General features: G+C 42.6%; 58 protein-coding genes, 1 tRNA gene and 4 pseudogenes. 22 read left to right on the top strand and 41 right to left on the bottom strand.

Annotated features, from left to right (window positions below):
* Positions 1-60 precede the first annotated feature (60 nt).
* The 3 genes and pseudogenes from BS63_RS0105280 to BS63_RS0105270 form a co-directional block, all read left to right on the top strand.
* Positions 61-267: a helix-turn-helix transcriptional regulator gene (locus BS63_RS0105280; RefSeq protein WP_002961010.1), complete on the top strand. Its 207-nt coding sequence runs from the start codon at positions 61-63 to the stop codon at positions 265-267.
* Positions 260-508, top strand: a complete 249-nt coding sequence (locus tag BS63_RS0105275; protein ID WP_002961008.1) for a hypothetical protein — start codon at positions 260-262, stop codon at positions 506-508. The genes BS63_RS0105280 and BS63_RS0105275 overlap by 8 nt, the downstream gene beginning before the upstream one ends.
* A 19-nt stretch (positions 509-527) precedes the next feature.
* A pseudogene (locus BS63_RS0105270) lies at positions 528-902 on the top strand (hypothetical protein); the annotation flags it as partial.
* Positions 903-1,166: 264 nt separating this feature from the next.
* On the opposite strand, the gene BS63_RS0105265 reads toward BS63_RS0105270, so the two are convergent.
* On the bottom strand, positions 1,167-1,715 hold the full coding sequence (locus tag BS63_RS0105265) for a tRNA (cytidine(34)-2'-O)-methyltransferase (protein ID WP_002961004.1): 549 nt from the start codon (positions 1,713-1,715) through the stop codon (positions 1,167-1,169).
* Between the two features lie 635 nt (positions 1,716-2,350).
* Between BS63_RS0105265 and trkA the strand changes: the two genes are divergently transcribed.
* Positions 2,351-3,700 carry a Trk system potassium transporter TrkA gene (trkA, locus tag BS63_RS0105260; RefSeq protein ID WP_002961003.1) on the top strand — a complete coding sequence of 450 codons (1,350 nt, stop codon included), beginning with the start codon at positions 2,351-2,353 and terminating at the stop codon, positions 3,698-3,700.
* A 10-nt stretch (positions 3,701-3,710) separates the two neighbouring features.
* Entirely contained in the window at positions 3,711-5,150 is a 1,440-nt protein-coding gene (locus BS63_RS0105255; protein WP_002961001.1) for a TrkH family potassium uptake protein, read from the top strand.
* 309 nt (positions 5,151-5,459) lie between these two features.
* Here BS63_RS0105255 and BS63_RS0105250 read toward each other — a convergent pair whose 3' ends face one another.
* Genes BS63_RS0105250 through yycF form a run of 3 tightly spaced genes read right to left on the bottom strand, consistent with a single transcriptional unit; the run spans position 5,460 to position 8,323 of the window.
* Positions 5,460-6,269, bottom strand: coding sequence for an MBL fold metallo-hydrolase (locus BS63_RS0105250; protein ID WP_002960999.1), 810 nt, complete (start codon positions 6,267-6,269; stop codon positions 5,460-5,462).
* Entirely contained in the window at positions 6,262-7,623 is a 1,362-nt protein-coding gene (vicK, locus tag BS63_RS0105245) for a cell wall metabolism sensor histidine kinase VicK (RefSeq protein ID WP_002960997.1), read from the bottom strand. The genes BS63_RS0105250 and vicK overlap by 8 nt, the downstream gene beginning before the upstream one ends.
* Positions 7,616-8,323, bottom strand: coding sequence for a response regulator YycF (yycF, locus tag BS63_RS0105240; RefSeq protein ID WP_002960995.1), 708 nt, complete (start codon positions 8,321-8,323; stop codon positions 7,616-7,618). The genes vicK and yycF overlap by 8 nt, the downstream gene beginning before the upstream one ends.
* A gap of 225 nt (positions 8,324-8,548) precedes the next feature.
* On the opposite strand from yycF, the gene BS63_RS0105235 reads away from it, so the two are divergent.
* Genes BS63_RS0105235 through BS63_RS0105220 form a run of 4 tightly spaced genes read left to right on the top strand, consistent with a single transcriptional unit; the run spans position 8,549 to position 11,539 of the window.
* On the top strand, positions 8,549-9,313 hold the full coding sequence (locus BS63_RS0105235) for an amino acid ABC transporter ATP-binding protein (RefSeq protein WP_002960993.1): 765 nt from the start codon (positions 8,549-8,551) through the stop codon (positions 9,311-9,313).
* Positions 9,314-9,326: 13 nt separating this feature from the next.
* A complete protein-coding gene (locus BS63_RS0105230; RefSeq protein ID WP_002960992.1) occupies positions 9,327-10,151 on the top strand; it encodes a transporter substrate-binding domain-containing protein in 825 nt (274 codons plus the stop codon).
* Positions 10,152-10,166: 15 nt separating this feature from the next.
* Positions 10,167-10,874, top strand: coding sequence for an amino acid ABC transporter permease (locus tag BS63_RS0105225; RefSeq protein ID WP_002960990.1), 708 nt, complete (start codon positions 10,167-10,169; stop codon positions 10,872-10,874).
* A 14-nt stretch (positions 10,875-10,888) separates the two neighbouring features.
* On the top strand, positions 10,889-11,539 hold the full coding sequence (locus BS63_RS0105220; protein ID WP_002960988.1) for an amino acid ABC transporter permease: 651 nt from the start codon (positions 10,889-10,891) through the stop codon (positions 11,537-11,539).
* Between the two features lie 623 nt (positions 11,540-12,162).
* On the opposite strand, the gene BS63_RS0105215 is transcribed toward BS63_RS0105220, so the two are convergent.
* The 4 genes from BS63_RS0105215 to BS63_RS0105200 all read right to left on the bottom strand — a co-directional run bounded on the left by BS63_RS0105215 (position 12,163) and on the right by BS63_RS0105200 (position 15,863).
* Complete coding sequence (locus BS63_RS0105215) at positions 12,163-13,068, bottom strand: HAD family hydrolase (protein WP_002960986.1); 906 nt, start codon at positions 13,066-13,068, stop codon at positions 12,163-12,165.
* A gap of 88 nt (positions 13,069-13,156) precedes the next feature.
* The gene (locus BS63_RS0105210) at positions 13,157-13,906 is read right to left on the bottom strand and encodes a DUF4767 domain-containing protein (RefSeq protein ID WP_028798467.1); all 750 of its coding nucleotides are present in this window, start codon (positions 13,904-13,906) and stop codon (positions 13,157-13,159) included.
* A gap of 360 nt (positions 13,907-14,266) precedes the next feature.
* The gene (locus BS63_RS0105205; RefSeq protein ID WP_019777038.1) at positions 14,267-14,731 is read right to left on the bottom strand and encodes a hypothetical protein; all 465 of its coding nucleotides are present in this window, start codon (positions 14,729-14,731) and stop codon (positions 14,267-14,269) included.
* Between the two features lie 43 nt (positions 14,732-14,774).
* The gene (locus BS63_RS0105200; RefSeq protein ID WP_002960980.1) at positions 14,775-15,863 is read right to left on the bottom strand and encodes a LysM peptidoglycan-binding domain-containing protein; all 1,089 of its coding nucleotides are present in this window, start codon (positions 15,861-15,863) and stop codon (positions 14,775-14,777) included.
* A gap of 271 nt (positions 15,864-16,134) precedes the next feature.
* Here BS63_RS0105200 and lysS point away from each other — a divergent pair, with 271 nt between their 5' ends.
* Positions 16,135-17,625 carry a lysine--tRNA ligase gene (gene lysS / locus BS63_RS0105195; RefSeq protein ID WP_002960977.1) on the top strand — a complete coding sequence of 497 codons (1,491 nt, stop codon included), beginning with the start codon at positions 16,135-16,137 and terminating at the stop codon, positions 17,623-17,625.
* A 268-nt stretch (positions 17,626-17,893) separates the two neighbouring features.
* Here the strand turns inward: lysS and BS63_RS0105190 are convergent, their stop codons facing one another.
* Positions 17,894-18,364, bottom strand: a complete 471-nt coding sequence (locus tag BS63_RS0105190; protein WP_002960976.1) for an FUSC family protein — start codon at positions 18,362-18,364, stop codon at positions 17,894-17,896.
* A gap of 106 nt (positions 18,365-18,470) precedes the next feature.
* Here BS63_RS0105190 and BS63_RS1000000112075 point away from each other — a divergent pair, with 106 nt between their 5' ends.
* Genes BS63_RS1000000112075 through BS63_RS0105175 form a run of 3 tightly spaced genes read left to right on the top strand, consistent with a single transcriptional unit; the run spans position 18,471 to position 19,402 of the window.
* Complete coding sequence (locus BS63_RS1000000112075) at positions 18,471-18,845, top strand: DUF6442 family protein (protein ID WP_002960974.1); 375 nt, start codon at positions 18,471-18,473, stop codon at positions 18,843-18,845.
* Positions 18,846-18,879: 34 nt separating this feature from the next.
* Positions 18,880-19,191 (top strand): DUF6442 family protein, encoded by a 312-nt coding sequence (locus BS63_RS0105180; protein ID WP_002960972.1) that lies wholly within the window; start codon positions 18,880-18,882, stop codon positions 19,189-19,191.
* A gap of 4 nt (positions 19,192-19,195) precedes the next feature.
* On the top strand, positions 19,196-19,402 hold the full coding sequence (locus BS63_RS0105175; RefSeq protein WP_002960970.1) for a helix-turn-helix transcriptional regulator: 207 nt from the start codon (positions 19,196-19,198) through the stop codon (positions 19,400-19,402).
* Between the two features lie 42 nt (positions 19,403-19,444).
* Here BS63_RS0105175 and BS63_RS1000000111780 read toward each other — a convergent pair whose 3' ends face one another.
* The 5 genes from BS63_RS1000000111780 to BS63_RS0105145 all read right to left on the bottom strand — a co-directional run bounded on the left by BS63_RS1000000111780 (position 19,445) and on the right by BS63_RS0105145 (position 24,779).
* Positions 19,445-20,137, bottom strand: a complete 693-nt coding sequence (locus tag BS63_RS1000000111780; RefSeq protein ID WP_303660100.1) for an SDR family NAD(P)-dependent oxidoreductase — start codon at positions 20,135-20,137, stop codon at positions 19,445-19,447.
* Positions 20,138-20,357: 220 nt separating this feature from the next.
* Positions 20,358-21,299 carry a sensor histidine kinase gene (locus BS63_RS0105160; RefSeq protein WP_002960965.1) on the bottom strand — a complete coding sequence of 314 codons (942 nt, stop codon included), beginning with the start codon at positions 21,297-21,299 and terminating at the stop codon, positions 20,358-20,360.
* Positions 21,296-21,961: a response regulator transcription factor gene (locus tag BS63_RS0105155; protein WP_002960963.1), complete on the bottom strand. Its 666-nt coding sequence runs from the start codon at positions 21,959-21,961 to the stop codon at positions 21,296-21,298. The genes BS63_RS0105160 and BS63_RS0105155 overlap by 4 nt, the downstream gene beginning before the upstream one ends.
* A 108-nt stretch (positions 21,962-22,069) precedes the next feature.
* Positions 22,070-24,025, bottom strand: a complete 1,956-nt coding sequence (locus BS63_RS0105150; RefSeq protein ID WP_019788996.1) for an ABC transporter permease — start codon at positions 24,023-24,025, stop codon at positions 22,070-22,072.
* A 1-nt stretch (position 24,026) separates the two neighbouring features.
* Positions 24,027-24,779: an ABC transporter ATP-binding protein gene (locus BS63_RS0105145; RefSeq protein ID WP_002960959.1), complete on the bottom strand. Its 753-nt coding sequence runs from the start codon at positions 24,777-24,779 to the stop codon at positions 24,027-24,029.
* Positions 24,780-25,364: 585 nt separating this feature from the next.
* Between BS63_RS0105145 and BS63_RS0105140 the strand changes: the two genes are divergently transcribed.
* Both BS63_RS0105140 and BS63_RS0105135 read left to right on the top strand, forming a co-directional pair.
* On the top strand, positions 25,365-25,604 hold the full coding sequence (locus BS63_RS0105140; RefSeq protein ID WP_002960957.1) for a type II toxin-antitoxin system Phd/YefM family antitoxin: 240 nt from the start codon (positions 25,365-25,367) through the stop codon (positions 25,602-25,604).
* On the top strand, positions 25,601-25,819 hold the full coding sequence (locus BS63_RS0105135) for a type II toxin-antitoxin system RelE/ParE family toxin (protein WP_002960955.1): 219 nt from the start codon (positions 25,601-25,603) through the stop codon (positions 25,817-25,819). The genes BS63_RS0105140 and BS63_RS0105135 overlap by 4 nt, the downstream gene beginning before the upstream one ends.
* Before the next feature lie 130 nt (positions 25,820-25,949).
* Here the strand turns inward: BS63_RS0105135 and BS63_RS0105130 are convergent, their stop codons facing one another.
* The gene (locus tag BS63_RS0105130; RefSeq protein ID WP_002960953.1) at positions 25,950-26,999 is read right to left on the bottom strand and encodes an ATP-binding protein; all 1,050 of its coding nucleotides are present in this window, start codon (positions 26,997-26,999) and stop codon (positions 25,950-25,952) included.
* Between the two features lie 168 nt (positions 27,000-27,167).
* Here BS63_RS0105130 and BS63_RS1000000111775 point away from each other — a divergent pair, with 168 nt between their 5' ends.
* Positions 27,168-27,923 carry an IS982 family transposase gene (locus tag BS63_RS1000000111775; RefSeq protein ID WP_080693958.1) on the top strand — a complete coding sequence of 252 codons (756 nt, stop codon included), beginning with the start codon at positions 27,168-27,170 and terminating at the stop codon, positions 27,921-27,923.
* A 112-nt stretch (positions 27,924-28,035) separates the two neighbouring features.
* Here BS63_RS1000000111775 and BS63_RS0105120 read toward each other — a convergent pair whose 3' ends face one another.
* From BS63_RS0105120 to BS63_RS0105110, 3 genes are all read right to left on the bottom strand, one after another.
* Entirely contained in the window at positions 28,036-30,801 is a 2,766-nt protein-coding gene (locus BS63_RS0105120; protein WP_002962096.1) for an AAA domain-containing protein, read from the bottom strand.
* A gap of 205 nt (positions 30,802-31,006) precedes the next feature.
* On the bottom strand, positions 31,007-31,528 hold the full coding sequence (locus tag BS63_RS0105115; protein WP_029712232.1) for a hypothetical protein: 522 nt from the start codon (positions 31,526-31,528) through the stop codon (positions 31,007-31,009).
* A 7-nt stretch (positions 31,529-31,535) separates the two neighbouring features.
* The gene (locus BS63_RS0105110) at positions 31,536-32,519 is read right to left on the bottom strand and encodes a hypothetical protein (RefSeq protein ID WP_028798465.1); all 984 of its coding nucleotides are present in this window, start codon (positions 32,517-32,519) and stop codon (positions 31,536-31,538) included.
* Positions 32,520-32,720: 201 nt separating this feature from the next.
* On the opposite strand from BS63_RS0105110, the pseudogene BS63_RS1000000111345 reads away from it, so the two are divergent.
* A pseudogene (locus tag BS63_RS1000000111345) lies at positions 32,721-33,893 on the top strand (IS30 family transposase).
* A 275-nt stretch (positions 33,894-34,168) separates the two neighbouring features.
* Here BS63_RS1000000111345 and BS63_RS0105100 read toward each other — a convergent pair.
* The 8 genes and pseudogenes from BS63_RS0105100 to BS63_RS0105075 all read right to left on the bottom strand — a co-directional run bounded on the left by BS63_RS0105100 (position 34,169) and on the right by BS63_RS0105075 (position 41,736).
* Positions 34,169-36,820, bottom strand: a complete 2,652-nt coding sequence (locus tag BS63_RS0105100) for a valine--tRNA ligase (protein ID WP_028798464.1) — start codon at positions 36,818-36,820, stop codon at positions 34,169-34,171.
* Between the two features lie 3 nt (positions 36,821-36,823).
* On the bottom strand, positions 36,824-37,462 hold the full coding sequence (locus BS63_RS0105095) for a hypothetical protein (protein ID WP_002962113.1): 639 nt from the start codon (positions 37,460-37,462) through the stop codon (positions 36,824-36,826).
* Between the two features lie 205 nt (positions 37,463-37,667).
* Positions 37,668-38,345: an HD domain-containing protein gene (locus BS63_RS1000000112415; protein ID WP_032798558.1), complete on the bottom strand. Its 678-nt coding sequence runs from the start codon at positions 38,343-38,345 to the stop codon at positions 37,668-37,670.
* 78 nt (positions 38,346-38,423) lie between these two features.
* Positions 38,424-38,891 (bottom strand): annotated as a pseudogene (locus BS63_RS1000000112410) (GNAT family N-acetyltransferase); the annotation flags it as partial.
* Between the two features lie 392 nt (positions 38,892-39,283).
* Positions 39,284-40,045, bottom strand: a complete 762-nt coding sequence (locus tag BS63_RS0105085) for a ferredoxin reductase domain-containing protein (protein ID WP_002962115.1) — start codon at positions 40,043-40,045, stop codon at positions 39,284-39,286.
* 41 nt (positions 40,046-40,086) lie between these two features.
* A pseudogene (locus BS63_RS1000000112405) lies at positions 40,087-40,340 on the bottom strand (hypothetical protein).
* Between the two features lie 127 nt (positions 40,341-40,467).
* The gene (locus BS63_RS0105080) at positions 40,468-41,037 is read right to left on the bottom strand and encodes a TetR/AcrR family transcriptional regulator (protein ID WP_002962116.1); all 570 of its coding nucleotides are present in this window, start codon (positions 41,035-41,037) and stop codon (positions 40,468-40,470) included.
* 360 nt (positions 41,038-41,397) lie between these two features.
* Positions 41,398-41,736, bottom strand: a complete 339-nt coding sequence (locus BS63_RS0105075) for a helix-hairpin-helix domain-containing protein (RefSeq protein ID WP_002962117.1) — start codon at positions 41,734-41,736, stop codon at positions 41,398-41,400.
* Between the two features lie 256 nt (positions 41,737-41,992).
* Here BS63_RS0105075 and BS63_RS0105070 point away from each other — a divergent pair, with 256 nt between their 5' ends.
* Positions 41,993-42,199, top strand: coding sequence for a hypothetical protein (locus BS63_RS0105070; protein ID WP_002962120.1), 207 nt, complete (start codon positions 41,993-41,995; stop codon positions 42,197-42,199).
* Between the two features lie 6 nt (positions 42,200-42,205).
* On the top strand, positions 42,206-42,358 hold the full coding sequence (locus tag BS63_RS1000000112135; protein ID WP_019771312.1) for a hypothetical protein: 153 nt from the start codon (positions 42,206-42,208) through the stop codon (positions 42,356-42,358).
* Positions 42,359-42,499: 141 nt separating this feature from the next.
* Here the strand turns inward: BS63_RS1000000112135 and BS63_RS0105060 are convergent, their stop codons facing one another.
* The 8 genes from BS63_RS0105060 to BS63_RS0105025 all read right to left on the bottom strand — a co-directional run bounded on the left by BS63_RS0105060 (position 42,500) and on the right by BS63_RS0105025 (position 47,632).
* Positions 42,500-42,754 (bottom strand): DUF1912 family protein, encoded by a 255-nt coding sequence (locus BS63_RS0105060; protein ID WP_002962122.1) that lies wholly within the window; start codon positions 42,752-42,754, stop codon positions 42,500-42,502.
* Positions 42,755-42,798: 44 nt separating this feature from the next.
* The gene (locus BS63_RS0105055; RefSeq protein ID WP_002962124.1) at positions 42,799-43,737 is read right to left on the bottom strand and encodes an AEC family transporter; all 939 of its coding nucleotides are present in this window, start codon (positions 43,735-43,737) and stop codon (positions 42,799-42,801) included.
* A gap of 2 nt (positions 43,738-43,739) precedes the next feature.
* Positions 43,740-44,489, bottom strand: coding sequence for an alpha/beta hydrolase family protein (locus BS63_RS0105050; RefSeq protein WP_002962125.1), 750 nt, complete (start codon positions 44,487-44,489; stop codon positions 43,740-43,742).
* A 397-nt stretch (positions 44,490-44,886) separates the two neighbouring features.
* Positions 44,887-44,957: transfer RNA gene (locus tag BS63_RS0105045), tRNA-Thr, on the bottom strand.
* A 100-nt stretch (positions 44,958-45,057) separates the two neighbouring features.
* Positions 45,058-45,447, bottom strand: coding sequence for a rhodanese-like domain-containing protein (locus tag BS63_RS0105040; RefSeq protein ID WP_002963223.1), 390 nt, complete (start codon positions 45,445-45,447; stop codon positions 45,058-45,060).
* Positions 45,448-45,638: 191 nt separating this feature from the next.
* Positions 45,639-46,604: an ROK family glucokinase gene (locus BS63_RS0105035; protein WP_002960010.1), complete on the bottom strand. Its 966-nt coding sequence runs from the start codon at positions 46,602-46,604 to the stop codon at positions 45,639-45,641.
* Complete coding sequence (locus tag BS63_RS0105030; protein WP_002960009.1) at positions 46,597-46,818, bottom strand: YqgQ family protein; 222 nt, start codon at positions 46,816-46,818, stop codon at positions 46,597-46,599. The genes BS63_RS0105035 and BS63_RS0105030 overlap by 8 nt, the downstream gene beginning before the upstream one ends.
* A gap of 289 nt (positions 46,819-47,107) precedes the next feature.
* Complete coding sequence (locus BS63_RS0105025) at positions 47,108-47,632, bottom strand: Dps family protein (protein ID WP_002960008.1); 525 nt, start codon at positions 47,630-47,632, stop codon at positions 47,108-47,110.
* Between the two features lie 167 nt (positions 47,633-47,799).
* Here BS63_RS0105025 and BS63_RS0105020 point away from each other — a divergent pair, with 167 nt between their 5' ends.
* On the top strand, positions 47,800-48,456 hold the full coding sequence (locus BS63_RS0105020) for a prepilin peptidase (protein WP_002960006.1): 657 nt from the start codon (positions 47,800-47,802) through the stop codon (positions 48,454-48,456).
* 21 nt (positions 48,457-48,477) lie between these two features.
* Here the strand turns inward: BS63_RS0105020 and BS63_RS0105015 are convergent, their stop codons facing one another.
* Positions 48,478-49,320, bottom strand: coding sequence for an NAD(P)H-hydrate dehydratase (locus tag BS63_RS0105015; protein ID WP_002960004.1), 843 nt, complete (start codon positions 49,318-49,320; stop codon positions 48,478-48,480).
* Positions 49,317-50,174: a bifunctional methylenetetrahydrofolate dehydrogenase/methenyltetrahydrofolate cyclohydrolase gene (locus BS63_RS0105010; RefSeq protein ID WP_019768917.1), complete on the bottom strand. Its 858-nt coding sequence runs from the start codon at positions 50,172-50,174 to the stop codon at positions 49,317-49,319. The genes BS63_RS0105015 and BS63_RS0105010 overlap by 4 nt, the downstream gene beginning before the upstream one ends.
* Positions 50,175-50,309: 135 nt before the next feature.
* On the opposite strand from BS63_RS0105010, the gene BS63_RS0105005 reads away from it, so the two are divergent.
* Complete coding sequence (locus BS63_RS0105005) at positions 50,310-50,666, top strand: hypothetical protein (RefSeq protein WP_019770894.1); 357 nt, start codon at positions 50,310-50,312, stop codon at positions 50,664-50,666.
* A 33-nt stretch (positions 50,667-50,699) separates the two neighbouring features.
* Here BS63_RS0105005 and BS63_RS1000000111760 read toward each other — a convergent pair whose 3' ends face one another.
* The 5 genes from BS63_RS1000000111760 to BS63_RS0104980 form a co-directional block, all read right to left on the bottom strand.
* Positions 50,700-50,858, bottom strand: a complete 159-nt coding sequence (locus BS63_RS1000000111760) for a FeoB-associated Cys-rich membrane protein (protein ID WP_002963133.1) — start codon at positions 50,856-50,858, stop codon at positions 50,700-50,702.
* Between the two features lie 16 nt (positions 50,859-50,874).
* Positions 50,875-53,028 carry a ferrous iron transport protein B gene (feoB, locus tag BS63_RS0104995; protein ID WP_002963132.1) on the bottom strand — a complete coding sequence of 718 codons (2,154 nt, stop codon included), beginning with the start codon at positions 53,026-53,028 and terminating at the stop codon, positions 50,875-50,877.
* A 426-nt stretch (positions 53,029-53,454) separates the two neighbouring features.
* The gene (locus tag BS63_RS0104990) at positions 53,455-53,919 is read right to left on the bottom strand and encodes a ferrous iron transport protein A (RefSeq protein ID WP_002962878.1); all 465 of its coding nucleotides are present in this window, start codon (positions 53,917-53,919) and stop codon (positions 53,455-53,457) included.
* Positions 53,920-54,266: 347 nt separating this feature from the next.
* Positions 54,267-55,001, bottom strand: a complete 735-nt coding sequence (locus BS63_RS0104985) for an amino acid ABC transporter ATP-binding protein (RefSeq protein ID WP_028798462.1) — start codon at positions 54,999-55,001, stop codon at positions 54,267-54,269.
* Positions 54,998-55,690 carry an amino acid ABC transporter permease gene (locus tag BS63_RS0104980; RefSeq protein WP_002962880.1) on the bottom strand — a complete coding sequence of 231 codons (693 nt, stop codon included), beginning with the start codon at positions 55,688-55,690 and terminating at the stop codon, positions 54,998-55,000. The genes BS63_RS0104985 and BS63_RS0104980 overlap by 4 nt, the downstream gene beginning before the upstream one ends.
* Positions 55,691-55,957: 267 nt before the next feature.
* Here BS63_RS0104980 and BS63_RS0104975 point away from each other — a divergent pair.
* A partial coding sequence (locus BS63_RS0104975) for a helix-turn-helix domain-containing protein (protein ID WP_028798470.1) occupies positions 55,958-56,196 on the top strand: 239 nt, incomplete at its 3' end.

The raw sequence follows: 56,196 nt of genomic DNA, 5'->3' as shown, positions 1-56,196 counted from the left end.
AAAGTCAGCTATACTTATATTGTAAAGTTGACTTAACGTATTTCGGGAGAACTATTGCTTATGAAAAATCGCATTCAAGAATTAAGGAAGGCTCAGAAATTGAGCCAAGCTGAACTGGGAACCCAACTTGGGGTTACCCGCCAAACCATCATTTCTTTGGAGAAAGGTCGCTATACGGCCTCTCTAGAATTAGCTTTCAAAATTGCCCGTTTTTTTGGCCTGACCATCGAAGAAATCTTTATTTATGAGGAGGAAAGTCATGTTTAAATCACTAGCCAAGAATGCTCAAAACCAGGCAGAATTTAAAAAATCGCTAACCAGATATATCACACCGCTAATAGGCTTCACTGCGGTTTATCTAACAACCATTTCGTCTTCAGATTATAGCGACTGGCTCATGCTCTTATTAACGATCCTAGAAATTGCGACCGCTACTATTTCCATTTACGGCTCAGCCTTGCTCGCCAATCCAAAATCCTTAAGTCGCTACTACGAGAAATTTCACTAATTTTAGTAAGGAGATTATCATGTTAAAATATTTATTAAATCCAAATTCTAAAATGTCTAGGAAGGCTTACAAGGCTTATTTAGTCATCTATAGCATTAGCTTTATTGTTGTTGGGATAATTATCTTCTTGACTTCCTCTGCAACGGTGAGAGATAAATATTTTGGCTATGGTTTAGGTACAGGGCTAGTCATCGGTGCCTTACTAGTCTTATTCCGAACCCTAAATGAAAGACAATTTGAAAAACAATATTTAAATGCCTTTGATGAGCGGCATCAGTATATCGACACATTATGTTTTAGAATTATCTATGGTCTAGAATTACTTTTTCTTATTCTTATATTCCTTATCAATCTCTATAACCCCCTCCATCTTCATTTTGAGAGGGTCCTAATCTGGTCTTTAATTTTTCTCTCCTACGGATTCTTTATTATCCGTGCCATTCTTCGCAAATTGGTTTAAGGATTAGGGACATTATTTTCATAAACTTAAGTATTAGGTTAAGTTCGATTCTTTTGCGACTGACTAAGAAAAATGATGTATCTTGCTGATAGTGATTGATAGTTTTGATATTAATTCAGTATAAACTTAATAGGCTACAAAAGCCCTAGTCATACAAAAAATCTCAAGTCGAAAGAGCGACTTGAGATTTTTTATGGCTTATTTTAATTTATCATGCTCATAGGTGTGGACTAGGTCAAGATTGGCGAAATTTTGTTGCCGCAGGGCCTCATAAACTATCATGCAGACGGTATTGGAAAGATTGAGGCTGCGAACGTGCTGGTCGTTCATGGGAATCCGAATAGTTTTTTGAGCATGCTCTCGCATAAAGGCCTCAGGCAACCCTTTATCCTCACGGCCAAAAATGAAATAATGGTTTTTGTCATCAGCGTAATTGACATCGGAATAAGTTTCTTGCGCAAACTTGGAGACCAGATGCAGTTGCCCTTGGCATTTCCCCAAAAATTCTTCTAGGCTATCATAGAAACTAATATCCAGCTTATCCCAATAATCAAGGCCCGCCCGTTTCATCTTGCGGTCATCAATGGGAAACCCCATGGGCTTGATGATGTGCAGGGGACTATTAGTAGCCGCGCAAGTTCTGGCAATATTCCCTGTATTAGCTGGAATTTGGGGCTGAAAGAGTACCACATGATTGCGACCTTTGGTTTCATGATATTTCTCTTGGATGAAGGGTTGAACGACCATACTTACCTCACAAATAATAATCAAAGAAAATCGAAAACAGGAAGGCACAAAGACCTCAGCCACCAAAGAGACAGCAGTTTAACGGAACCGCTATAATGGCTACTGTAGCAAATTCAAATGTAAAAAGGGAATTTGCTTTTTCGTTAACTTTTTTGATTTTCAAAGAGTATAAAAATAACCACACTGCTCGGAGTCAAGCTCAGCAAACAGCATGGTTGGTGGTGGCTCATTAACTTAAATCATAACAGGTTTGATTTAAATCAACGAATTCCTATAGTCAGTATAGCACTCCCTTGCCAGATGTCAACACTTACGCAGTAAAAATTTTAAAGAAAATTGGGACTTCCACACGATTCTCTGAAGGCCCTACTTTACAGTCTTAAAACTTGTTCATTTCAATCTTATTTCAAGTGCTATTATTTTAAAAAAAGGGGTGCTTTTTCTGCAAAAAAAGAGTAAGATATTTTATTAGCCTAGGCTTTTTGGGCTAATTTTTTAAATTATCTAGAACCATCTCTAAAATCTGGTTTCGTCCAAGGTAATTAGGAAAATTGTGACAGATTCACTGAGTTTCAGCCTTAGTCCCTAGAGTAAAAAGACTTGGTTCGCATACTATAACATTTTAAGGAAAGATAATGAAAGTTATTGTCGTTGGTGGAGGCAAGGTCGGTACCGCCCTTTGCCGGTCGTTGGTTGAAGAAAAGCATGATGTAACCTTGATTGAAGAGAAGGAAGAAGTCTTGGGTCGCGTCAGCAGACGTCTTGACATCATGGGAATTGTCGGCAATGGTGCCAACTATAAAATTCTGGAGCAGGCTGATGTGCAGCACTGTGATATTTTTGTAGCCATCTCCGATCAAGATGAGGTCAATATGATATCGGCCGTTCTGGCTAAAAAAATGGGGGCTAAGGAAACCATCGTTCGGGTCCGTAATCCAGAATACTCCAATGCCTATTTCAAGGATAATAATTTCTTGGGCTTCTCCATGGTAGTCAATCCAGAACTCTTAGCGGCTCGCTACATAGCTAATAGCGTTGACTTTCCAGGCGCCTTGTCGGTTGAACACTTTGTTAACGGTCGTATTATGTTGATGGAATTTAAAATCAGCGAGAATAGCCGGCTCTGCGACCTCTCTCTTGAACAATTTCGACGAAAATTTGGCAACATCTTGGTCTGTGCAATCAAGCGGGCAGGTCAGGTTATCATCCCAGATGGTGATGATATCTTGTTAAAGGGAGATAAAATCTACGTAACAGGCGATCGAATCGAGATGATCCTCTTTCATAATTTTGTCAAAAATAAGGTCATCAAAAATATGATGATTATTGGAGCAGGACGGATTACCTATTATCTACTCAACCTCCTGCGCAACACCAAAATTAAGCTCAAGGTTATTGAAATTACTGAAAAGCGTAGTCAGTACTTTAGTCAAGAATTTCCAGAAATTCCCATTGTTTTGGGAGATGGAACTGCAAAAAACATCTTGGTGGAGGAAGGGGTTGAAAACTATGATGCCGTCGCTACCTTGACAGGAGTCGATGAAGAAAATATCATCTCTTCCATGTTCCTTGATACCTTGGGAATTGAAAAAAATATCACCAAGGTCAATCGGACTAGCCTTCTGGAAATCATTGATACCGATGACTTTTCCAGTATTATTACACCAAAGTCCATCGCCGTCGATAGCATGATGCATTTCATCCGCGGTCGCGTGAATGCTCAGGAATCTTCAACACTGGATGCTGTCCACCACATTGCCAACGGCAAGATTGAAACCCTTCAGTTTGAAATTCGGGAAAAGAACAAAATCGCAGGAAAACAACTGGCTGATGTGCAACTCAAGAAGGGAGTGCTGGTAGCAGCTATTATTCGCAAGGGCAAGCCGCTTTTCCCAACTGGTCAAGACACCTATGAGGTCGGTGATAAAATTGTTGTTGTGACCCTACTGACTAACATCGCAGATATCTACGATCTTTTGAAATGAGGTGGCATAAATGAATCGTTCTATGGTTCGCTACCTCTTAGCGAAATTACTTCTGATTGAAGCTGGTCTGTTGGCTGTGCCTCTATTTGTTGCTTTAATCTACCATGAATATTGGCGGGTCTTTGCCAGTTTACTAGCAACCATGGGGATTCTTACCTTTCTGGGCCTTGCGGGTTCGATTTTCAAACCCAAGAACTATCGGATTTACACCAAGGAAGGGATGTTGATTGTTGCCCTCTGTTGGATTCTCTGGTCCTTTTTCGGGGCTCTCCCCTTCGTCTTTTCCGGTCAAATTCCCAGTCTGATTGATGCCTTCTTTGAAGTCAGCTCAGGCTTTACAACAACTGGAGCCACTATCCTTCCTGATTTAGCGGTTCTCTCCCATGCCTTGCTTTTCTGGCGGAGCTTCACTCACTTAATCGGTGGGATGGGAGTGTTGGTTTTTGCCTTGGCCATTATGGAAAATTCTAAAAATGCTCACCTGGAAGTCATGCGGGCGGAAGTTCCCGGCCCTGTCTTTGGTAAGGTAGTCTCTAAACTCAAGGATACTGCTCAAATCCTCTATATCATTTACTTAGTTATGTTCGCCATTTTTGCAGCCATTCTCTGGGTTTGCGGTATGCCCTTCTTCGATAGCCTGGTAACAGCTATGGGAGGAGCAGGTACTGGTGGCTTCGCAGTTTATAACGACAGTATCGCCCATTACCATAGCAGCCTGATTACAATAGTCGTTTCAGTTGGGACATTAATTTTCGGAGTGAATTTTAACCTCTATTATTTCCTTTTGATTCGGAAATTAAAGGTTTTCTTTGGCGATGAAGAATTGCGAACCTATCTGAGTATTGTCGCTGCAGCGACCGGTTTAATCTTCCTAAACATTCTTCACCTCTATGGTTCTTGGTCTCAAAGTCTGCAGTATTCCTTCTTTGAAGTATCAACAATTATAACAACAACAGGATTTGGGATTACTGATTTAACGAAGTGGCCACTCTTTTCACAGACTGTTCTTCTAATCTTGATGATTATCGGGGGATCCGCTGGCTCTACCGCAGGGGGCTTCAAGGTTATGCGCTCACTGATTGTTAGTAAGATTACCAAAAATCAGATTCTAAAAACACTCTACCCCAATCGGGTCATGTCCCTCCATGTTAATCACAGGCCACTAGACAAGGCTACTCAGCACGGTATTCTCAAGTATTTGGCTGTCTATGCTATGATTTTCCTAGGACTGATTTTAGTCATCAGTTTAGATAACAATAACTTTATGATTGTGGTCAGCGCTGTCGCCTCCACCTTCAATAATATTGGACCCCTGCTAGGAACAGCAGATACCTTTGCTATTTTCAGCCCTTGGGCAAAATTCCTCATGTCTCTAGCCATGATTGCTGGACGTCTGGAAATCTATCCCGTTCTTCTCCTCTTCATTCCAAAAACTTGGTCAAAATATTAAAAATCAAAGAGAGTGGGCAAAAAGGCTATTGAAACTGTAATTTTTGTCTCCCCCTCTTTTTCTTATCTGATACTCAATGAAAACAAAAAGAGGGGCACAGAGAACTGCGATGATAGTTCTTGTAGCAAGTTTCAGAGACAAAGTTAGGGACTTGCTTTATCCCTTCTATACTTTCTTAGATAGTGCGGACACAAGAACTTAAGAAAGTATCGCAAATGCTGATTTTGATTTGATAGAGTCTAAATGAGTATAAACTGTTTTGAGACTATAATCTAAAAGAACTAGCAACCGTCAAGCTGCTAGTTCTTTTTATATATCTGTCAGAGGAGTTGCTTCATCCGGCGAAGTGTCCAAAACTTTGAAGTCATGGCCAACGCCAAAATCAGCTTGTGTCAAATTTGATTCCATGGTCATATGAGCCAGCTCTTTAATATTGTTTTCCTTACTGAGATGCCCCAGATAAATCTTCTTGGTGCGGTTGCCAATTGTGCGAATCATGGTTTCAGAGCCATCTTCATTAGACAGATGCCCCTTATCAGACAGGATCCTTTGTTTAAGGCTCCATGGATAGGCTCCTGAACGCAGAATTTCAATATCATGGTTGGACTCAATCAGGTAGCCGTCCGCATTTTCAATCAATCCAGCCATCCGATCACTGACATAGCCTGTATCCGTCAGCATGACAAAGCTCTTATCGTCCTTCATAAAGCGGTAGAATTGAGGGTCAATGGCATCGTGGCTGACGCCGAAGCTCTCAATATCAATGTCCCCGAGGGTCATGACCTTACCTCGCTCAAATGTGTGCTTTTGCTCGGGGTCAACCTTACCAATCATATTGTGGGCATCCATGGTCTGCCAGGTCTTTTCGTTGGCATAGATGGGCATGCCGTACTTACGGGCCAAGACCCCGACACCGTGGATATGGTCCTTGTGCTCATGGGTGACCAAAATAGCATCCAAATCTTCTGGCTTGCGGTCAATTTCAGCAAGGAGACTGGTAATCTTCTTACCTGAGAGTCCTGCATCAATCAGGAGCTTCTTCTTGGGCGTTTCCAAGTAAAAGGAGTTCCCTGAGGAGCCCGAAGCTAAAATACTGTATTTAAAACCTTGATTAGTCATCGACGGACTCATCTTCCTCCCATTCATCATCAAAATCATCAGGCTCCTTGTCATAAGGAAGCACAATGGTAAAGGTTGAACCCTTACCGTACTCGCTCTTGGCCCAGATAAAGCCCTGATGTTGCTTAATAATTTCCTTAGCAATGGCCAAGCCCAGACCAGTTCCACCTTGGGCCCGACTGCGGGCCTTATCAACACGGTAGAAGCGGTCAAAAATCAGAGGCAGGTCCTTCTTAGGAATCCCCAGTCCTTGGTCAGAAATGGAAATAATCAACTGAGTCTCTGTGGTTGTCATTGAAACGGTAATTTGACCACCGTCTGGTGAATATTTAATGGCATTGTTGAGAATGTTATCCAGCACCTGGGTCATCTTGTCGGTATCAATTTCAACCCAGATGGGATTCAAGGGATAGTTGCGAACAATTTCATAGTCCTTGTCGGAATCCTGCTGACTCTTAATCTGGTCAAAACGATTCAGGATAACCGTAATAAAGGCCGTAAAATTGGTCATTTCGACCTCAATATGGCTGGTATCATTGTCAATCCGCGATAATTGCAGGAGGTCAGAAATCATCCGCATCATGCGATTGGTCTCATCTAGGGACACCTGAATAAAGCTCGGTGCCACCTCTTCATTGAGGGCACCTTCATTGAGGGCCTCTAGGTAGGACTTGACCGAGGTCAGCGGCGTGCGCAACTCATGACTGACGGTCGAGACGAAGAGACGGCGTTCTCGCTCTTCCTTTTCCTGTTCGGTCGTATCGTGAAGAACGGCAACCAGACCAGAAATAAAACCACTCTCCCGACGGTTGAGGGCAAAATTGACCCGCAAGGTGATAAATTCATCGTATTCATTGCGACGATAGAGGGTCACCTCGGGGGTCTGGGTAATCAAGTCACGATAATCATAGTCATCTGAGTCAATCAAATCCATGATGTTCATCTCAAGCGCTTCTTCTCGGGTTAGATTGAGCTGCTTGCGGGCCGTATCATTGATCATGGTAATTTTTCCAACCCGATTGGTCGCTAAAACCCCATCACTCATATAGGACAGGACGGAAGCTAGGCGATTGCGCTCTTGTGAAAGATTTTCATGGGTCAAATGCAAAACATCTGACAGGTCATTCAAGTTGGTCCCCAGCTCAATCAATTCAGAATCCCCTTTTAAGTGAAGATCCTCCGTGTAATCACCAGCAATCAGGCTGGTTACCTTTTGGCTAATAGCACGAACGGTCTTAGCATTGCGGTACTCCCGCACTGCTTGATAAATAAAATAAAGGGCAACTAGGGCCAAAAGAATGAGCAGGGCTAATTCAAAGGTATTGAGATTTTCAACAACAGGATTATTATTCATAAGACTTCATATAATAACCAACGCCACGACGGGTTAAAATATATTCTGGTCGGCTTGGAGTATCCTCAATTTTCTCACGGAGACGTCTGATAGTAACATCGACTGTTCTGACATCACCAAAGTAGTCATAACCCCAAACAGTTTCCAGTAGGTGCTCGCGGGTCATTACTTGACCGATATGAGTAGCCAGATGATGGAGGAGTTCAAATTCACGATGGGTCAATTCCAACTCTTCCCCGCGTTTTTTGGCAACAAAAGCATCAGGAATAATCTGTAAGTCTCCAATAGTTAATTCGCTATCCGAGGCATCGTTTTCTTCAGCAACAGCTGTCTCGATGTTTTCAGTTCGGCGCAGGTGAGCCTTGATTCGAGCCAAAAGTTCACGATTAGAGAAAGGCTTGGTGACATAGTCATCAGCACCAATTTCCAAACCAATAACCTTATCGAACTCACTGTCCTTGGCAGACAGCATAATGATTGGCACATGGCTGCTCTTGCGAATTTCTTTAGCGACTTCTAAGCCTTCCAATTCTGGCAACATCCAGTCCAAGATGATCAAATCTGGATTTTCATCGTCAAACCGTTTCAAAGCTTCCTTACCATCAAAGGCAGTCACTACTTCATAACCTTCTTTAATTAAATTAAACTTGATAATATCTGAAATCGGCTTTTCATCGTCGACAACAAGAATCTTTTTCATCATTCTTACCTCATTATTTCCTATCTAATTGATACTTTTCCCTTTATTATAACAAAAGTCACGAAATAATAGAAATACTTAGGGTTTACAAGTCTATTTCAAGTCTGTATAAATTTTCTGAAAACATTGACAGAAGTTTTTGCTTGTGGTAAAATCTATACCACGTTAGGTTTTCTGACATCAGAAAAATTAATTCCGCTAACGTCTTTGTCAAGGGAGGACTCTATGGCACTTATTGAATACAAAAATGTCGAGAAATACTACGGTGACTATCACGCCCTTCGTCATATCAATCTTGAAATTGAAAAAGGTCAAGTGGTTGTTCTCCTAGGCCCTTCAGGCTCTGGGAAATCAACCCTTATTCGTACCATGAATGCTTTAGAAAGTATCGAAACTGGCAGCCTCAAGGTTAATGGGCACGAGGTTTCCAACGCTTCCAATAAGGAACTGGTTCAATTGCGCAAGGAAGTCGGCATGGTCTTCCAGCACTTTAACCTCTATCCACATAAAACGGTTCTGGAAAATGTTACCCTAGCTCCTGTTAAAGTTTTGGGTATGGACCAAAAGGAAGCCGAAAAGATCGCTGAAAAATATTTAACCTACGTTAATATGTGGGACCGCAAGGATTCATACCCAGGAATGCTCTCCGGTGGTCAAAAGCAACGGGTTGCAATTGCGCGCGGCTTGGCAATGAATCCTGAGCTTCTGCTCTTTGACGAACCAACTTCCGCTCTAGACCCCGAAACCATTGGGGATGTATTGGCTGTTATGCAAAATCTCGCCAAGGAAGGAATGAACATGGTGGTCGTTACCCACGAAATGGGCTTTGCTCGTAGTGTGGCAGACCGCATCATCTTCATGGCAGAAGGAGAAATTTTAGAAGACACAACTGATGTTGATGGTTTCTTTGATAATCCGAAAGAACCTCGGGCTAAACAATTCCTCTCCAAGATTATCAACCATACCAGCGACAAGGTCTCAGCTGAATAAGAGGTATTAATATATGAAAAAGAATTTCTTCCTTTTAGTGGCTCTGCTACTTGCTTTTGGGGGAAGTTACTTCCTGACCATGGGGGGAACCACTCAAGCGGCAACACAGAGCAAACTACCAGCTCAAGTTCAAAAGATTAAAGATGCCGGCGTTCTAAAGGTTGGAGTCAAACAAGATGTTCCAAACTTTGGTTACTACGATTCTAAAAAAAGTAAATACACTGGCATGGAAGTTGATTTAGCCAAAAAAATTGCCAAAGAACTTGGGGTTAAGGTTCAGTACACGGCCGTAACAGCTCAAACTCGGGAGGCTCTCCTAGACAACGGCCAAACAGATTTGATGATTGCTACCTATACCATCAACGATGAGCGAAAAAACAACTACAGTATTTCTAATCCCTACTACTATGATGAAATCGGATTTTTAGTGAATAAATCTTCTGGGATTAATAGCCCTAAAGCCTTAGATGGCAAGACCATTGGAGTGGCACAAGGGTCAACGACCAAGGCATCTCTAGAGGCCTATGCCAAGGATAACAATATCAAATTCCACTACATGCAGCTGGGGAGTTATCCTGAATTAGCCATAGCTTTGCGGGCCTATCGGATTGATGCATTCTCAGTTGATAAGTCTATTTTATCGGGCTATGTCAGCAAGAATAACAAGATTCTTAAACAAGGTTTTGATACCATGGAATATGGAATTGCCAGCAAAAAGTCTAACAGCCAGGTGACTGAATATGTTAATAGTCTCTTAGCTAAATGGCAAAAAGATGGTAGTTTGCAAAAGCTTTATAAAAAATACAAACTCACACCAGCCAAACCTGCTAATAACTAGAAAGGAGCTAAGTTTATGTTTATTCTAGCAACAGATACAACCAATCCTTACGCCCTTTCACGTTGGGCGGATTACTTTGCCAACTTCGGACAGTTCGCCAAGGGATTCTTTTATACCCTGGGCATGGCTGTTTGTGCTCTGATTGTGGCCCTGCTTTTGGGACTGATTTTTGGAGCCATGTCTTCTTCTCGCAATAAATTAGCCAAGGCCATCGCTCGGGTTTATGTCGAGATTTTCCAGAACACCCCCTTACTGGTTCACTTTGTCTTCGTTTTCTATGGTTTATCCATCTTAACCAATGGTTTGATTAAGGTTCCAGCCTTCTGGACCTCTGTTCTCTGTGTCGGGGTCTATACCGGTGCCTACATGTCAGAAGTTATTCGCTCAGGGATTGAGTCAATTCCCCGTGGACAAACCGAGGCTGCTCTCTCTCAAGGCTTCACCTATCGGGAAACCATGTCTATTATCATCCTGCCACAGGCCGTCAGAATTATCATTCCACCGATGATTAATCAGGTCGTTAACTTGATTAAGAATACCTCTACTGTTGCTATCATCTCTGGAGCTGATATCATGTTTACCGCCAAGGCTTGGGCTTATGATACTACCAACTATGTACCTGCCTTTGCTGGTGCTGCCCTGCTCTACTTTATCATGTGTTTCCCAGTTGCAACTTGGGGCCGTCGAAAAGAAGAAGCTAACAAGAAGACCTATAGCTTATAGAAGGGAGGCAAGCGATGTCAGATTTATTAGCACCTTATAATCTTAGGTTCCTTGCCCAAGGGCTCTGGACAACTATCTATCTTTCCTTTATCATCATTGTTCTCTCGACTATTTTCGGGATGATTTTGGCCGTTATGCGGAACGGAAAGAATCCAATCATCAAACTCATTGCCAGCATCTACATTGAATTTGTCCGCAATGTTCCCAACTTGCTCTGGATTTTTATCGTTTTCTTGGTTTTCCAACTGCAAGCAACTGTAGCTGGTATTACTGCCTTCACCATCTTCACTTCTGCTGCCTTGGCAGAAATCATTCGTGGGGGACTCAATGCCATTGATCAGGGGCAAACTGAGGCTGGTCTAGCACAGGGCTTCACACAATTCCAAGTCCTACGGATTATCATTCTGCCTCAGGCTATCCGCAAGATGCTACCGTCAATCATCTCGCAGTTTGTTACCGTCGTTAAGGATACCAGCTTCCTCTACTCAGTCATTGCCCTTCAAGACCTCTTTGGTAAGAGTCAAATTTTGATGGGAAAATACTTTGAAACTAGTCAAATTTTCACTCTTTACTTTATCGTTGCAGCAGCCTACTTTGTTGTCAACTTTATGATTTCCAGTTACTCCCGCCACCTCTCTAAGAAGTGGGAGCAAGCAGCGGAGTAACGGAGAAAGCTTGACTAAGAGCTTTGCTCTTGTCAAGCTACGCTAGGCACTAGAGTGCCCTAGCTATCTCCCTTACTAACTACGAAAAGGAAGCTGGATCGGTTTCCTTTTCTTCGTATCGTGATGGATAAGATCAGTTAGCTAGTAAAGTAACTGCTGACTAACGGCAAGCACTAGCGTGCTTTGCCTACCCCCATCACTAATTCAAAAGGAACAGTATTGTCGACTGTTCCTTTTTCATGTCGTGTCTTTTTTAAAATCTAAGTGCTAAAGTAGCTGATAAACTACGCTAATCGCTATAACGATCAGCCACCTCCACCGCTAACTCGACCCCAGCAGTATCATCGGCTGCCGGGGTCTTGTGTTATATCAGAAAATTTGTCTAAGATCTTTTGCTCTTGTTAAGCTACGCTAGGTACTAGGGTGCCTTAGCTATCTCCCTTACTAACTCTCCCCTGGCAGTATCAACTACTGTAAGTTTTTTGTAATGACAAAGTAATTTAAGACGACTATCCTCTATCTGAGTGACGTCAGTAATTCTTGATGTTGAGCTGTCAGATCTACCAAGAGAGAAAAAAACGAGCTTGAAATTCCTTCAAACTCGGCTTTCAGATTTATTTTAACTATGGCAGAGCGTATTTCATACGGAGAACCCGCTCCTGTTGCTTGGTCAGCCGCAGCAGGATAACAACCTTATCTACACTCATATTACTTTCTAAGAGCCGCTCAGCAGCCATCATAAGACCATTTTCAATCCCCATTTTAAGGACTGGATTTTCCTTGTCATTGGCATCAAAGAAAAACTTACTGTTAGGTAGGTCAAAGAGAATTTTAACAGCTCCGAAGAGTTGCTCAAAGCTATCAATTGCTACATCATAAACAGGCTTGGTCCCTGGCTTAAGAGTCCGACCACGATGGTTAAACCACATAGCCTGCCAACCACTTGTCTTGGCGCCGACTACATCATTGTCATAGGAATCACCTACGTAAAGCGTGGTAGCTGGATTCATGCCAAACTGCTCAGCAGCCAGATTAAAGATTTCCTTCTCAGGCTTTTGAAAACCAGTTGCCTGACTGACAAGTACGTGACCTGGCTCAATATAATCATAGAGACCCAATTTACGAACCTTCTTGAGTTGGTGCTCGGTTGGACCATTGGTGATAATACCCATAGAGACACCTTTCTCCTTGAGAAATTCCAAAGTCATCCGCATTTCATCCAACATGGTGATATTTTCAAGCTCTTCCTCATAGATTTCTTGAAAATGCCGTCCTGTTGCCTCATCAATTTCGTGATAATCAAATTCTAGCAATGTCTCTTTACATCGCCAAAAGCGGAAATAGTCTGTTGTCCACTCACCAGCCATCACTCGAGGAAAACCAACATCTGAATAATGGCGGAAACGAATGTAGGCTTGGTTGATTCGGCTCATGTCAAAATCGGGAAAGCACTTTTCTACCGCCTGGCGATAGGGTGCCTGTTGATCATAAATAGTATCGTCAACATCAAAAACAATAGAAGTAATCATGATAGACCTTTCGAATTTATTACCCAAAATTATACTATCTTTTACTGGGAAAGACAAACTCTGATAAATCTTTAAAAAGTCAATTCAACTAAAATTTAGCTCCCTTAATAATTTTGTCAAATCCATTTTTAAGGGCTATATTATCAGTCTCTGTAACGGTGTACTTACTGCCACTATTATCTTGGGAGTAAAGAACCTTACCCTTGCCAGTAGAATCAATCACAAAAATATAACGGTGGACTTTATTGTCGCCATACCAGTATTCATAACCATCAACAATGGTTTCATCCCTAGAGAGTTCGCTACCATCTTTCCAATAAACGGGGAGGTCAACCGAAATTTCTTTATAATCCGGTTGGTTCATTTTCTGGCCCCAATAATCTATAAAGTCTGCTAGACTAGCTGCCTTGTCAGAATTCCAGTATTTAGATTTTCTCTCTTGACTATAGACTTCCGAGGAAGAGCTAGATGAATTCTCCGAGTCTTTCCGACTTATTGAAGAACTTGTTGAGCCGCTGGAAGCGCCTGATTTTGAAGAAGAACCGTCCTTTTTTGTGAGCTGTGCCTCCTTGCGAGACTGGGCCAGCTCTTTTTTATCATCTCGCAGCTGCAAGACTAAAATTGTCAAGACCACTAATAAGGTAAAAATTAAGACAGTAATAAGAACTTTACTAGTATTAGAAAGGCCAGCTCTTTTCTTCCTTAAGGCCTTTTTCCTTTGGGCAAAGGCAGCTCGCCTTTCCCGAGTAGTTGGCTTACGGTGATTGATTTCTTCAAACTTCCTAACCCATGCCAATTCTTTAGGACTTAATTTTTTCATCCAAGTCTCGCCTTTCATATTATTATTCCTATTGTAGCATAGTTTAGAGCCAATTGGAGAGAGGTCCAATTAAATGGTCAAACTCAGCTAGAAAAATTCTCCAAACAAACTTTTTAGTCGAACTGTCAAGAATCTTTAATTTTTCTTAGATAAAAGACAAGGCAAGTGGACTCCTGCTTCTGAGCTAGCTATTAACCTAGGGCTCTAGGGCTGACACCACCTATCAACAATCATCATAAATGATGAATCAGATCCGCTTGTTTTCTGTTGACTTTTTGACCAAGATAATAACTAAAAAGGACCTAGCGTCACTAGATCCTCTATTGTAATATTTTTACGACTTCAGCAAGATAGCCATTGTTCAAAGGTTATTTTTTACTAGTCAATCTGCTTAAAGGTCATCTTTTGTTTAACCTGACCCTGACCAGCTTTGGCAATCTGGTAGGTGAAATTACTAGAACTAAAATGCTTTCCAAAGGCTAAGATACTGTTATACTGCCATTGAGAAAGTTGCTTATTTTCAACTTTCCCTAGGGTCAGCTTATTACCATTAGCCTTATATTTCCAACTGGCGTTCTTGCTTTGTGTCTTATAAATTTTTTCAAATTGGTCATCACTCTGAATAGCCTTTAAGACTTCTGATTTGTCCTGGGTGACAATTGCCTTATCACTATTTCCCGAAAAAGCAATATACATAGTCCGGCTGTTATCTTTTCCATCTAGCCTACTCGTATACTGATAGGCATGACCTAGAATCATACTGGCCACATGATGGCTAGCATAATAATAAAAGCTACCACCTGCTACAACACAGGCAAGGAGTACTGCTGCCACAATAGACATTATTTTACGTTTTGTCATGATTTCTCCCTCTCCCTTTTATTGATTACTCATCATAGTCTGTAACAGAGTCAGACGATTCTGTCTGGCTGGAGTCTGAATTTGAATCATCGTAGGAATCATCACGACTACTGCTGCTAGAAGATTTGTCGTCACTCTCTCTACCGCTAGTGCTGCTTGATGAACTGTCTTGCGTCGATTCCTTAGTTTCATTATAGAGTGTTACATTAAAGTCAATTTCTGTCTTATCAACAATAGTAACAGTGATTTGAGCTTTGACAGCATCCGTCAATTCAGACAGTTTACCATCTGCCTCTAATTGTGTATAGATGGCTTTAGCTGTTGCTTTGGCCCCTTCTTTAGTGGAAGCCATACCTTTAACATCAAGCTTTTCTTCACTGTCATAGAGTTCTTTTTCAGTTAATTCATTAACTTGACTGCCTGTATCAGTCGCATGGGTGAGAAAATCAACCTGCTTATCACCGCCCTCACTAATCAACTTGTTGAGTTCATCTTGAACAGCATCTTGATAATCGGCCTCGCTTAGGGTTGTTTCCTGTTTGCCGCCATCTTCTTCAACTGATAAGCTATCATTTATTGAACTACCGGCCTTCTCATCTTGTCTTGGATAGTTGTGTTCAATATGATTATCTTCATAGAAAGAAGTATTGTTAACGATAACAACTGTGTTATTTTCCTGGTAGGTGTAGTTAATGTTAATGGTGGTTTGGGCAACATTGCGACCAGAACCCTTATAGTTATAATCCTTTGGCACCTGACCGTCACGCTTGAGAATCAGGATATCCCCCGCATAAATCAGGTCAACATTCGTGATATGGTTATCGTAGGCTAACTTTTGCACAGAGATTCCCGTTGCCTGGGAAATTCCCCAAAGGGTATCCCCCCATTGAATAACATAGCGTTCCCCATCCAAATGATTGGTATTAATCTTTTGCGAGGCCATATTGTTACTAATTTGTGCTGGCGTACTAGCTACCCAATTAGTAATATCTGCCCGCTGAGCATTTGTTTGATTGTCATAAAAGCTATTAGCAGCCACCTTGGCTTCTAAAGACATTGGCAAAACAAGGGCACCCATCATCAGAGCACACCCCAGAACTTCTTTTTTACGCATTGATAATCCTCCCAAAAATTATCGTTTTTTGCTTTTCATAAATAAGGGAAGTAAGAAAAGTAAATGGTAATAAAAATTAGAAATATTTCAATTTCTTTACTAAATTATACTAAAGTTTCAGAAATATTGTCAAGCTAATTTGCGTGTTTTTAGGGCTCCTCTTAAACCAGTTGCAGCATTTTGTCTAAAAGGGGAGGATGCTCTGATTTTCCTATGTCATATGTCCTTTTTTTATGATAAAATAGAAAGGACTAACTACTGGAGGAAAAAGATGTCTCAGGAACATAATCAAGAATTAAATGACCAACAAATTGTCCGTCGCGAAAAGATGGCGGCCCTGTCTGAAGCGGGAATCGACCCTTTTGGGAAACGCTTTGAACGGACGGTCAATTCTGCAGAGCTCAAGGCAAAATACGATGATAAGACCAAGGAAGAACTGCATGAGTTAGACGAAAAGGCGACGATTGCTGGTCGGCTTATGACCAAGCGTGGTAAGGGTAAGGTTGGCTTTGCCCACCTCCAAGACCGTGAGGGGCAAATCCAAATCTATGTCCGCAAGGATGAAGTTGGAGAAGAAAACTACCAAATCTTTAAAAAGGCTGACATTGGGGACTTTCTAGGGGTTGAAGGCCAAGTCATGCGGACCGACATGGGAGAGCTCTCTATCAAGGCGACTCACCTGACCCACCTATCTAAGGCCCTGCGTCCCCTGCCTGAAAAATTCCACGGCTTGACCGATGTAGAAACCAAGTACCGCAAACGCTATTTGGACCTGATTACCAACCACGATAGCTTTGATCGCTTTGTGACTCGCTCGAAAATTATTTCCGAGATTCGTCGTTACCTAGATAGCTTAGGCTTCTTGGAAGTCGAAACGCCTGTCCTCCACAATGAAGCTGGCGGGGCAGCCGCTAAACCATTTGTGACCCACCACAATGCTCAAGATATGGACATGGTCTTGCGGATTGCGACTGAACTCCACCTCAAACGCCTGATTGTCGGCGGTATGGAAAGGGTCTACGAAATCGGCCGTATTTTCCGAAACGAAGGTATGGATGCCACCCACAATCCTGAATTCACTTCCATTGAAGTTTACCAAGCCTATGCGGACTTCAAGGATATTATGGATCTGACCGAAGGTATCATTCAACACGCTGCCAAGGCAGTCAAGGGCGATGCTCCTCTTGTCTACCAAGATACTGAAATAAAAATCAATGAACCCTTCAAACGGATTCACATGGTGGATGCCATCAAAGAAGTTACCGGTGTTGATTTCTGGCCTCAAATGAGCCTAGAGGAAGCCAAGGCTTTGGCCCAAGAAAAGCAGGTTCCACTTGAAAAGCACTTCACTTCTGTCGGCCATATCATCAATGCCTTCTTTGAAGAATTTGTTGAAGAAACTCTGATTCAACCAACCTTTGTCTATGGTCATCCTGTCGAAGTCTCCCCATTGGCTAAGAAAAATGCCGATGACCCTCGCTTCACCGATCGTTTCGAGCTCTTCATTATGAACCATGAATACGGTAACGCCTTCACCGAGCTCAATGACCCGATTGACCAATTGGAACGCTTCAAGGCCCAAGCTGCCGCCAAGGAATTGGGTGACGATGAAGCAACTGGCATCGACTACGACTATGTCGAAGCTCTGGAATACGGTATGCCACCCACGGGTGGTCTGGGAATCGGTATTGACCGTCTAGTCATGCTCCTGACAGACACTACCACCATCCGCGATGTATTACTTTTCCCTACTATGAAATAACGTGGACCTAAAGGAAAGCCCTGTTGCCGCTTTCCTAGCACAGCGATTTCCCACATTTTTTGAATCGTTGCTGAAGGAGCCCACTGGGCTTCTTCACTTTCAAGCATGAAATAAAATAAGACTGGAAGTCAGTAAGAGAGCAAGCTCTAGGCTGTCCTGCCTGTATAACAATAAAAGCCGAACATCTCAGACCTAGAAAATTTATTCTAAATTTGGGATGCTCGGTTTTCTTTTTATCAGCTCTGCTATTGGCAATGCTTTCCTAGTACTAGTCATTTTTTAAAGATAGGGAAACAAGCCAAGCTACTACTGCTCCAACTAGGGTCGCTAGCCAGCGATAGACCACATAGGCCAAACTGTGGTCCTCACCGACATAAATGACGACCAAGAGGGTCAGGACGGCTATGCGGGAGATAAAGGGCGGAAGTTTGACGATTTTGCTCAACCAAAGGGTCAGAAAAATTGTCACCAAGAGTTGGAGAAAGAGTAACCAATGGGCCTGCCATTTAGTGTAGGTCAAGGCAACGATCTCACCTAAAATCCCACCAATCAGAGTGGCTAAAAGACGATTCCAACCCGCCTTGAGACTGGCCACTCCTTGGCCTTGAACGCAGAGTAGGGCCGAGATAGCTGCAGGCAAAGGAGAAAGCCAGGGAATAATCCAAGAAAGACCAATCGTAATAAGAACTGAAAGGGTTATCTTGAGGTCAAGACGATTGAGAACGGGCTGATTTTGCATGGGTCGCCTCCTTTTTGACTATTATAACACTTTCACTTTTGGGGATTCGGCGAAGGTGGGAGATTGGGGAGGTCTTAATGACTTAATCAAATAAAATGGCAGAATCATGTTGACAAGTAAACTTGGCAATGTTAAACTAAAATCAGAAAAACGCCAAGTAAACTTGGCAGAAAGGACTGCTATGGATAAGAAGGATATTTTAAAAAAGGCACAAAAGGAAGGTAACGATGAGCGTACGGAAAGGAATCAGCTAGCTTTCTCAACGATGACTTTGGTATTTTTATACATTGTAACTGCCATTCTCGTTGCGATTCAATCTGTTAGGGGAAGAGACATTTATGATTTAGAAATCATCTTATGGTCAACTAGTCTCTTTACCCAACTGGGCTATTACTTCATTACCCGAAAACTCCCCTACCTGTTGGGTAGCACCTGTTCACTCTTATTGCTAATTGCTAGTTTATATAGTTATATCTTTTGAACCTAACTGGGGAAAGCAAAGGAAAGACTACACAATGAATAAAAAAGATATTTTAAAGAAAGCACAAAATAAGACGTATATAGACGAAGGAGAAAGAAACAAGATTGAGCGTTGGACAAGTCAAACGACGCTATTTTTAGCTTACCTCTGCCTTGGGCTTGGTCTACTTCAATATAATAGACCAGATATTAAAGCTAACCTCTTTATCATATGTTTTGCCACTTTAGCTTTTGAAGACTGGGGAAAGTTTAACTCTGCCAGAAAAAAATTACACCTATTCATGGCAATTTTTTCAACCACAATGGCAATTGCGACTATTGCTTATCTATTTTTCTACCTAAGGTGATTATATGGAAGAAAAACTAATTCTAAAGAACCACCTTAGGGAAGCCCGCAAAGAAAAAAAGCTCTCTCAGAGAGCTTTAGCAAAACTGGTCGGAGTCTCTCGCAATACGATTTCGTCTATAGAAACGGGTCAGTACAGTCCAACGGCTAAACTGGCCTTGATTATCTGCATTGCCTTGGATAAAAAATTCGAAGAGCTCTTCTACTTTTAGTGGCATGTAAAAAAGACAGCTGGGCTGCCTTTAACCTTATTATTAAACGATTGTCTTGACCGTACCACCATCGACATTGAGAGCCGTTCCAGTGATGTAGTGACCCGGTACTGAAGCCAGATAAACCGCTGCATTGGCTATTTCTTCGGGCTCAGCAAATCTTTGCATAGGAATGTTGGTTTCGGCGAACCATTTGATAGATTCTTCGACACTTTTTCCTGTTACAGCTGCCAACTGATCTCCCAGTTGGCCTTTTTCATACCAAAGTGGCGTTGCCACTGGTCCAGGGCAGACAGAATTGACATTGACATTAAATGGAGCACAATAATTTGAGTAATCCTTGCTAATCATAATATCGGCTGCCTTGATGGCATCATAGCTAAGCAAGCCACCTGGTTGCTTACCAAACATGGAGGCCATGGTCACGATAGAACCCCAACCATTTTCCTTAAAATGAGGAATACAGAGGTTCATCAAGCGAATTGGTGCATACATCATCAGGTCCGCATGCTTTCTAAAGACCTCTTCCGGGAAGGTCAGGAGGTCCCCCATCATTCCGGTCCCTGCATTATTGCAGAGGACATCAATCCGACCGAATTCCTTGGCAACATTAGCGACAAACTCTTCGCAGGCCTTAGCATCGGTAATATCAACCTGTTCAACATGGACCTTGACGTTCTTAATACTGTCCTTCATAGCCTCTAGGCCAGCCTGATTTAAATCAGCCAAAGCCAGATTAGCTCCTTATGCTGCAAAAGCTTGGGCAGTAGCCTTACCGATACCACTGGCACCACCAGTAATAATAACCGTTCTTCCTTTAAGTCCCAAATCCATAAGATAATCCTCCTAATTAGTAATACAGTTTTATTATACAAGTTTTCGAGCGTTAACGCTTACATTTACTAGCTTTTAACCCATGAAAAAACTGTCCATCATAAGATGAACAGCCTTCTTACTAATGTTTTCCCACCCAGACGGTCGTTCCTTGGCCTGCTTGGCTGGTGACTTGGATGGAAAGTCCCAGACTATCAAGGATTTGTTTGGTCATATAAAGACCCAGGCCAGTAGCCTTCTGGTGTTCATGACCATTGTAACCCGTAAAGCCTTCATCAAACAGTCTCGGTAGGTCTTCTGGAAGAATCCCCAGGCCTTGGTCGCTAAGAGCCAGACCTGTCTCGCTCATAAAAACCGTGATGCTGCCAGATTGCTTAGAGTATTTGATGGCATTGTCCAAAATTTGCGACAGGGCAAAGGTCAGCCACTTCTTATCGGTCTTAACCTGCCAGTCTCCCTCAATCTCAACGGACAGCTCCTTGGCCAGGCAGGCGACCCGATAGGTCTTGATTAAGTTGACCATGACCTCTCTGGCAGAGATTGCTTCAAAGCGGAAATCATCTTGGTGTTGACTGAATTTGAAGTAGGCCAGGAGAGTTGAGAGATAATTCTGCAAGCGGAGTAGCTGCTGCCTGACCTCCTGTTTGTCCAAATTATCAGTCTGAGCCATGAGGGATAGAGCCGAAATGGGTACCTTCATCTGGTGGGACCACATCTTGACCATGGCCTCCAACTGCTTGATTTGGCTGGTGGCCTGCAACTGACTGTCTGCTTCCTTGGCCTCCAATTCAGCAATAATGGCTAGGTAGGCTTGGTCACTGGGAAGAAGGGACTCCTCTAGGCCTAAATCAGCGGTATAGGTTTCTAAGTCAAGCATTTTTCTGCGAAATCTCAAAAAAAACCAGACCGTCATGCCTAGGAGAATCAGGAGATTGAGGGCTAGGCTATTGACAAAGTAGACGATAGGTAAATGGTAGAGCCAGAAGGTCAGGAGAAAGAGCCCCATCATGAGACCATAAATGACATACCAAATGCTGTATTCTTGCAGATATTTTCTAATCATTTGAGTAGATAGCCAACTCCTCTCACGGTGTGAATATGCTCAAAGCCCAGTGGGCTGACCTTCTTTCTTAAGCGAGTCATATTGACACTGAGGGTATTCTGGTCAATAAAATTTTCATTTTCCCAGAGCTTTTCTAAGAGTTCCTCCTTAGAAACCACCTGATTTTGATGGGAAAGAAGAATAATCAAAATCTTATTTTCCGTTGGCGACAGGCTGACTTGACCTGAACCATTTGAGAGAACTCCTTCTCGGCTAAGAGTAAAATCTCCCAAATGAAAATCATCGCTGGTAAAGAGCTGGGCCCGACGGAGAAAGGCTTGAATCTTAGCATCCAGAAGAGGCAGGGAGAAGGGTTTAGAAATAAAGTCATCACCGCCCATATTGAGAGCCATGACCATATCCATCTCATCATCGCTGGAGGAGATAAAAATGATGGGTAGGGTCATGGTCTTACGAATCTCTGTTGTCCAATAAAAGCCATTGAAATAAGGCAGAGTAATATCCATCAAGATCAAATCCGCTTGGCTGGCTTCGACCTCTCTGCGGACATCCCGAAAATTTTGACTGGCTTCCACCTGATAGTCGGTAGACAGGTGGTCCTTAAGCAGCTTGACGATGGTTGGATCATCTTCGACAATAAAAATTTTCCCTTGATGTGCCATGACTGTCCTTTCTTTCTGGTTGGTGCTCTTTTCGGATCATCACTGCTATTTTACCAAAAAGGCCCTCATTTGAGAGCCTTTTTCTGTAAATTTTGCCTTCCAGCAGAGCTAACGTTCGATAATTCGGTAGTAGGTTCGACTGGTTAGGCGATAGATGATGAAATAAATCAAACCGATGGCCACAATGGTCAGTCCGCTGACCAGATAAACCAGATTTGAACTTGTCACTCCAAAGAGCAAGAGCATCTGCTTAAGCATGGGAATAGCAAAGAGAAAGTGAATGGTGGCGATGGCCAGAGGCATGAAGAAGACAAAGATGACTTGGGAGTTGATGGTCTTTCTAACCTGCTTGGAGCTCATGCCAACCTCCTGCAGAATCTTGTAGGACTTCTTGTCCTCGTGTCCTTCGGAGTATTGCTTGTAGTAAACAATCAAGGCGACACCTAGGAGGAAGGAAATTCCCAGCAAGAAACCGGTAAAGAGGAGGCCACCGAAGAGTTTGTAACCATCTGACAAGTAGGCCTGCTTGGTATCAATAACCCCGACCTGTTTTCCTTGACCGACTGTTAGGCCATCAGGAGAAATTTCCTTGAGCTCCTTATCGGATAAGTCTAGATAGGCTGTATAGGTTTGACCTATGGTAGTGATCTTAGAAAGATAGGGCTTATAGGCATCCTCAATTGATTGAACCTGGTCTTGATTTGCTAGAACTAGCACCCCTACATTATAGGTTACAACCGTTTCTGGTAAATGAACTTGTTTAAAATTCTTACGGATTTGGTATTTATTTCCAAATATAGTTAACTGATCTAATTGAGTCTTACCTCCATCCCCATAAAAGGCAGCTTGGTTATCTTTCAACTTAGGCAAATCATTGCCTAACTTACGGAAATCATCCTGAGTGATGAGATAGACAAAACTTGTTTTTGAGGCAGACATCTTCAAGACATTTGAAGTATCCACATTTATTTCTTTTTCTTTACCGATTGGTATGGCAATCACACTAGTTGTATAATCAACAACTCCGTCATCTGACTTTCCTAATTTATCCAAAACATCATGCTTGAAGAGCTTGGGACCTTCATCGCCTTTTGTATGATAAGAAATGCGAATTTCCTTTGGATAATATCTATCCGCTACTGACTGGGTATTGCTGTAGAGGGAGACCGTTGTGCCGATGGTCACCAAGGCCATGACGGCCAGAAGGGTGATACTAGCGAGACCGCTAGCGTTTTGCTTCATCCGGAAAATCATCTGGGAGGTGGAAACAAAGTGCTGGGGTTGGTAGTAATAGGCCTTATTCTTCCGCCGGCGTTTGAGGTACCAGGTCATAAAGCTGATGTAGAAGAGATAGGTGCCCGCAATGACCAGCAGAACTGCCCAAAAGAAACGAAAGAGAACGGCTAGGGCAGAGGAATCCTTGGAAGTGACTGCTAAATAATAAGCGTAACCTAGGGATAAAACACCCAATCCAGCCAGGATCATATTCCCCCGAGGTTCCTTTTCTCCCTGCTCCTGCTTGGAGAAGAGATTCAAAGGAGAGGACTTTCGAATATACCGGAGGGCTGTCAGCTCTAAGATGAAAAAGATGAAACTAAATATAATAAAGGTTAGGATAAAGGGAAGGACCGTCAGTTGCAAATTGAGCTTATCATAGCCGACAATATTGACAAAAATCAGGTAGAGAAACTTGGCAAAGACCCCGCTGAAAATCATGCCAAAGACCATGAGGCTGAGGAAAATGATGCCCAGTTCTAGTGTGGCGACCCAGCCAACTTGACGCTTATTCATCCCTAGGATATTGTAGAGGCCAAACTCACGACTCCTTTGCTTGAGCAGAATTTTATAACTGTAGCGCTCCATGATTAGGGAGAAAATAGATAGAACAATGGCTCCTAGCACCAGAGTCATGGCCCCCGTACTCATTCCCTCTCCCATAGGGCTAAGGAGAATCAAGAAGGTTGAGCAAGTCAGAGAAAAGAGCAGGAGGCTGGCCAACATGAAGGGGCCATACTGTCCTAGGGAGTTTTTCAGATTGCGACTGGCTAGTTTGAGGTAGAACATCCTACTCACCTCCTAACAAGGCTGACATGGCCAGGGAGATTTCCTTACTGAACTCCTGATTACTCTTCTCTCCGCGGTAGAACTGGTGAAAGATGCGGCCATCCTTGATAAAGAGCACGCGCTTAGCGTGGCTGGCAGCATTGGCTGAGTGGGTCACCATGAGCAGGGTCTGACCGGACTCATTGATGGTTTCAAAAAGATTAAGCAGATCCTCGGAATTACGATAATCCAAAGCTGCGGTCGGTTCATCAGCCAGAAGTATTTGCGGATTGGTAATGAGACTGCGGGCTACTGCTACCCGTTGCTTTTGACCACCAGATAGCTCAAAGGGGCGCTTGTCTAGGAGGTCAGAAATCCTCAGAGTTGCTGCAATATCTTGCAAACGCCTTTCCATTTCTTGATAACCCTTGCGATCCAGAACCAAGGGCAGGAAGATATTATCCCGCACGGAAAGAGTGTCTAGGAGATTGAACTCTTGAAAGACAAAGCCCAGATTTTTCAGCCGGAAACTGGCCAACTTGCTTTCCTTAATCTTAGTAATATCTTGACCACCCAGAATAACCGACCCCTTGGTTGGCTTCTCCAAGGTCGCCAGAATATTAAGTAGAGTGGTCTTACCTGACCCCGACTCGCCCATGATGGCAATAAATTCTCCATCATCAACCTTAAAATCGACATCCTGCAAGGCTCTGGTCTCCTCCTTGGAAAACCGCGTGCGGAAGACCTTCTCCAAATGATTTATCTCTAATAGCATAACAAACCTCTTTCTAACTATTATAGCTTAAAATATACGGACTTCATTTTCATAAAAGAATCCCTTTAACTTTTCTGTCTCTAGTTTATCGAAAATCGCCAGCACCACACTTACAAATCTAGCCAGGAACCTTACAATTTTGTAAGGTTGAGGAAAATGTTATATAACTTTCGGTTTCTTATATAAGTTTATATAACTTTACATAGTTTACTAAAGTAAACAATCGAAAGGCTTTGATAGGTCATTTTTAAAAGAGGCGTAGATAAACTTGTGAAAGGGAATGAGCACTCAAAACTTCGGAAAATTTATTTAAAATATAGTTACTATAGTCTCACTGTGAACAATGACTAGCAAAAAATAACCGACTAGCTTTTCTCTAATCGGTGACTAATCAAATTCTAACTATCAGCATTATGGGCGGATTCTATCTCTTATTCTTTTTATAACTTAGAACTTATTGCAAGGGACTTAAAGAATATCAAATATTATGGGTTTGTTAATTCCCCATAAGAATTACTCAAACATCTGACGTACGTCAAAAAGGTACGTTAGAATGAAAATAGAGATTGGAGAGGAGAGAATGAAATGAATCTTACAAGTTTTAGAAAAGATATCTACAATGTCACCAAATCAGTAATTGAAAACCACGAGGAATTGGAAATCTCTGTTGGCAATGAAGGTGATGGAGTGGTTCTCATGTCCTTAGCAGACTACCGTGCCCTTAAAGAGCTACAATACCTTGAAAATACTGGTGTTCTGTCTACAGTTCTTGACCGTATGGAAAATGAAACCAAAGACGACTTTTCATTAGAGGATGCCCTATGAGTCAATGGATTGTGGCTCCTCACAAACTTGTCAAACGAGATGATATTCCGAAATTAGAGCAGGTAAGACTAAAAGAGGATTTTAATGAAATTGTCGCTATTCTCAAGGAAAATCCTTACAACCGAGTCAGACGTATGGAAAAGTTAAATCCCAAAAATAAAGAAATCTATTCCATGCGTATCAATGTTCAACACAGAGTCGTATATAGCATTTAAAAAAGCAAAAACTTGTTAAAATCTGGTCTGCCTGGTCTCACTATGAGCAGCGACTACCAAAGAAATAACCGATTAGCTTACTGAGCTAGTCGGTTATTTGGGAAATTGAATATTGAAGAAACAGGGAAAATTATAACTCTTCATAATCTAAAATATAGCGGTTTAAACGGGGGAGTGTTAGAGAGACATAACCGTAACTACTAACATCTATCAGGCCTTTGCGTTTAAGACGGTCTCGGTAAACTGACATCATACTGGAGCTAAAACCCAGTTGCTCTCTTAGCTCCTTGACCTTAGTTAGCTTCTCATCGGATAAGATCGACAAAACCTTACGATCTTGAGGAGAAAGTTCTGTCCATAATTTTTGATAAACATAACTCTGGAGATAGTCGTCGTAGGCAGGTAATAGAGCCGTCTCATCCTCCAAGAATTCTCTATTCTTCCAACATAGATAACCCAAGGTCTGGAAGGCGAAAGAATAGCCATTGGTCAGTTCAGCCATTCTTTTAGCCTTACTAGCAGGAATTTTAAAAATCTCCTTATAGCGATTCTTGATGGATACCATATCCAGAGGTTCGAGATTAATTCTTGGGGCACGGTAAAGAAAGGTCAGGGTAGAGTCATTCTGGAGTTCATGAATATTTTCATAAAGACCGGTCATTAAGAGAAAAATTGGCAGGTCTTCTCTGATTAGGAGCTGAAAGCTACTTGTGAAAATCTTAATATTTTCTGACTTGGTCACCTCATCTATGGTCACTAGGACCTTTTTCCCAATTTCCTTAACCTGATTTAGCATCTTCTCCAAGGCCACTTCGATATCACTAACCGGTGCCACCTTCTCAAAGGAAGCCCCTAATCCAAACAAGGATAAATTAAACTTGGCTTTGATAAACAAGGGCTGCAAATCTGGCTGATCGTAAAGCTTGGCAACTAAAGTCTCCAAAAGAGGACGATTGGGATTGAGGTTAATAATTATCCACTCCTCCTCTTCTTTCAAAGAGTTGGCAATTGCTGTCATGGTCACTGTTTTTCCTGAACCACGCACCCCGGTAATCAAATAAGACTGCGAAGCAGGCAAGTCCGAATTAAAATCCTCAATGACATTTTGTATCTCCGAGGTACGGGAAATGAAGGTATGCGGAGTCTTCCCAAAGCCCAAAGTAAAAGGGTTACTCTCCATAATTTTTTCTCCTTTTATAACTTCTACCCGTTGTGCTAGTTAACACTAGCCAAAATAAAAAACTTTGCCTATCATAAACTCAGAACAACCACGAAATGAGGGAATGATAGGCAAAGCCAAGACTATTATCTCGCAAATCCACATCAAACACAAGATATTTTTTCAGTTTTGCTAACAAAAGTGAGTACACTTTATGACCGCTTCGTTCCCTACTGCGTGAGGCATCGGCGAAACGTTCACTTACAAAAGCAACCAGATGACTTTCCAGAACGTTCCCGCTTTTGTCGGATTTGTCAAAACCTTTCCCAAAGCATCCAACGCATACGCTACTTTATGGTATCCTCCCTTTGTGAGACCTCTTCATTTGGCCTGATTGACAGTTTTCCCTGTGCCTTATGTCATCCCATCCGTAATCTAAGAGCTAGCCTTTTATCAGAAGTCGCTAACATCGGATACAACGCCACGAAGAAGATTCACTACTACGGGGTGAAGTTCTCCGTTTTAGTCAGCGATAGGGGCTTTCCTTTGGATTATGTAGTAACGTCAGCCTCTGTTTACGATAGCCAAGTGGCTTTTCAATTACTGGAACACAGCTCTATTCCACTGATTTATGGAGACAAGGGCTATATTGACAAGCAGGTTAAGAAAGAGTTGGCCAATTGTGGTATCACCTTAATTTCTCAACTCAGGAAAAATATAGCGGACTATTCTTGGTTTGAGAACTATAAAATTAGCCGATTGCGCAAACCGATTGAAACCGTCTTTTCGAGCTTAGAACAGTTTGGCATTGAGAATTTACGCTGTCGAAACCTTCGGGCATTACAGTTTAGAGTAGAAGCTATTTTACTCATCTATTCACTCATGCTAGAAAATAGTCAAAATGAATTTGGGCTGAGTTTGAAGTATTCTAAGGCTTATGCCTGATTAACTAGCACAACGAGTAACTTCTATATTCTTATATAAGTTTATATAACTTCTGTTTTATTATATAACTTTATATAAGTTTTGTCGAATAGTTATTAAAGTTCATAAAAAATTATTCTCTTATACCTTGTTCACTAGAAAGTATCTTTTTCAAAACCTTGTGTAGGCGCTCTTCTTCCTGGCTACCATTAGTTTTAAAACGCACAAGAGGTATCTCATATTTTTCAAAAATAGCATCTTTCTTTCGATCTCGTTTAAATTGTTCGCTGCCCTTTTTGTGATATTTATAACCATCCACCTCCACCGCTAAGACAATTTGTTTAGTTACATGATTATATAGTGCAAAATCAACATGTGTATTAGGTTGGGAAATATAGATTTTTTCATCTTCCGACAGCCGAGATTTTTCCTTGATAATTTGTCGAACAGGATAGGTGTGTATAATTTCGATACTGTCATATCCATCCTTTTTCAGAATTTCATTCAGTAGCTTCCACATTAAATTTTCTGAGTCATATCTGGATATTTTCTGACGTTTTTTGAAAAATCTCTCCCTCTCCTGTTCGTACTGCTTATAGAGATAATCAAAAATAGAATAAATCGGACTTTCACGATGTTCAAAGTTATGATAATCGATATAACCTAATAAATCACTAATGTTCTTATCGGGCGACTGTTCATTACCCGTCATGACCAGAAAGAGGTTCTTTTTAGCTCGAGATACCGCAACATTCATTAGATTTGGATTATCCGTAAATCGTGTAATAACATTATCAACCGTCGAAAGGATAACAGCGTCTTTTTCTCTTCCTTGGAATTTGTGTACCGTGTCACTATCCAATTCTTCAATTTGCTCATTAAGCTGATTAGCATGATTCCGATAAGGGGTAATCACAGCAGTATTATTTTCATTAATAGGATAATTTAATTGAATATCCTTTTTGATAATATCTATTTCTCTTTGACTATAATGAGCCCTAGCATGATTCCCTTTAGGTGTACGGATTGCCCGTAGAACATTCTCCTCACCTTGATCTTCAGTCATTACTATTAGTTCACCATCGTAAAATTTTTGATTACAGAAATTGATAATTTTAGGATGACAGCGATAATGCTCTCTCAACAAAGTTTGAGGACAATCTTGTAGAACATCTAGGATAGATTGTAAAAAGCTATTGGTAAAACGATACCCTTCGGATAAATTATATTTTTGAAAAACCTGTTCACTCTGCTTCCTATCCCCTGTCTTTACAATATGAGACAATTGATGAACATCTCCAACCACAACAACATTTTTAGCACAAGACAGTGCTAGGGCTCCTGTAGCAATATCAACCTGTGAAGCCTCATCCATAATTAAATAATCATAAATGACATCCCCACCTAAACTTGTCTTTGAGGAAAAAGTTGTACTCAGAACAATAGGATAATCTTTCAAAAACTGTTGCGAATTTTTCCATAAATCATCCACCTCATAGTGTTGTCGTTTGGAAGAAGCTGGGTACCTTTGTGATAAGACAGATTTTAATAGAATCATTGATTCATCTGCCAAGCGCACTAAATGCCCCTCTCCATCTACCGAGATCATTTTCGCTTGTTTCTCTTCCAACTTTTTTAGCAACTCCTCTTTCTTGAGTTTGTAAAAAAGATTTTGAAAATTGACTGTCAGGTCTGCAATATCTTGCTGATAAAATGCCCAATCCAGAATTCCATATTTGAAAAAGCTCTTAATTTTAAAGAAAAGATTCGTTTTGGTATAACTTTTGTGTATTGCCTCACAATCCTGCCACAAAGATAAAATTTTACGAGAAGACTTAAGGTGTAAGGTTAGTGGCTCAACCTTTTGTCCTTTAAAATAATCTTCAAAATGTTGATACTCCAAATCTAAATCTGAGAGTTCTTGCCTGAGCCCTGCGATCTGTTCCTGCAGGCGAAAAATCACATCTATATTCTTGAATATCTTAGAAAAAGACTCTCTATCAACCGTTTTAACCAACTTCAAGTCTGGGTAAAAATCTTGTTGTTGTTTGATAAATTTCTCTTTATTGTCAGAATTTCCTAGATATGCAGATAGAAAGCTTAATTGGTAGCGAGAATCTGATAATTTTTCATAGACATTCTCTATAGCTGCATTATTATTGGAGACAACCAAGGCCGTTTTACCTTGCAGCAAAATATTTGCAAGTATGTTTAAAATAGTTTGTGTTTTACCTGTACCTGGTGGACCTTGAATTACACTAATTTGATTTTCAAAAGCATTTTTTGTCGCTTCATACTGACTACGGTTACAACCGAAAGGAAATATCAGTTGACCATTAAAACCTTGACGTTCCCTCAATTTTGATGGATTTATATACAATGACAAAGCTGTTTCAGGAGATAAAAAAGACATATTTGCATACCGTTTAGCAAGTATCTGTTCTTCTGTTTCAGGATTTTTCAAACTATTCAGCTGAGCGATATCTTTTAAATAATTAAAAACCCGTTTACTAGTTGGATTTGCAAGACTAGATTGGGTAATATATAGTTCACTCCCTTTATAAAAGCGAATGTCATTTCCTTTGTTGCTTTTATACTCAATTAGATAATAAACATCCTTGCGTCCTTCATATTTTAATATGGATTTTATATTAAAAAAAGTGAACTCCCCACCTACTTTGGAAATTTTATAATCTTCCGGAGCTAATACTTTACCTTTTTGGGTGATATCTACCCTCTCTGGTCTATAGTAATAAATTTTATCTGAGTCTGACCTAAAAATAATTTCATAGTTTCTTCTCTTCTTGTTGTACTGGCAGTTTAAAATATTGTACGTTTCATTTTGATCAATTCCATTTTTATCCGTAAGGATGATAAGGTTATCACGAGATTTTGGCATAACAATTACCCCTATTCCTGTTTTTCTATGATTAAGAGAAAAATTTGTTTTATGTAAAAGCAGTACAGAAAAACAGCCCCCCTAACTGGTTGGGTCAGCACCCAGCATTTTTTCCAATTTTAGAGTAAAGGATTTTAATTAGGATATCAAATAATAAAATAATTTGAAAACCATAAACCTACAATTAAGAGAAGCGTTTAAATTTTCATTCTTTTTCTAATTGCTTACTTTCAATTACTACTTTATTGGATACTCTATTCATATTATGAATTACTAATGTAATTGTGGTAATCATTGCTAATGATGTTATTGAGATAAAAATTATTCTTAATAAATCTAACAACCAAACAGAAATATTCATTACAACAATTAGTTTACATACTGATAAAAAGGCAATCAAGCACCACAGTAACGCTGGGAATAAATAGTCTGCTAAGTATCCATAATAGACATTCTTATTTTTTAAATAAATTTGTGCAAAATCTTTAGTTGTGTAGACCTCTCTTCCAAACGTATACATAGATAATATAAAAGTCAATGCCGAACATGAAATAAGTAAAAATTGAGAAGTATCTAGAACATTGTAATCTATAAATATAATATTATCAGGAATTACGAAAGTAATCGTTATAAGCAATATTACAAATAAAGCAAACGATACCCATAGATTAATAGGAAGAAGGTTTTTTCTAGCTAAATAAATTATTATAATAGGATTTTTTTCCATGATAAAATTACTCAATTCTTATTCTTGATTCATAAATATTTATAATTGTATCACCATTACTTCTAATATCTGATAGATATCCACGTTTAGCAGGAAGCCCAATTAGTTTTTTAGCTCCAATTACAAAATTTTCGTTCTCACTTTCATCTGAAGCGACTAACGTTGTTCTCACTTCCTTGGCTTTTGTTTCCTCAGAGACTTGTAGAAGGAGCTCTAATTCATCATCTGTATTTCCATTTGGGAATGTAGTAATAATTTCTATAGTTCTAGTTGAGTCTTTTATATTTAAGGAAATAGATTCATAGATGGGATTAATCTTTATATTACCAATTTTATCTTTACTGTCATTAATTTGTCTCTCAATTTTTCTAGAGGTATCCAGAGCTTCAAACTTAGTAACATTTTCAATCGTTAATACTTCGTTATTAAATGAATACCTAACCTTTATATTTTCCGCTTCCTTTTGAACTTCCAGTTCAAGGTATAGTATTAACTTCCTTACTTTTCGTAAGTGATCCAAACCTTTACCGATTTCAGAATTAATATTAAAATCATAAACTCTTTCAAGTTCTTCATAAGCTTGACTCGTTGTAAAATTAAATTTCGCTTGATTTAAAACATTAAATTTACTAACGACTTGCTTTCTTATTTCAATCGCTTCTTCCAATTTAGTTAGATACTCTGGATTATAATGGATACCTCCTCCATTTTTGAAAATAAATGTTATTTCTTTATATTCAAGTGCTAATTCATCCGTGACTTTAATTAGTAATTGGTAGTCTTCGGACTCTAAAATTTGCTTATAATCTTGTTCAATATCAAAAAACAATTCTTTTTCTGACATAACAGGATCAGAAAATAAATTATTATACGAATTAAAAATCATATTTGGAATAACCTGATTTTTTAACTTATCTAAATTTTCAAAATACTTTTTTAAAATATGCGGTTGAACATTTAATTTAAATTGATAATTATGCTTATTTGCCATAATATTTCTCACCAAATATAGTTTATATAGCCACATTATATCAAAAAACGCTAGCATCTACTAACGTTTTTAGCTATTAAATATACTTATTTCTCCAACCTAAGTTCTCAAAGTAAGTTCAAGTTAATGTTCAAAACTAGAAATTTGTCTGAGACAGAGAAATAAGGTAGAACTTTCTTTGGGACAAGTTGGTATCTGACTATGAAAAACAAACACTTAACTCTCTCAGATAGAACTGATATTCAAATGGGAATTGAACAACACCTGCCTTTTTGTGACATCGCAGTTAAGCTTAAAAAGGACCCTTCAACCATCTCTAAAGAGGTTCGCAGAAATCTTTTCATCAAAGAAACATCTGTCCAGTCTAACTGTGATACCTGCCCACTACTCAAGAAAGCTCCCTATGTCTGTAATGCCTGCCCTAAAAAGAGAAAGGATTGCGGCTACAACAAGCAATTCTATTACGCTAAGAAGGCTCAGGCCAACTATGAAGCCACGCTGTCTGAAAGTCGTTCTGGGGTCGCACTAAATAAAGAGACTTTCTACCACATAGATAAGGTCGTATCTTCGGCTATTAAGAACGGACAACACCTTAACCACATCATCGCCTCAAACGACCTATCAGTCTCTAGAGCTAGTATTTACCGCTACTTAGAGAAAGGCCACCTCTCTGCCAAGCCTATTGACTTCCCACGTGTCGTCAAGTTCAGAAAGCGTCGTACAAGAGAACTACCACCTATTCCTAAGAAAGTGAAGCGAGGGCGCTCCTACAACGATTTTAAAAAGTATCCATTTCCAACCAAGGCTTATCCTTTTGGCTGGAAATGGATACTGTCATTGGCCGAATTGGTGGGAAGGTACTCCTCACCTTCACTGTCTCTTTTTGTAACTTCCTTTTTGCTAGGCTCTTGGATAATAAATCTGCTCTAGAAGTCGTCAAGCACCTCTACGCTATCAAGAATGCCTTCTTCGAAGCAGGTTTTGACTTCTTTGAAATCTTCCCTGTCATTTTGACGGATAACGCAGGAGAGTTCGCCAGAGTGGATGACATTGAAATGGATGTCAGAGGAGAACTAAAACTCTTCTTCTGTGAGCCTAATCGCTCTGACCAGAAAGCTAGGATTGAAAAGAATCACACCCTCATTAGAGATATTCTGCCTAAGGGGAGCTCTTTTGACGACTTGACACGGGAAGACATCAATCGTATCTGTTCTCATATCTCATATCAACAGCGTAAAGAGACACTCTTTGAATGGGAAATCGGCCTATGAGCTCTTCGCCTTCACCTTTGGGAAAGAAATCCCTGCTTTGCTGGGAATTTCCAAAATTGACCCTGAAGATGTCCGTCAATCTCCTAAACTATTAGACAAGTAATTTAAGCCCTAAAAATAATTAACACCATCTAAAATCTAGAAAGGAACTTGTCCCATCCGAAATTCCAGTAAACTAGAACTTACTTTGAGACGTCTCAGAGCCAGGTGCTTTCGTGTACCCTTTTTAGAGCTTTTTTCTGCTTAGGAAATGTGAAATAACGCCTCCAAATAAAAAAACAGAACTTAGTCTGAGACTGAATTCTGTTGATTTAACGCTATTTTCTCAGACTTAATTCCAGTTTTAAGACACCTAGAACTTAGTCTGAGAATTTAGCCTTATTTCTCCAACTTCTCCATCTCTGCGATCCGCTCTTTAGTCGCGTCATACTTAGCTTGGTAGTCGGTTTGTTTTTGTCGCTCTTTATCGACAACTTCTGGTTTGGCGTTTTGGACAAAGCGTTCGTTACCCAATTTCTTAGCAACCAGATCCAGTTCCTTTTGCCACTTGGCCAGTTCCTTGTTGAGGCGGGCCAATTCTTCTTCGACGTTGAGCAGGTCTGCGAGCGGCAAGAAGATTTCGGCACCAGAGATAAGAGCTGACATGGAGAGCTCAGGCGCTTCAAGTCTGCTTCCAATTTCCAGGTGCTCTGGATTGGTGAAGCGCTTAATATAGTTGACATTGGCCTTGAAGAAGGCTTCCAGCTCGCTATCGCTGGTCTTGACCAGCATGGTGATTGGCTTACTTGGCGCAACATTGACTTCGGCACGCGCATTACGAACGGCACGAATCAGGTCCTTGAGGCTTTCCACGCCCTTGTGGGCTTCCGGATTTTCAAAGGCTGGGTTGACAGTCGGATAGTCGGCAACCACGATGGAGCCATCTGAGATTTGGCCGAAGATTTCTTCGGTGACAAATGGCATGATTGGGTGGAGCAGGCGGAGAATCTTGTCCAGGGTGTAGAGGAGAACGGAGCGGGTGATGACTTTTTTCGCTTCGTTATCGCTGTAGAGGACTTCCTTGGTCAGCTCGACATACCAGTCGGCAAATTCATCCCAAATGAAATTGTAGAGAATGTGGCCAGCCACACCGAACTCAAACTTGTCAAAGTTTTCGGTGACCTTGGCGATGGTTTCATTGAGGTTGTGGAGAATCCAGCGATCTGTCACGTTTCCTGCTTCGCTTGCTACTACTTTGGCAACATTGGTTGTGGCTTCATCCAAGCTCAGGCCTTCATTATTCATAAGGATGTAGCGGGAAATATTCCAAATCTTGTTAATGAAATTCCAGCTGGCATCCATTTTTTCATAAGAGAAACGCACGTCTTGGCCCGGAGCTGAACCGTTGGACAGGAACCAACGCAGGGCGTCAGCACCATATTTATCAATAACATCCATCGGGTCAATACCATTGCCCAAAGACTTGGACATCTTGCGGCCCTGCTCGTCACGGATGAGACCGTGGATGAGGACATTTTCAAAAGGACGGCGACCGGTGAATTCCAAGGATTGGAAAATCATCCGAGAAACCCAGAAGAAAATAATGTCGTAGCCGGTAACTAGGGTTGAGGTTGGGAAGTAACGCTTGTAGTCTTCGGACTCCTCGTCAGGCCAACCCATGGTTGAGAAAGGCCAGAGGGCCGAGCTGAACCAAGTGTCCAGCACGTCTTCGTCCTGCACCCAACCGTCACCTTCAGGGGCTTCTTCGCCAACGTACATGTCGCCAGCCTCATTATACCAGGCTGGGATTTGGTGACCCCACCAGAGTTGACGGGAAATTACCCAGTCGTGGACATTTTCCATCCATTGGAGGAAGGTATCGTTGAAACGCGGTGGATAGAAGGTTACCTTATCATCAGTCGCTTGGTTGGCAATGGCATTCTTGGCCAACTGGTCCATCTTAACGAACCATTGGGTTGATAGGCGGGGTTCGACCATGACACCAGTCCGTTCGGAGTGACCAACAGAGTGGGTCATCTTTTCAACCTTGACCAGGGCACCGATTTCTTCTAGCTTTTTGACAACGACCTTGCGAGCCTCGAAGCGGTCCATACCATTGAATTCACCGGCCAATTCGTTCATGGTGCCATCAGGATTCATAACATTGACTTGAGGCAGGTTGTGGCGTTGACCGACAGCGAAGTCATTAGGGTCATGGGCAGGGGTAATCTTAACGACCCCTGTTCCAAATTCTGGGTCCGCATGTTGGTCAGCTACGATTGGAATTGGCTTATTGAGGATTGGCAGGATAACATTTTTCCCAATCAAATCCTTGTAGCGCTCATCGCTGGGATTGACAGCGACAGCGGTATCACCGAACATGGTTTCTGGACGGGTGGTTGCGACCTCAAGGGCACGTGAACCATCTTCCAGCATGTAATACATGTGGTAGAAGGCGCCTTCAACATCCTTGTGAATAACCTCGATATCAGAGAGAGCAGTGCGAGCCTTAGGATCCCAGTTGATAATAAATTCGCCCCGGTAAATCCAGCCCTTTTCATAGAGCTTGACGAATACCTTGCGAACCGCCTTGGAGAGTCCTTCATCAAGGGTGAAGCGTTCGCGAGCGTAATCAACGGAAATTCCCATCTTGCCCCACTGCTCCTTGATGGTTGAGGCATACTCGTCCTTCCATTCCCAGACCTTGTCCAGGAATTTTTCCCGACCTAAGTCATAGCGAGAGATACCAGACTCAGCCAGTCGAGCTTCAACCTTGGCCTGAGTGGCAATTCCGGCGTGGTCCATACCAGGCAGCCAGAGGGTATCAAAGCCTTGCATGCGTTTTTGGCGGATGATAATATCTTGCAGGGTCGTATCCCAGGCGTGGCCCAAGTGGAGTTTACCCGTAACATTTGGTGGTGGAATCACGATAGAATAAGGGTGAGCCTTCTTGTTGCCAGAAGGCTTGAAAACATCTTGGTCAAGCCATTTCTGATAGCGCCCAGCCTCAACCTCAGCTGGATTGTATTTTGGTGAAAGTTGTTTAGTCATTTATTAATTATTCCTTTCTATGTCTTTTATTAATTTTGGCGGATAAGATACAGAGTTTTTATTAATCCCGTTGACAAACATATTATCATAACCAAACCTAAATTCCTGTTCGTAAACCCTATTTAGTAAATCAGTAAATCGAATTTTAAAATTCATGAAGTATAGTTGCTTTTGACTATTATCATTACTTGAAATTTTTATAGAAATCGATTCTCTGGGCATTGCAAAATATTCACTAAAATAGGTGTGAATAAAATGAATTGGCTCGTCGCCCTCCATATAGTCAGTATCGAAGTATATTGGAACTCCATATTTACCTTCCCTAAGCTCAACTATTCCAACATTTGTCGCGGCCTCCTTTCCTACATTTGTAAAAAACAATTCTACCACCATGGTACCTAAATCTAACATTGATTTTGCATAATCTATAGAAAAGTAAGGGATTAACTCAGAACGATTACTTATTTGTGACTGCAAATCATCAGAACGCTTTTCCTGTAGTCGTTGTCTTTCTTTATATTTTTCAAATTCCTTTTGGTACTCTTGAAATTTTTCATCTTTTCTATCTCGTTGTACTTGCCTCAACAAGGTAATAATACTTATTATAAGTGATAAAATAGCAATCCAAGATTGATTCTCCATTTACTTTTCCCCCTTCCTAACCAACTGTTCGGAAACTCCGAGCAGTTCAACTTGTGCATATTTTGCACATCTTCAATTGCTACTCTTTTCAGACCTTTTATTAAATGTAAGTAAATAATTCATAATAAGGAATTGAACTCGCCTACAGCCCTGTGAAAAATCTTTATGGTTTCATCTGCTAAACTTGTAAAAATATCTTACAAGTTCACTTCTCCCCATTCCATTCAGCATAGAACTGCTCCAGATAAGTCTGTAGGAAGTCGTGGCGGCCTTGGGCAACTTGCTTGGCGGCTGGAGTGTTCATCAGGTCCTTGAGTTTGAGGAGTTTCTCATAGAAGTGCATGATGGCGGTGTCCTGACCATTGCGGTAATCCCCGTAAGTGAGATTTTCTCTGGGCTTCATGCTAGGGTCATGGATGGGGCGGCCCTTGTTGCCCGAATAGGCCATGGTTCTGGCGATGCCGATGGCTCCGATGGCATCGAGACGGTCGGCATCTTGGACAATCTTGCCTTCCAAGCTGAGAGGTTGGTCAGGTTCCTTCCCACCCTTGAAGGAAATGTTGGCGACGATAGCCATGATTTGCTCAATCTGCTCCTGGCCAAGTCCTTGACTTCCTAAGAAATCACGCACTTTTTTCAGTCCGACTTCCTGGCTAGGATTGAGCTTTTCATCAGCAATATCATGCAGGAGGGCGGCCATCTGACAGATAAAGAGGTCAGCCCTTTCTTGCTTAGCTAAGGTCATCGTCGTATTGGTCACTCGAACAATGTGCCACCAGTCATACCCGCTGGCTTCACCCTCCAGAGCATTCTGGACGAACTGGCGGGTTGCTTCTAAAATTTCAGTCTTGCCCTTGTTTGCCTCCCACTCTTGCTTAGTCAGTTGGTAGGTCCAGTTGCGGCAAGAGCGACCCGCTGGATCCTCAATGGGCTCACCTTCCTCAAGAAAGCGAAAGCCCAGCTTTTCTGCCACCCTCTGACTCTGGCGATTGTAGTCGTAGCAATGGATAAGAATCTTTTCCAGCTTCATCTGACCAAAACCAATCTCCAACAGGGCTTGACAGGCCTCGGGAATATAGCCCTGCCCCCAATAGTCAGGATGAAGGGTATATCCAATCTCTAGCACCTTATCTTCGTGGCGTTTGTTAAAATCAACCGAGCCGATGACTCGATTCTGACCCTTGAGAGTCAGCCCCCAGCCAGCAGGCAGCTTTTCATCTACCAAACGCTGGGGATAGAACTTCTCGATGTAGTTTATCTCATCCTCCAAGGTTTCGACCAAGGGAAAGGCCGCAGGGATGGCTACCTCAGGCAGGCTGACATAGGCCAGCATGTCCTTGGCATCCGCCACCGTCCGGTGTCTTAGAAAGAGTCGCTGAGTTTCAACATCTGGCAACCGACTATTTTCAATTTTTCCAAGAATTTTCATAATCAATCTTCTTTCCAAGGGGCTTAGCAATTCTATTAAGGAAGGTCGTTTTCGTTCTGTTCAAGCTGTATCACAATGCCCTTAGGCTCTTCTCACAGCATCGCCAAGTGCCATAGAAAAACGCCCCTGCCAATCTGACAGGGACGAATATGAATCCGCGGTACCACCCAAATTCGGACGGTTAGCGTCCGCAACTTAATTATCTGCTTCGCTTAATTTTTCAGCAACCAGTTTTGACATCTGTGCGGATTTCTCAGCAGGACCGCTTTCTGTAACAAATGGGTTTCAAAACACCTCTGATTTTTCTAATTCTAGCAGATTTTTCAATAAATTGCAATTCCGTTTGAAGCATAGATAGGGAATTTTCTTACTTTCTTCCTAGAGTCTGTTCCTTATTTCAATCCTCTGAAAGTTTCGCTTTTAATCCTATCAGCAGTAATACCTTGGTCAGCCAGAAAAGCCTTCATCGCCTTAACATCATCTGGCTGACCAGCCACAAGATAAGTGCCCCTGTTTCCGTATTTTTTCACAGCTTTTTCAAGACTAGCCTTGCTTTGAGAAAGACTAGCGCTTCTGTCATAAGTGAACAGGGATTCTTGATTAGCCAGTCCTTTCATTTCTTCATCAAAAACGTTAACGCCTTTATCTAAGTGATTGAGGACTATTTCACGCTTGCCAGCCTGTTTAAGTGCCAAAGGACGCAAGGCTGCAATTCCTACACCTGAAGCAAAGCAAACCAACGGTGTCTGCTTATCCTTAATTTTTAGAGAGGATTCTATCCAACTAATTTTGATCTTGGAGCCGACAGACAGGGATGTCAGATGCTTCTTGAAACTACTGCTACCCTTGTGAGTGAGAAGGAGAATCTCATTCTCATCAGAATTGGAAGCCAGAGTCAACCATCGGCTCTTTTGCCCACTTTCTTCGGCCTCAGGAAGGGTAACTTTAGCGTAAGAGCCTGGCTCCCAAGTCATATTTTTCGGCTTTTTGAGATGAATGAGATAAAGATCACCACTTGGGTTTTCAATAGACCTCACGGTCAAAGCTTGGCTACGCCCCAGATAAGCAATCACACCCCAAGTAATCAAGCAGCCTACTAGTCCGATAGCAAGCAATATTAGAATTATTTTTAGCATTTTAGAATGTCCTTTCATTTCTTACTCCTTAGCACCTATTTCTAAAACTTAAGAGACAGTCAAGCGGTCAGAGCGATAACTGGTACAAAGCCCATTAGTTTAACAATCCTAGACACATCCGGCAGACTGTAGATGTAGACTTAGTAACGAGGGGCACTAGGCAGATACCACCGACCTGAAAAATAGCAGGCAGACCTGAAATCATGCAGAGGCCTACGCCAGAAGGACACCCACCTGTTGCAAAAAACATAAAATCAGGGTTAAGTCCGACAGGGAACTCTGTCATCCTCCATACAAGAACCAAAGCTTCCATGACCGTAAGGCAAAGGCCTGCAATACTTCATTCATTTTTATTCATAATCGTATCCCCTTCGATGGATGTGAATGAATAAATTTTAATATTCATTCACATCTTTGTAAAAATAAAGAAGTGGAATTCCTTATTTCAAAAGTCCTTTGACAAAGTAGGTTGCTAGGCTTTCAATAGTTTGACTAATATTTGGAAAATCTTGCTCGGTAATATGCATGTCCATATAATAAAAGAGCTGATAAACCTGGAAGACCTCTTGGATTTTCTCAGCGGTAAAACCTGCTTCCTGCATCCGCTTAGTGAAGGTCGTCTGCAAAAACTGATGGAAAGCATTATCAGTCCTGCCCTTCTCCGAATCATAGTAGCTATGCAACAACTCGGAAACGGCTGGATTGTACCACTCAGACATGATTTTACTGGTAGAAACCAGGCTACGCGACTTCCCAAAGAGCTGACCCACCACCTCTGGCAACTCCCCCTGCCAATTAATATCATCCATTATAATCTGCCTCACACGATTATTTTCGTCGATGTAAACATCAAGGAAAATATCTTCCTTGGCGGCATAATAATTGTAAAAAGTTCCAGCTGCTACACCAGCTCGCTTAGTAATTTCTGAAATACCCGTCGCTTTATAGCCTTTCTGGGAGAAGATTTCGTGTGCAACAGCTTTCAGTTGCTGTTTTTTGTCGATAGTCATGGAAGCTCCTTTCTTTTTAAATTTTAAAAAAATGAATGAATGCTTATTTTTGTTTATTCATATTTTAATACCTTTTACAGTAATTGTCAATCAGCAACCGTAAAAATCTTACATTTTCCTACACTCTGGTTACTCACCTCGCTATCCAAATCCGAGGAAAAGCACAATTTTTTCGAGGGACTGAAGTCGCTTAGGTTGGGGCAGTCTAAACAATCTCCTAAGTGAGGGACTAAACTTTTCTCCTATTAGAACAAAAAAACTATCCAGCATGGTGCCAGATAGGATTAAACTTCTATTAAGAACGGTAGTGCAAGCTTTTAATTTTAATCAGCCACTACCGCTTATATTGCAATTTCTTGATTAGTCAGCAAATACAACGCCGTTTTCTTTCAAGCTAGTAATAGCTGCTGGGCCAATGCCCTTGACAGCTAAGACATCTTTTTCAGAAGCTTTGGCAAAGTCTGCTTGTGACTTAAAGCCTGCTTCTTCAAGACTAGCTTGCTTAGCAGCACTGAGACCTGCAAAAACATCAGTCGCTTCTGCTTTAGGAGCTGACTTGACTTGGGCCTTCGTTTGAGCTGGCTTCTTAGGAGCCGCTGGCTTGACCGCTGCAGTCTCTTGAGCAGCTTGGCCCTTGATGAGACCTTGACGTTTCATTTGCAATTTCAGTGCTTTTTTACGATTTTTCTTTTTTGACATTCTAAACTCCAAAAAACTTTTTTTACTATTATAGCAGGTTCTTTTCAGAAAATAAACACCAAAAAGCCTAGAAATGGCAATTCTAAGCCATTCTTTACAGAATTGTAATCTAGTTCAAAGGAATTTCCTTGCTTATTTCTTAAAAAATATATTAGACTATTAGTCGGATTAAGTCTTTGATAAGAAATACTTTGTCCCTGCAAAACTTTACAGGTTTGAAGAGGACAGAGACTATCGAAAAAAAGGAGAAAAGTTTATGATTATTTGGCGTGGTAAGGGACTTTTGCTCCTCGTTTCAATTTTTGCAGGCGGTATTGCCTCCGGACTAGTTGGCTCAATGGCTGCCAACCTGTCTGTCGGACCGCTCAAGTCCTTGGTGGCCTTTTTAGCGGCACTTGCCTTTGGAGTCAGTGCCCTAGTCAATCACATCTTTTGCAAGACCCTCTTAAAAAACGAGGGCTGACGCCGGGTGGTAGACCCCAAGACCGGTCAGGCTTATATCCTCAATAATGTCAGTCGCTTCTACTTCATCCCAAATACCACTTGGACTTACATCCTTCTGGCTATTTACCCGGTGGCTGTCCTTATATCTGGCTTTCACTTAGTAGCCAGCTTCTTCTAATATTGGGTTAAATTAAAATTTTGACACTTCTTAAAAAGTGCGGACACAAGAAATTATCTAGCGGATGATTTGCTATTTGTTTGATAAAAAGCAAAGGTCTAGGCAGATTGTTTTCTGCTTAGGCCTTTTTTCAACTGTTTCTCAATAGCTTCGTTTGCCCATCAAGTCCTCCGGCAGGTCGTGGAAGGACTTACCTTGATGATAGTTGGCAAATTTTCCCTGCAAATACTGATAAGCATCCAGGCGGCTTTCATAGCGGATGACCGCTTCTTTTGCCCGCTCGTCGCCATCTTCTTCCCAGACCTGCTGACTGGTTTTGATAGCTGTTTCATTGACCAGAATCTGGGTCTTGAGCCAGTCTTCAAAGTCTTTTAAAAATTCTTGTTCGTAGGTCATTGACGACTCCTTCATAAAATACTAAGCCCCATTATACCATAGACTTAACCTAATAAAACCATCAATATTGGAATAACAACCAAGGTCATGAGGGTGGTCTCTGTTACCATGACAGCTGCATAATCCGCATCAGCCCCGTAGAGCTTGGAGACAACGGGAGCATTGGTCATAACGGGCATGGCTGACTGGATGATAAAGACTTCCTTCATCAGATGAGGCATCTTGGTTGGCATGACCATGAAGGTCATGAGCAAGGGAGCCACGACAAAACGGCCTAGAAGGATAAGAAGATTATCCTTGCCCAGACGGAGCTTGGACAAGCCCAGCTTAGAGATAGAAATTCCAATGAAAATCATGGACAAAGGGATGGTAATATTGCCCAAATAAATCAAATCCGACAAAAGAAAATGGGGCAGCTTGACTCCTAAGAGGACTAGAGCCACGCCCACCATAAAACCAAGCAGGGGCGCAGAAAAAATCTTTTTGAGGCTGTCCTTCCAGCTAAGCCCTCGACCAAGCTCGCCATCACGCTGAATCAGGTAGAGACCGATGGTCCAAAAGAAGGTCGTATTGCACATGTAATAGACCAAGACATAGGGAACACTGGCATCGCCAAAGAGGGCCTGATTGATAGGGAGACCGACAAAGACAGTGTTGGAGTTAAAGAACATGGAGGTAAAGAGGCCCCGATGGGACTTCTTGACCTGAAAAATCTGGGCAAAGGCCATGGCAATCCCCAAAAGAATGACCATGGACAGGGCCGGATACCGCAGCTGGGGTAGCATAGTCTTGAGGTCATTGGCCGAAAAACGACCGACAATGGTCTCAATCATATAGCAAGGAAGGCCTATCTGGGTCACCAGACGGGCAATCAAACTGGAAGACTTGTCATCAAACCAACCCCGATTTGCCAAAACATAGCCAACAACCACCATAATAATGATGGTAACAATTCCCGAGATACTCTGTAAAAAGACAGACAAGCTTACTCGCCTCCTTCTCGCTCAGCCAGATAGTTGAGCATGGCTTGAGCTGCCCTTTGGACATCTTCTCCATGAAAACCGTGACCAGCCCCAGGAAAAACTAGCAATTTGGCATCTTGATAGGTTGCTTGAGCCCGCTCAGAGTAGGCTAGGGGCACAATCTTATCACTATCTCCGTGAACGATGAGGACCGGCTTGGTATAGCCAGCCAATTCTTGGTAAATATCAAAGGAAAGGGCATCTTGGTTGTAGATAGCACCAATTTGGGTTCCCATTACCATGCAGGATTGAGGACCTTGTCCAAAGTCTTCTAGCCGTTTTTTGGCATCATCTTGAAGAACAAAGGCAGGATAAATGAGAATTAGACCAGCAATCTCCTGAGGAATTTGCCCAGCTACATAGGCTGAGACGAAGCCCCCCTGGCTTTCGCCCATGAGGTAAACCCGCTTAGGGTCAATCTCGGGGCGTTCCTGCAACTGCTCAAGTACAGCCTGCAAATCTCTAGCCTGAGTCAGAACTGACATGGCAAGGAAATCACCATCGCTCTGCTTGGAGGAACCGTCACCAGAACCAACAAAGTCATAGGAATAGACAGCATAACCCGCTTGATAGGCCTGCGTTCCTAGGTGGCTACCTCTAAAGCCGTGTGATATGATAATCAAGGGAAGTTGGCCTGAATTCTCATCGGGGCAATAATACTTCCCGTAAATCTTAAAGCCATCTCTTTTCAACCATAAATCTTGAACTGCCATGAGCACCTCCTTATGTGCGAATAAATGTAAGAACGCTAGCCAGATGACACCTGATTGGTAGATGGCTAGGCCCTGTCCCAGCTTTTGATACTCTTTAAAGTTCAAAGCCAGTATCTTACTGCCTCAACACGATCACATCTGAAAAACTACTATGTAGCTTTAACTAATGAAACAATTCTAAAGTGATACTTTCGCCAAAGTGGTATTATTAGCAACAAGCACAGCTATTGCTAATAACGGAAATTTTGAGTCTTGGGCTCAAAATTTAGCAATGAAACTCCGAGAGGAGTTTGCTTGCGTCCGCACTTTTAAGAAAGTATCAAATTTTGCTTTTTATTGAGTATGATAAAAAAGCAAGAAAGGGCTGAAACAAATGTTTCAACCCTCTCACTTAGACTGCCACCACCGAGAATCGAACTCGGAACGGAGCATTACCATTGCTCTATTATACCATTTAACTACAGCGGCTACCTATTTATAATACCATAGTCGCTTTTCTCTGACAAGACATAAATTTGAAAAATTTAACGAAATTTTCCTCAAAATTTTCAAGCACGCTGACTAGGGGCTACTTGGTTTTGCCAGTCCAACTTTCAAAGCTAGATTCAAGGACGTAGACTTGAGTAAAACCAGCCTTTTTCAAAATAGAAACGGCACGGGGAATGGCCTGCCCTCGTGAATTATCATAGAGAAGGACTGGCTTATCCTTACGCAGGGCAGAGAGGGTTTCCTTGAACTGTTGGATTTGGAAGTTGCGGGCCCCTAGGATATGCTTGTCCTGAAAGGACTTGGGAGCCCGCAAATCAACGATTTGCCCCTGGTGCATGAGGTCCTGAAAGTCGCTATTATTGATGAATTTGGCCGAACGGCGGAGCCAGAAATAGCGACCGACCGTCCAAGCTAAAAAGCCCAAGAGGATGATAGCGACTAGAATCCAATTGATAAGCGTTTGTGACATGATGACTGATTTCTCCTTTTACAAGATAGAGAGCCGTTAAGCACCATATAGGAAAATAGAGAAAGAGACGCAGATGCAAGCTAAACATCTAGGAAACTTCTTCTTTTTCCACAGTGGTGTCGGCGAGTTCATTTCAATAAAAAATTCCTAATGAAGAAGTCCGCCAAGCGTCGGCGGACAAATCCCATATTTTAAGCAAATTGACGGGCCAGGCTAGCTGCACCGATGATACCGGCATCATTGCCCAACTCAGCAATCTTAATCTTGGTTGAGCTTTTAACAGCTGGAAAGGCAAATTGCAGGAAGTATTTTTCAACCCGACTACGAAGAAATTCACCAGCCGCAGAAACGCCACCACCGAGGACGATGGAATCTGGATTGAGGGTATTACCCAGATTGGCGGTTGCTAGGCCTAGATAGAAGGCCACTTTTTCGACAACAGAATCGGCGAATTTATCACCGTCTTGGGCAGCAAGGAAAACATCCTTACTGGTAACCGTTTCGCCATTATCAATAGTCGCCTTGATTTGTGAGTCCCCTTCATACTCTTCAGCCAAGAGACGGGCGACCCGAACAACACCTGTCGCTGAAGCAACGGTTTCCAAGCAGCCCTTGTTACCACAAGTACATTCGAAACCATCAAAAGGTTGAACATTGATATGGCCGATTTCACCACCAGCACCAGCCACCCCGTGGATAAGGTTGCCGTCAGCGATGATGCCACCACCGACACCAGTACCAAGGGTGACCAGAATCACGTCAGGATTATTACCACCAGCACCGGTCCAGGCTTCACCCAGAGCGGCCACATTGGCATCATTATCAATGGCAAAAGGAATGCCAACTTCTTTTTCGATAAGAGAACCGACCTCTTGGGTCTTGGCCCAGTTGAGGTTGAAGGCCCCCGTTACTGTCTTTTGCTTGCGGTCAACAGCACCAGGCGAGCCCATGCCGATACCGATAAAATCATCCTTGCTTAAGTTATAGAGGGCCAGACGATGCTTGAGAGACTCGATAATATCTGGCACAATGTGCTTGCCATCTTCCAAGGTATTGGTCTCGATAGCCCATTTCTCTTGGACTTCTCCTTGTGTTGTCAGAATCCCAAATTTGATGGTAGTTCCCCCCAGGTCAATTCCCAATAATTTTTTAGTCATGCGTATTCCCTTCTTCTAGTCTTCGCTTTTCCAAGCGATGTTCCCGTCGCAAAATCAATTCAGCTGTCAGATAGTCTTGCTTCTCCACTAGGCCAGATTGATAAAGTCGCTCTAATTCAATTTTCATCATTTCAATATCATAGAGCCGCTTGCCCAGATAAACGATTATGCCAAACCGCTTGAGCAATTGCTGAACATCATACAAGGTTTTCATAAGCAAATTGTACCAAAAAAAGCGAACGCTTTCAAGCTCATCCGGAAGCGTTTTCTGAAATTTTCTCGGAGATGTTTTCTGATTGAGGCAGATAGTCGTGAGTAGGGAGTTGGCCCTACTTAAGCTCCAGAAGATTGGAGCACCCCCTGATGAGGGATCTGCCTTTGCTAAGAGCCTGTAGTTTTGGACCGGCGGAGAGGGTACTTTCCTCTTTCAAACTTAGAAACCCATACGGACTATGAAAAAGAACGGCCCTAAGGTCGTTCCATTCTATCTATATTGGGTAAGTTTAGTCCAATCCTGAGGCTTGGCCCAGTTCGGCTTGAACCATCCAGAGGGTCTTTTCAACATCAGCTTGGGCTGCTGTGAAGATATCGTTGCTTGGAGCGTCGCCTTCTTCATCTGTAACATCCAGACCGACTTGATAGAGCTTATCCAAGTAGCTATAAACCTCAACCAGGCGACTGAGATGGTCTTCCATGGATTTATCCCAGGTGCCCTTTTCTTCGGTCAAATTAGAATTTTGGTCAAATTCAGCCAAGGTCGAATAAGGGTCGCCGCCAAGAGTAATCAGACGTTCGCTGATTTCATCAAGATTGGCATTGATGGCATCCATGTATTCATCCATCTTTGGATGAAGGTGCAGGAAGCCGCGGCCTCGCATGTACCAGTGAACTTGGTGAACAATGGAATAGGCCTTAGACAAATCGGCAACGGCCTGATTGAGAACGGCCTTGGTCTTTGGCCGAGAACCAGATTGACTAGCAGCTGCTTGGGCCTCTTGCTTAGCAATTGTATCTAAAGAATATGACATAAGATAACCTCCTTGTATTGTAAAGAACCCATTCTAAAATGGATTATCTAGAAAAAATCAGTTGACAGATAATTCTTATTTAGAATCATTCTTATCTTCTGACACCTTTATTCTAGCTCAAGCCCAACAAATATGCAACCATTTGAATTATTTTCGAACTAATAAGTATGGATACACTTTTAATATTCTTTCTTGGAGCCAGTCTGGGCTCCTTTCTGGGCTTGGTTCTGGACCGCTTTCCGGAAAAATCTATCATTTGGCCTGGCAGCCAGTGCGACAACTGTGGCAAGGCTCTGGCTATCAGAGATTTAATTCCCATCCTTTCTGAAGTTGCTAATGGTTTTGCCTGCCGTTTCTGCGGAGAAAAATTACCAGTCAGCTATTGTCTGTTAGAACTGGCTTCTGGACTTGCTTTTTGGCTGGGCTGGACGGGGCTATTGAGTTGGACCCAGGTCTTTTTGATTTTGGTCAGCCTTCTGCTCAGCCTCTACGACCTCAAGGGCCAAAATTATCCTCTAGTCATTATTTTGCTGGCGGGACTCACTTTGTTTTTGCTTGAGGGTGGCAATACTCCGGTCTTGGTTCTTCTTCTCTTGGGCATTCTGGCTCAAATCCTACCCTTAGGAATCGGAGAGGGGGACCTCTATTATTTGGCCTTTCTAGCTCTAGCTTTGGACCTTTATTCCCTGCTCTGGATAATTCAGTTGGGAAGCCTCTTGGCCATCCTTTTTATCATCAGTCGCAAAGAAAAAAGAGCAGTTCCTTTCCTGCCCTTTCTGAGTTTAGCTTATTTGCTTGAATTGGTTTTGCTGAGGATGAGCTGACGTTTTCTTTTTCACTCCCGCCTAGCTTTCCTCACTCATCCGCTTCATCCACCTAGGGATTTCCTGGCTGATGCTGGTAGGGAGGACGACATAGGCATCCTGGGCAAGACTATCTGCGATGGCTGAATGCAGGTAGCTGGCTGCTGCCACGCTCTCAAAGAGGTCGTCCCTGAACTGGGCGACAAAGCCTGTAATCATGCCAGCCAGGGTATCGCCCATGCCACCGGTTGCCTGATAGGGGCCTCCGACCGCCAGTTGACCGACTTGACCAGTCTGGTCATAGATTCTCGTCTTATGGGACTTAGCCACTAGAATCGTTTGGCTAGGAAAAATGGCTAGGGCTGTTTGGGTATTTTCTTGGTTTTGTTGGGCAATGGCTATGCCTGACAGGCGTTCCCATTCTTTCTGATGGGGTGTCAGGGCAAGCTTCTGCGTGGGCCAGTCAATCTGGTCCTTTTCTGCCAACAAATCTAGGGCTGAACCATCAATGATTAGGATCTGCTCTGGGCTAGTTTGGGCTAAGACAAGGGCCAAAGTTTTCTGAGCCAGCGGGGAGGTGCCCAAGCCTGGACCAATCAGGATGACATTGCTGGCCTGAATTTGCTGGGTTAAAAGGGCTGAGTCTGCCAAATCAAAGGCCATGGCTTCAGGCAGATGACTATGCAGGGCTGAAATATTAGCGGGATCACTGGCCACCGTCACCAAACCAGCTCCGCTATTGACTGTCGCTAAGGCAGCCATAATGATAGCACCACCGTAGGGGTAGAGACCGCCAATGAGGAGGGCACGGCCAAAAGTCCCCTTATGACTTTTAAGGGGACGGGGCTGGATAAGATCTTTAACGAGTGCTTCATCAATAATCATAGGCTCACACTTCTCAAGGCTGCTTGGTAGGTTTGTTCCAGAAGCATGGTGATGGTCATAGGGCCGACACCTCCAGGAACTGGGGTAATCAGACTGGCAAGTTCAGCGACTTCGTCAAACTTGACATCGCCGATTAGTTTGCCATTGTCATCACGATTCATACCGACATCAATGACCACCGCTCCTTCTTTGACATAATCCTTGGTCACAAAATTTCCTTGACCAATGGCCACAATCAGGACATCCGCCCGCTTACAAACCCGAGCCAGATGACGGGTGCGAGAATGGGTCAGGGTGACTGTGGCATTCTTATCTAGGAGCAATTGGGCCATGGGCTTGCCGACGATATTGGAGCGACCAACAATGACGGCGTTCTTACCTTCCAGGTCAACCTGGTATTCTCGGAACATTTCCATGATTCCGGCAGGCGTACAAGGGACCATGAGAGGACGACCAGACCAGAGATGACCGGTGTTCATGGGGTGGAAACCATCGACATCCTTTTTGGGGTCAATGGCCAAAATCACCCGCTTATCATTGATATGACTTGGCAGAGGCAACTGGACCAAAATCCCATGAAAGGCTGGATCTTGGTTGTATTTTTCAATGACAGCAAGCAATTCTTCCTGGCTGATGCTATCCGATAGGCGGACGGTTTCGCTAGTGAAGCCGGCTGCTAAGGCGGAGCGTTCCTTATTGCGGACATAAACTTGACTGGCAGGATTATCCCCGACCAAAATCACCACCAGGCCTGGCACGATACCATGCTGGGCCTTGAGTTGGGCTACTTTTTCTGCTAACTGGCCCTGCATTTTCTTGGCCAGGGCCTTACCATCAATAATTTTCGCTGTCATTCTTATTCCCAATACTATTTATTTAATCTGGCTGGAACGATGAGTTTGCCAGTGCGTCCTAGCGACGTCGGTCCCACTTTCTGGATCATGTGACCCTCTAGATGCTACTCCAACGGCTCTCACCATCATTTCTCCATGTCCAATCTTGTTAACTTTAACACTTTAACGCAGTGGTTGATTTGTGATGATGGATTTGACGCTTTAGCGGTTAGTCCATCACATGCCAACGAAGTGGCGGTAAAGTTCTTATCTTGGGATGCTTTCCTATTTCTAGGCATCCCCTTAAATAGTCCACTGGACTATTTAACTACCAGGCAAGGGGTAGGTTCAACAGTCTGGGAGACTGTTGGAGAAAACCTAATCAACTTTGTGGGGGCGGACTACAAAATCGATTGTTTCACAATGCCGATTTTGTCTCCCTCCCATTATAGCAAAAAACCATTCCTTTTGGAATGGCCTGAAAGGGCTCTAAGAGAGGGCTGGATGGGCTAGGAACACTTACTAGGGCCTGTCCTCTTTCAGATATTAGGAACTCTTCTGGTTGATTTTTGTGGCCTTGCCCATCTCATCCTTGATGGGGCAGGCACAATCACAGTCGCCACAAGAACCTTTTTGTTTGATGTAATGTCTCAGGCCGGCAATAACCGCTAGAGCAATCAGGCCGGCAATAATATAAGTTGACATAGATTTAGACCTCCTCTTACAATTTATCGGCTAAAGGAAGGTTTTCCAAGGTAATGATCTCTTCCTTGACCTGACGGGGCTTTCTCAAAATGAAATACAGCATGCTTGCCAGAACCAAGAGGGCAATTCCAGGCCAGAAACTGAAAGCTTGACCATAAAGCAGAACCAGACCTAATTGGTAGATGACCAGGCTGACCAGGTAGGCCAGGCCAGTTTGAAAACCGATAGCCAGCAGGGTCCATTTGAGATTGCCCATTTCCCGACGAATGGTTCCGATGGCCGCAAAGCAAGGGGCACAAAGGAGGTTAAAGGTTAAGAAGGAATAGGCTGCTAGGGCCGTATAATCGCCCTGGAGGCTGGACCAGAGAGCCTTGCTAGTCTCTGTCGCATCTGGATTGTGGTAGAGAATTCCAAAGGTCGCTACCACGGTTTCCTTGGCCGCTAGACCTGTGATGGCCGCAACGGTCGCCTTCCAATTTCCAAAACCAAGTGGTGTAAATATCCAGGCCAGCAAGCGTCCCATGCTAGCTAGAATACTTTGGTCCGTCTCAACCGCTTGGAAGGTGAAATTATAGGACGACATAAACCAAATCAGAACCGTCAGACTAAAGATGATAGTTCCAGCTCTTTTGACAAAGCTAAGAGCTTTACCAGTCGCATAGCGGAGGACCGCTCTGATTTTTGGCAGATGGTAGCTAGGTAATTCCATGATAAAGGGACTGGTATAGCCACCCAAGAAGGAGGTCTTCTTGAGGGAAATTCCAGAAAAGATGATAGCTAGCATACCCATAAAATAAGTACTTGGAGCTACCCAAGGGCTGTTGGGGAAGAAGGCACCGGCAATCAGGGCAATGATAGAGAGCTTGGCCGAACAGGGCATAAAGGTTGTTGTCATGATGGTAATCCGCCGGTCTCGCTCATTCTCAATCGTTCGGCTAGCCATGATCCCTGGCACCCCACAACCTGTTGAAATCAGCATAGGGATAAAGGATTTTCCTGAAAGCCCAAAACGCCTGAAAATCCGGTCCATGACAAAGGCAATCCGGCTCATGTAGCCAATGTCCTCCAAGATTCCTAGACAGATAAAGAGGACAAAAATTTGAGGTAGGAAGCCTAGAACCGTACCAACTCCGGCGACAATCCCATTGACAATCAAGGACTGGAGCCAGTCAGCAACATGCAAATCCTGCAGGAAGCTGGTCACTAGATTGGGAATGTATTGGCCAAAGAGAACATCGTTGACCCAATCCGTTCCCATAGTCCCCACTGTCTGAATGGAGAGGTAATAAACCATGAACATGACCAGGGCAAAGATTGGCAGAGCCAAAATCCGGTTGGTGACCACCTTGTCTATCTTATCAGACAGGGTCATTTTGATATCGTCATCCTGACTTTGGGCCATTTTACAGACCCGCTCAATAAAAGCATAGCGTTGGTTGACCACGATGGTCTCTGAGTCCTCGGTGAAGACTTCCTCAGTAATCTTGATAATCTCGTCAATCTCCTGCTTTTGGAAGGGGGAGAGATTGAATTTGGATTCAACCAGTTGGTCTCGCTCAAAAAGTTTGATGGCATAAAAGCGACTAGAGGACTGAGGAACTGTCTGTCCCAACACCTCAATGATTTGAGCGAGAGCCGCCTCAAACTTATCATCATAGGTTGGGTACTGGATGGTCTCCACACTGGCCTTGGTCGTCTGGCTAGCCTTCCTTAGGGCCTTGTCCACGCCCGTATTTTTTAGGGCACTGGTTGCGATGACTGGCAGGCCCAATTGGTAGGCCAACTTCTCGCTATTAATGGTCCGACCCTGACTTTTGAGCACATCACTCATATTGAGGGCCAGGGTGACTGGAATCCCTGTCTCAATCAACTGGATGGTCAGATAGAGATTACGCTCTAGGTTGGTAGCATCCACCACATTTAAGACCGCGTCCGATTGATTGCTGAGGAGGTAATCCCTAGCAATCTTTTCTTCTGGGCTATAGGGTGACAGAGAATAAATCCCAGGCAAGTCCTGAATGGTTATATCAGGTAATTTCTTAACCTGGCCACTCTTTCGCTCAACCGTGACCCCGGGCCAATTCCCCACATGCTGGTTGGTCCCCGTCAAGAGGTTAAAAAGACTGGTCTTACCGCTATTGGGATTCCCGATAAGGGCAATTTCTGTCATACTTGGCTCCTTCCTGGTTAATTGCGACGTTTATGTAGATTGGTCGATGACACCAATCCACATAAACTAGTAAGTGAGCTAGAGATTTTCCATAGAAAATCTCGTGGTTGAACAAGCATTTTAATGCTTTGTGAAACTGCTCAATTGAACTCGCCTACACTCCTGTGAAAATAGAGAGGTCGCTGTTTTGACTTTAGTCAATTTACAGCCACGGCGACCTTGAGATACAAAGCTTCTTAAGTGTTAGCCACCTTCGTCAGCTTTCCTAAGATCTTTTAAGTGCTTAACGGCTTAGCGACAATCGAACCAGACAGTCGATATTACTGTCTGGTTTGAATTAGAGAGAGAGCTAGGCAATTCCCCCAGTAATTGTCGTTAGCCATCAGTTGCTTTAGTAACTAGATGACTTTGCTCTGTCGTATCTTGTTAGTCCTTGCTTCTGACCACGCTTATCATTTGGGCTTCTGATTTCCGCAGGGACAATTCATAGCCCCGTAAGCTAATTTCGATAGGATCTCCTAGAGGAGCGACCTTCCGCAGATAAATCTTGGTATGCTTGGTCAGACCCATATCCATAAGCCGACGCTTGGCTTCATTGACAGCGAAGATATTATCAATATAGGCTGACTGACCCACCGCCAATGCGGACAGGGGCAGGGTCTCCTGCTCTTCCGCTAGCTCGGTCACGTCAATATTGGCCAAAATGGAGGTATCAAAGGCCAAACGATTGGACTTGAGAACAATAATGGCACTGGTCTTGGTCTTGGAAAGGACCTTGAGACTGGTGCCCACCTTGAGACCCAAATTAGCCAGATGACGCAGACTGGCCTCTGGCAAGTTAATACTGGCAACCTGGTAGGACTTGTTCAAGTCCGCCTCTTGCAAAATCATCTGGACCTCCTCGACCCATTTGGAAATTTTCTTGGCTACATTATACCATAGAAAACCCTATCAAATAAGCCTTTTAGCAAGATTAGAATCATTTCAAAGAGGCTCAAAAGATTGGAATCCTTCGCTCCTTATCTCATAACCGGTTGCTCTCATACCTAGGTAGAATCGAAAGTATCACTCGGCACTTACATCATCTGCTAAGAAACTCTATTTTGGAGCAAGATATGACCACGCTAGAGCTGTCAGTTGAAAGTTTTGAACTTCAAAGAGTCTGCCACCATCTTCGGTCTCCACCCTTTGTATCAAAAAATGGACCCCTGAGGGGTCCAGCCACTTTATTATTGTCTTCACAAGACCTTGCCCAAGAAATCCTTGGTCCGGTCTTCTTTGGTATTGTCAAAGACTTCTTGAGGGCTACCTTCTTCAACGATGATTCCGCCATCCATGAAGATGACACGGTCAGCTACTTCCTTGGCAAAGCCCATTTCGTGGGTGACGATAACCATGGTCATACCAGATTTAGCTAGGTCTTGGATAACGGCCAATACTTCTCCGACCATTTCAGGGTCCAGAGCAGAGGTTGGTTCGTCAAAGAGGAGGACATCAGGATCCATGGCCAAGCCACGGGCGATAGCAATCCGTTGCTGCTGACCACCAGAAAGTGAGGTTGGATTTGCCTTAGCCTTATCCTTGAGTCCCACCTTTTCCAGCAACTCATAGGCCTTCTCTTCGGCCTGTCCCCTGCTTTGCCCCTTAACCTTGGTTGACGCCAGGGTAATATTTTCCAAGACATTCATGTTGGGGAAGAGGTTAAATTGTTGAAAAACCATCCCCATCTTTTCCCGCATCTTGAAAACATCATTTTTAGCATCCGTGATATCCACACCTTCGAAACTAACCGTCCCCTTGGTAGGAACTTCCAAAAGATTCATCGTCCGCAGGAAGGTTGATTTTCCAGATCCCGAAGGACCGATGATAACGACAACTTCTCCCTTTTGGATCTCCAAATCAATACCATTGAGAACTTCATTTTCACCAAAATATTTATGCAGATTTTTAATAGAAATCAATGTATCTGTCATGCTTTTTGTCCTTTCCCGAGACGACTTTCAAGCCACTTCTGACCAGCCGTCAAGACGGTTGTCAACATGAGGTAGTAGAAGGCAGCAAAGAGCAGGGGCTCAATTGGAATATAGGTGGTCGCCAAAACCGTTTGGGCCCCATTCCACAATTCCATAATCCCAATAGTTTGCAGGAGCGAGCTATCCTTGATAACGGTAATAAATTCATTTCCCAAGGCTGGCAGGATATTCTTAAAGGCCTGGGGCAGAACCACATAACGCATGGTCTTGCCGGGCTTAATCCCTAAAGAATAGGCTGCTTCCAATTGTCCCTTAGGGACAGCTTCGATACCGGCCCGGACGATTTCAGAAATATAGGCACCACTGTTGAGTGAGAGGATGATAATTCCCGGAATCAACCGTGAGAAGTCCAACTCGACTGTTCCAAATCCGACAGTTGGTGCACTCTTAAAGTTCATCCAGAGGAAGGCAATCATGATTTGCACAACCATAGGCGTTCCTCGGAAAACCCAGACGTAAAAGCTCACCAACCAATTTAAAATTTTGATATGGGAGCGTTTGGCCAAGGCGACCAGAACCCCTAAAATGGTCCCAAAGAAAACCACACAAACGGAAATCATCACGGTGACCAAGACACCGTAGTTAAAATAACCCCAATATTTGGGTAAAAAAGAAAAATCAAAATTCACAGGCTTACTCCTATTTCAAATAGCCAGGAATGGAAATTAAAGGAAACAAAAAATCCATCCCATGCCCTGTTTTATTAACAAATTTGTTAATAATTTTACCACAAAATGAATAATAATACAATGTCATTTTATAATTTTCTGCTTTTCCTCTGATTCCTGTATAATTTTGAAAGTTCTAAAATGAAGTTAGCCAGCACAAGGGTATAAAAAAACACCTCAGAGAGATATAATTGTAATCACCACAACAACAATTAGAAGGACTCTGAGATGCAAGACTATTATACACCAAAAGGGAAACAGTTAACACTAGCAGACCGTAGAATGATTGAACGGTGGTTACGAGAAGGGCTCTCCCATCGTGAAGTGGCTAGGCGATTAGCCAAAGCTCCCCAAACCATTAACAACGAAGTCAAACGTGGACAAGTTAGCCAGCAGGTACGCAAAGGCAAGTTTGAAGGGGTTTACTCAGCTGACTTTGCTCAAAAAGTCTATGAAAACAACCGTAA

It is taken from the genome of Streptococcus sobrinus DSM 20742 = ATCC 33478, from assembly GCF_000686605.1.
Lineage (GTDB): Bacteria > Bacillota > Bacilli > Lactobacillales > Streptococcaceae > Streptococcus > Streptococcus sobrinus.
This window is presented reverse-complemented; position numbering and strand designations above follow the sequence as displayed.

What these genes read in the sequence shown, in the direction of transcription:
- BS63_RS0105155 (WP_002960963.1), bottom strand. Translation starts at nt 21,961, where the DNA reads ATGGCACATCAAGGGAAAATTTTTATTGTCGAAGATGATCCAACCATC.
- lysS (WP_002960977.1), top strand. Translation starts at nt 16,135, where the DNA reads ATGTCTCAGGAACATAATCAAGAATTAAATGACCAACAAATTGTCCGT.
- BS63_RS0105120 (WP_002962096.1), bottom strand. Translation starts at nt 30,801, where the DNA reads ATGCCAAAATCTCGTGATAACCTTATCATCCTTACGGATAAAAATGGA.
- BS63_RS0105135 (WP_002960955.1), top strand. Translation starts at nt 25,601, where the DNA reads ATGAGTCAATGGATTGTGGCTCCTCACAAACTTGTCAAACGAGATGAT.
- BS63_RS0105235 (WP_002960993.1), top strand. Translation starts at nt 8,549, where the DNA reads ATGGCACTTATTGAATACAAAAATGTCGAGAAATACTACGGTGACTAT.
- yycF (WP_002960995.1), bottom strand. Translation starts at nt 8,323, where the DNA reads ATGAAAAAGATTCTTGTTGTCGACGATGAAAAGCCGATTTCAGATATT.
- feoB (WP_002963132.1), bottom strand. Translation starts at nt 53,028, where the DNA reads ATGACAGAAATTGCCCTTATCGGGAATCCCAATAGCGGTAAGACCAGT.
- BS63_RS0105085 (WP_002962115.1), bottom strand. Translation starts at nt 40,045, where the DNA reads ATGAAAGGACATTCTAAAATGCTAAAAATAATTCTAATATTGCTTGCT.
- BS63_RS0105100 (WP_028798464.1), bottom strand. Translation starts at nt 36,820, where the DNA reads ATGACTAAACAACTTTCACCAAAATACAATCCAGCTGAGGTTGAGGCT.
- BS63_RS0105030 (WP_002960009.1), bottom strand. Translation starts at nt 46,818, where the DNA reads ATGAAAACCTTGTATGATGTTCAGCAATTGCTCAAGCGGTTTGGCATA.
- BS63_RS0105040 (WP_002963223.1), bottom strand. Translation starts at nt 45,447, where the DNA reads ATGTCACAAACGCTTATCAATTGGATTCTAGTCGCTATCATCCTCTTG.
- trkA (WP_002961003.1), top strand. Translation starts at nt 2,351, where the DNA reads ATGAAAGTTATTGTCGTTGGTGGAGGCAAGGTCGGTACCGCCCTTTGC.
- BS63_RS0105035 (WP_002960010.1), bottom strand. Translation starts at nt 46,604, where the DNA reads ATGACTAAAAAATTATTGGGAATTGACCTGGGGGGAACTACCATCAAA.
- BS63_RS0105215 (WP_002960986.1), bottom strand. Translation starts at nt 13,068, where the DNA reads ATGATTACTTCTATTGTTTTTGATGTTGACGATACTATTTATGATCAA.
- BS63_RS0105060 (WP_002962122.1), bottom strand. Translation starts at nt 42,754, where the DNA reads ATGACCTACGAACAAGAATTTTTAAAAGACTTTGAAGACTGGCTCAAG.
- BS63_RS0105140 (WP_002960957.1), top strand. Translation starts at nt 25,365, where the DNA reads ATGAATCTTACAAGTTTTAGAAAAGATATCTACAATGTCACCAAATCA.
- BS63_RS0105180 (WP_002960972.1), top strand. Translation starts at nt 18,880, where the DNA reads ATGAATAAAAAAGATATTTTAAAGAAAGCACAAAATAAGACGTATATA.
- BS63_RS0105280 (WP_002961010.1), top strand. Translation starts at nt 61, where the DNA reads ATGAAAAATCGCATTCAAGAATTAAGGAAGGCTCAGAAATTGAGCCAA.
- BS63_RS0104990 (WP_002962878.1), bottom strand. Translation starts at nt 53,919, where the DNA reads ATGATTTTGCAAGAGGCGGACTTGAACAAGTCCTACCAGGTTGCCAGT.
- BS63_RS0105145 (WP_002960959.1), bottom strand. Translation starts at nt 24,779, where the DNA reads ATGCTATTAGAGATAAATCATTTGGAGAAGGTCTTCCGCACGCGGTTT.
- BS63_RS0105005 (WP_019770894.1), top strand. Translation starts at nt 50,310, where the DNA reads ATGTCCAATCTTGTTAACTTTAACACTTTAACGCAGTGGTTGATTTGT.
- BS63_RS0105230 (WP_002960992.1), top strand. Translation starts at nt 9,327, where the DNA reads ATGAAAAAGAATTTCTTCCTTTTAGTGGCTCTGCTACTTGCTTTTGGG.
- BS63_RS0105010 (WP_019768917.1), bottom strand. Translation starts at nt 50,174, where the DNA reads ATGACAGCGAAAATTATTGATGGTAAGGCCCTGGCCAAGAAAATGCAG.
- BS63_RS0105020 (WP_002960006.1), top strand. Translation starts at nt 47,800, where the DNA reads ATGGATACACTTTTAATATTCTTTCTTGGAGCCAGTCTGGGCTCCTTT.
- BS63_RS0104985 (WP_028798462.1), bottom strand. Translation starts at nt 55,001, where the DNA reads ATGACAGATACATTGATTTCTATTAAAAATCTGCATAAATATTTTGGT.
- BS63_RS0105225 (WP_002960990.1), top strand. Translation starts at nt 10,167, where the DNA reads ATGTTTATTCTAGCAACAGATACAACCAATCCTTACGCCCTTTCACGT.
- BS63_RS0105220 (WP_002960988.1), top strand. Translation starts at nt 10,889, where the DNA reads ATGTCAGATTTATTAGCACCTTATAATCTTAGGTTCCTTGCCCAAGGG.
- BS63_RS0105175 (WP_002960970.1), top strand. Translation starts at nt 19,196, where the DNA reads ATGGAAGAAAAACTAATTCTAAAGAACCACCTTAGGGAAGCCCGCAAA.
- BS63_RS0105050 (WP_002962125.1), bottom strand. Translation starts at nt 44,489, where the DNA reads ATGGCAGTTCAAGATTTATGGTTGAAAAGAGATGGCTTTAAGATTTAC.
- BS63_RS0105190 (WP_002960976.1), bottom strand. Translation starts at nt 18,364, where the DNA reads ATGCAAAATCAGCCCGTTCTCAATCGTCTTGACCTCAAGATAACCCTT.
- BS63_RS0105160 (WP_002960965.1), bottom strand. Translation starts at nt 21,299, where the DNA reads ATGATTAGAAAATATCTGCAAGAATACAGCATTTGGTATGTCATTTAT.
- BS63_RS0105150 (WP_019788996.1), bottom strand. Translation starts at nt 24,025, where the DNA reads ATGTTCTACCTCAAACTAGCCAGTCGCAATCTGAAAAACTCCCTAGGA.
- BS63_RS0105025 (WP_002960008.1), bottom strand. Translation starts at nt 47,632, where the DNA reads ATGTCATATTCTTTAGATACAATTGCTAAGCAAGAGGCCCAAGCAGCT.
- BS63_RS0105015 (WP_002960004.1), bottom strand. Translation starts at nt 49,320, where the DNA reads ATGATTATTGATGAAGCACTCGTTAAAGATCTTATCCAGCCCCGTCCC.
- BS63_RS0105265 (WP_002961004.1), bottom strand. Translation starts at nt 1,715, where the DNA reads ATGGTCGTTCAACCCTTCATCCAAGAGAAATATCATGAAACCAAAGGT.
- BS63_RS0105255 (WP_002961001.1), top strand. Translation starts at nt 3,711, where the DNA reads ATGAATCGTTCTATGGTTCGCTACCTCTTAGCGAAATTACTTCTGATT.
- BS63_RS0105075 (WP_002962117.1), bottom strand. Translation starts at nt 41,736, where the DNA reads ATGTCAAAAAAGAAAAATCGTAAAAAAGCACTGAAATTGCAAATGAAA.
- BS63_RS0105095 (WP_002962113.1), bottom strand. Translation starts at nt 37,462, where the DNA reads ATGGAGAATCAATCTTGGATTGCTATTTTATCACTTATAATAAGTATT.
- BS63_RS1000000112075 (WP_002960974.1), top strand. Translation starts at nt 18,471, where the DNA reads ATGTTGACAAGTAAACTTGGCAATGTTAAACTAAAATCAGAAAAACGC.
- BS63_RS1000000111760 (WP_002963133.1), bottom strand. Translation starts at nt 50,858, where the DNA reads ATGTCAACTTATATTATTGCCGGCCTGATTGCTCTAGCGGTTATTGCC.
- BS63_RS0105210 (WP_028798467.1), bottom strand. Translation starts at nt 13,906, where the DNA reads ATGAAAGGCGAGACTTGGATGAAAAAATTAAGTCCTAAAGAATTGGCA.
- BS63_RS0105200 (WP_002960980.1), bottom strand. Translation starts at nt 15,863, where the DNA reads ATGCGTAAAAAAGAAGTTCTGGGGTGTGCTCTGATGATGGGTGCCCTT.
- BS63_RS0105275 (WP_002961008.1), top strand. Translation starts at nt 260, where the DNA reads ATGTTTAAATCACTAGCCAAGAATGCTCAAAACCAGGCAGAATTTAAA.
- vicK (WP_002960997.1), bottom strand. Translation starts at nt 7,623, where the DNA reads ATGAATAATAATCCTGTTGTTGAAAATCTCAATACCTTTGAATTAGCC.
- BS63_RS0105110 (WP_028798465.1), bottom strand. Translation starts at nt 32,519, where the DNA reads ATGGCAAATAAGCATAATTATCAATTTAAATTAAATGTTCAACCGCAT.
- BS63_RS0105115 (WP_029712232.1), bottom strand. Translation starts at nt 31,528, where the DNA reads ATGGAAAAAAATCCTATTATAATAATTTATTTAGCTAGAAAAAACCTT.
- BS63_RS0105070 (WP_002962120.1), top strand. Translation starts at nt 41,993, where the DNA reads ATGATTATTTGGCGTGGTAAGGGACTTTTGCTCCTCGTTTCAATTTTT.
- BS63_RS0105250 (WP_002960999.1), bottom strand. Translation starts at nt 6,269, where the DNA reads ATGACTAATCAAGGTTTTAAATACAGTATTTTAGCTTCGGGCTCCTCA.
- BS63_RS0105080 (WP_002962116.1), bottom strand. Translation starts at nt 41,037, where the DNA reads ATGACTATCGACAAAAAACAGCAACTGAAAGCTGTTGCACACGAAATC.
- BS63_RS0105205 (WP_019777038.1), bottom strand. Translation starts at nt 14,731, where the DNA reads ATGTCTATTGTGGCAGCAGTACTCCTTGCCTGTGTTGTAGCAGGTGGT.
- BS63_RS0105130 (WP_002960953.1), bottom strand. Translation starts at nt 26,999, where the DNA reads ATGGAGAGTAACCCTTTTACTTTGGGCTTTGGGAAGACTCCGCATACC.